The following is a 57,671-nucleotide window of genomic DNA, read 5'->3' as shown; positions in this document are numbered from 1 at the left end:
ATGTGCAACCTTGAGTATCTCAATAGATTTACCACTGTTCATTGCCCCGTATTTGAAAAACAATTGTGCCACTTCCATCTATCCTTTCGTAAAAAACATTGATTATATCTTAAAAATGCGACCATATTAGAGTATCATATTCGGATCAGATGTATCCAGTGAAAACATTGCGATTGATTGGATGTGGTATGATAAGAGGTAATAAGAGATGGGAAAGGAAGTAATAAGTGTGACTGAAAGATTAGACGAATATAAGGAACGGTTAGCTCTTTTGCAGCAGAATGGAGATTTATCCAGTGACACTGAAAGCTTGCTGGAAGAAATGATGGCGGATTTGGTGGAATTGAATCGGAGTAATAAAGCACTGCGTCGAGCAATACTGAAAACTGGACAGGCTTCCACGATGTCAACTCGGTTAAGGGATGCACTGTACGAATAGAAAAAGAGGGTATGCGAATGGCTTTGATTTTCTCTTTTCTCAAAAAATATAAGGTAGCTGCAATAGCTGCCCTTGTAATGATGCTCATTGAATTGACGGTAGAATTATCACAGCCTTTGATCATTTCCAAAATCATTGACTTGGGGATCCGAGAAAAAGATACCTCTGTAGTATGGCTGTGGGGCAGTGTATTGATCGGCAGCGCGGTAGTTGCGTTTACAGCCGGGGTACTCAGTTCTTTTTTTGCTGCCCATGCAAGTCAGAGCTTTGCGTTCGATCTTAGGGACAAATTGTACGAAAAGGTACAGTCTTTTACGTATGAAGTATTTAATCGTTTTGCTACTTCGTCACTGATTACCCGTCTGACTGGCGATGTATCACAGCTGCAGGATACTATTTTTATGAGCTTGCGCTTTATGACACGGGTGCCACTTGTTGTGGTAGGCAGTGTGATTATGGCGTTAGTTGTTCATGTGAAGCTGGGATTACTGCTGACGGTGGCGTTACCTTTGTTGATTTTTTTCCTCTATTGGATTATGAGAAAAGCTTCCTTGTTATTTCGTACGGTCCAGCAGCGTTTAGACGGAGTTAATGGCGTGATTCAGGAGAACCTTACGGGTATTCGCTTGATCCGCGTATTTGTGCGTATGGGGTATGAGATTGAACGTTTCACGGTATTTAGCGGGAATTTGATGAGATCAACAGTGTCTGCCTTGCGTTTGACTGAGACGACGATGCCTTTTGTTATGCTTATTGTGAATGCGGCGATTTTGGCGATTTTATGGTTTGGACGGATAGCCATTTCCAGCGGGGATGCTACTTTGGGTCAGACTGTTGCTGTTATTAATTACTCCTTGCGAACAATTGGAGCGTTATCAGCTATCTCTGGTCTTGTTGTAACGTTTTCCCGCGCTCGTGCCTCCTCTCAGCGTGTTTCAGAAGTTATGGAAGCGGGAGCTGGAGTTCGTGAAGGCGGGACTTTGCAAGGTGAGCCGATTCAGGGCCACGTTAAATTTGAAGGCGTTTGCTTTAAGTATCCTAATAGTGATATCTCTGTCCTGGAGGACATTCATTTTGAAGTAGCTGCTGGTGAGCGAGTAGCGATTATGGGGGCGACCGGATCAGGAAAATCCTCACTCGTGAGTTTGATTCCGCGCTTGTATGAAGAGACAGACGGCACCATTTGGATTGACGGTGAAAAAAGTGCTGATATCGATATTTCCAGACTGCGGAAATCGATAGGTTATGTGCCTCAGGAATTGCAGCTTTTCAGCGGATCAATTCGCGATAATATTGCATGGGGCAATGAACACGCCACACTGGAACAAATCCAACAAGCAGCGGGAGCTGCACAAATTTACGAGACGGTAAAAGGGTTGCCAGATGGTTATGACACGATGCTTGGTCAACGAGGGGTTAATCTCTCCGGCGGACAAAAGCAGCGGTTAACGATTGCCCGTGCACTTGTTAGAAAACCGGCTATGTTGATCCTTGATGACAGCACCAGTGCCCTTGATGCGGTTACGGAAGGGCTTTTGCTGGAGGCGCTAAAGGATATCTCCTGTACAACCTTTTTGATTACTCAGAAAATCAGTTCAACGGCATCAGCCGATTTGATCCTGTTGCTGGATGAGGGACGATTAATTGGCAAAGGCTCGCATAAGGAGCTTATGGCAAGCTCCGAGCTGTACCGCAAGATTTATGAATCACAGGTAGAGGAGGCGAAGCAGCATGTTCAAAGCATTAATTGAACCTTTTCGTCATCCTAAACCGAATTTTGAACTTGGCGTGGGACGAAGTCTAGGGACAGCATCTGGCGGCAAACCCAAAGCAAAGGCGAAGGATTGGTCAGGGACGATGATCCGGATCTGGAGTTATCTAGCTGAGCGTAAAGCCAAGCTTATTCTTGTACTGATCATGGTTGTCTTCAGCTCAGCGCTAGCGCTGCTGGGGCCATACATGATTGGCAGAGCGGTGGATAATTATCTGGAAGGTACCGGCGGGCGATCATGGGTTGTTTTTCTGACAAGCCTTGCTTGTGTGTACATTTTTTATTCTCTGACTTCTTGGCTGCAAAACATATGGATGATCGAAATTGCTCAAGAAACTGTATTACGGATGCGTACGGAGCTATTCTCCCATTTACACCGTCTGCCTATTTCCTTTTTTAATCGGAGACAGCAGGGGGAAATTATGAGCCGTCTTACCAATGATATCGAGAACGTCAGCTCTACGTTGAATAGCTCGGCTATTCAGATATTTTCAAGTGTCTTAACCTTGCTAGGAACCGTAGGGGTTATGCTGTGGCTTAGTCCCTTGTTGACGCTGCTCACATTCCTCGTAGTGCCTTTGATGTTGTTAGGCATGCGCTGGATTACACGCCGTACAGGCCCACTATTTAAAGAACGTCAGCGCAATGTAGGGGAGCTTAACGGTTATATTGAGGAGACCTTATCCGGACAACGGATTATCAAGGCTTTTTCACAAGAGGAACGCGTCATCTCTGGTTTTCATGAACGCAACAAGCGAATTATGCTGTCAGGCTACTGGGCGCAGTCCATTTCTGGTTTCATCCCCAAGCTTATGAATGGTCTTAATAATCTCAGCTTCGCCATAGTTGCAGGAATTGGTGGTCTGCTTGCGATCCGTGGGTCGATTACAGTGGGTGTGATCATCGTATTCGTGGAATATACCCGCCAGTTTACTCGTCCGCTTAATGATTTAGCGAATCAGTGGAATACCTTGCTCTCAGCGGTGGCAGGGGCCGAGCGGGTGTTTGAAGTGCTGGACGAAGAGACCGAGGCTAAAGATGAAGGTGCAGCCAAATCACTTGAAACTGTACAGGGTGCGGTGAAGTTTGAAAATGTAGCTTTTTCTTATGATGGAGGTTCTAACACGCTGCAGGATATCAGCTTTGAAGCGAAGCCTGGCGAGATGATCGCTTTAGTTGGACCTACCGGTGCAGGCAAAACAACGCTAATTGGGCTGTTATCCCGTTTCTATGATCCTAATCAGGGGAAAATCACGCTGGATGGCTTAGATATCACTTCGATTCGGCGGAAAAGCTTGAGAAGTCATATGGCCTTTGTATTGCAGGATTCCTTTTTGTTCAAAGGGAGTATCCGCGATAACATCCGATACGGGAGGCTGGATGCGTCCGATGAAGAGGTTGAAGAGGCGGCTAAGCTGGCCAATGCCCATTCTTTTATTATGCGAATGCCCGAAGGTTATGAACGGATGCTCTCGGCGGATGGCAGCGGTATAAGCCAAGGGCAGAAGCAACTGCTCTCCATTGCGAGAGCGATTCTTGCTAACCCCTCTATGCTTGTGCTTGATGAAGCAACCAGCAGTATTGATACAGTGACCGAGATCAAGATTCAGGAAGGGCTGCAGGCGCTGATGAAAGGGCGAACGAGCTTCGTCATTGCTCATAGACTTGGCACGATACGTGCAGCTGATCGAATTCTTGTGCTTCAGGGCGGCAGATTATTGCAGCAAGGCTCTCATGAAGAGCTGCTGAAGCAAGGCGGACTGTACAGCGAGTTGGTACAGGGGCGGCGGAAAGAGGCGCTTGATAAGGCGGGAATTTAAGAAAAAGGCGGGAATTTTCAGGGAGCGCAGATTGCGTCCATGAAGTTCTCGCCTTTATGTTATTTATGATAGATAACGAGCACCAGATCGGGTGAGCTGGGAGGCTTTGAATGTGGGGAAATCTATTGTACAAATTACAATCAGCAGGGTAATAAGGCTTGATTGTGTGCGATTCGAGATTCATATGATCAGGTGAATAAATGATGAGATGAAAAAGCTGATCCTAAGTTCAGCATAGCCTCTTAAGAGATCGTTTCCTGCGTTCCGGCTTGTTTCGCCTTTTGCTTCTCCTTGAACCTTGGACCTACGTAATTCTTCTTACGGTCCCTAGCCAGAATCCAGCCACCAAGGAAAGTCATGCCAGCTGCGAAGAGCAGCAATCCACCACCGAAATGCAGCCAAGCAAAGTGGGGCACAACAGAATCATCACCATGCATGGATATGTAATCAAAAATATCATCCTTCATCATGAGGAAGCCCTTCATTGCTATTAAGCCCGGAAACACAAGAATAAGGATGGCAATGAAGCGTGAAATTAACAGTTTCATAAGTGTCTCCTACCCCTCTTAGCCCTTTAGATTCACCCATATGATAACGCTTTAGCAAGAAAAAGTCCATTTGCATATGACGTTTATAAGTTTTGTAATAGAGCAAAAAGAGAGTACAATATACTAAGTAAAATGAACTTACGTGTAATGACTGGAGGATACATATCATGACAATTTCATGTGACGTGGCCATACTTGGCGGAGGTACTGGAGGGTATGTGGCGGCTATTCGCGCTGCACAGCTTGGAAAGTCCGTTGTCGTCATCGAAATGGACAAACTGGGAGGAACCTGTCTGCATCGGGGCTGCATTCCTAGTAAATCGCTGCTCCGTAGTGCAGAGGTATATGCTGAAATCAATGAGAGCGAGAGCTATGGCATTGAGACAAGCGGTGTACAGCTGGTATTCCCAAAGGTACAGAAACGCAAAGAAGCTGTAGTTGAGCAACTTCATCAAGGCGTACAATATTTGATGCGCAAAAATAAAATACAAGTTGTCAAAGGTAAAGGGCGCGTAACGGGTCCTTCTATTTTTTCTCCGCGCAGCGGTGCTGTAGCTGTGGAACTGGAAGATGGGGAGATGGAAACAGTAGTTTCCAGCCATCTTATTATCGCTACGGGCTCACGCCCCCGAGTATTGCCTGGTCTCGAACCAGACGGGAAAGTGATTCTTAGCAGTGATGAAGCTCTCACACTCGAAGAGCTCCCATCCTCTATCATTATTGTGGGCGGCGGTGTAATTGGGGTCGAATGGGCTTCAATGCTGGCTGATTTTGGAGTGCAGGTAACTGTGGTTGAAGCTGCAGGTCAGTTATTGCCTCAAGAGGATGAAGAGATAGCTAAGGAACTGCAACGGTTGTTGAAAAAGCGTGGGGTTAAGGTACTGACTGAAACTACAGTGGATGCTGCAACCTGCCAGGTAACGGAGGATGGAATTTCGATCGAAGCCCGTAAGGGAGAGCAAAGTCAAAGCCTAATGGCAGAAAAATTGCTTGTATCCGTAGGCAGAGTGGCCAACATCGAGAATATTGGTCTGGAAAACACAGACATTCGCTTTGACAAAGGGATTATTGCTGTAAACGCTAATATGCAGACGGCAGAGCCGCATATTTATGCCATTGGCGACTGCATCGGTGGGCTTCAATTGGCTCATGCAGCCAGTCATGAAGGGATAATGGCGGTTAACCATCTATCTGGTGAGAAGCTACATCCTTATCATACACATTTAGTACCACGTTGTGTCTATACTCGGCCTGAGGTAGCAAGTGTGGGCTACACCGAGAAGGAAGCTAAAGAGCTTGGACATGATGTAGTGATTGGCAAGTTCCCATTCTCGGCCATTGGTAAGGCAATTGTATATGGCCAGAAGGACGGATTTGTCAAAGTTGTAGCGGATCGTAGCAGTGGAGATATTCTTGGTGTGCAGATGATTGGTCCTCATGTGACGGATCTAATTGGAGAAGCGGCCTTGGCACAGCTACTGGATGCAACACCTTGGGAGATTGGTGAAGCTATACATGCTCACCCTACCCTTTCGGAGATTATCGGAGAAGCAATGTTAGCTGTGGATGGAAGATCTATTGGATTTTAGTTTTTCTTAGCTTTTCTTTTTGGGTAGAAAGGGATTATAATATACTCAAGTCAAGTCTTAGTACCAGGTTTTAAGATCAGGGCACAATTGGTCTTAATTCCTGTAAGACTTCAGGCTTTATGAATAAGGAGGTATCTCTTTATGGAACCCCAAGGTACTGTAGAAACGATTAACAGACATAAGCAGCTTGGACTTAGTGACGGCCAGGTCATCGATATGTACAGATATATGTCGCTCGCTCGTAAATACGATGAGCGCAGTCTGCTGCTTCAGCGCGCTGGCAAGATCAACTTTCATGTCTCCGGTATAGGCCAGGAGGCGGGTCAGGTGGCGGCGGCGTTCGCGCTGGACCGGCAAAATGATTATTTTTTACCTTATTACCGCGATTATGCTTTCGTGCTCTCAGTGGGTATGACTACACGCGAACTTATGTTGTCCGTATTCGCTAAGGCAGAAGATCCAAACAGTGGTGGGCGGCAAATGCCGGGTCACTTTGGCAGCAAACGTCTGCGTATTGTGACAGGGTCAAGCCCTGTAACCACTCAGGTCCCTCATGCGGTTGGCTTTGCTCTGGCGGCCAAAATGCAGAAGAAGAAATTCGTCTCCTTTGTAACCTTCGGTGAAGGTTCCAGCAATCAGGGGGATTTTCATGAAGCTTGTAACTTTGCCGGAGTGAATAAGCTGCCGGTTATTATCATGTGCCAGAACAATCAGTACGCAATCTCTGTTCCTGTTCATAAACAGTTAGGCGGCAAGGTTAGCGACCGTGCACTGGGTTATGGATTTCCTGGTGTGCGTGTAGACGGAAACGATCCGCTTGAGGTTTATCGTGTCGTTAAGGAAGCGCGGGAAAGAGCCCTCGCGGGTGAAGGTCCTACGCTGATTGAAGCGATGATGTACCGTTTGTCTCCACACTCCACCTCAGATAATGATCTGGCTTACCGGACCAAAGAAGAGGTTGATGAGAACTGGAAGAAGGACGGCGTAGCAGGATTCCGTAATTACTTGATCGGTCTGGGATTGTGGAGTGACGAGCAAGAACAAGATCTTGCTGCTGAATGCAATCTTGAGCTTAAAGCGGCTATCGAGTATGCCGATAATGCTCCGTTCCCGAAACCGGAAGACACACTGCTGCATGTATACAGTGATTCCGACCTCAAAGGAGGGGCATAAACCATGGCTATAATGGAATATATCGATGCCATCAGGCTCGCGATGAAGGAAGAAATGGAGCGCGATGATTCCGTGTTCGTGCTTGGTGAGGACGTTGGTCTCAAAGGCGGCGTATTTACCACAACTAAAGGTCTACAGGAACAGTTTGGCGAAGAGCGGGTTATGGATACACCCCTCGCTGAATCAGCGATTGCTGGTGTAGCCATCGGAGCAGCTATGTACGGAATGAAACCAATTGCTGAAATGCAATACTCCGACTTTATGCTTCCGGCGACGAATCAAATTATCAGTGAAGCGGCTAAAATCCGCTATCGTTCAAATAACGATTGGAGTTGCCCGGTTGTCATTCGTGCCCCTATTGGTGGCGGGGTGTTCGGCGGTTTGTATCATTCACAGTGTCCAGAATCGATTTTCTTTGGTACACCTGGATTGAAGATTGTAGCGCCTTACTCCGCTTATGATGCTAAAGGATTGCTGAAGGCAGCCGTACGTGATCCTGATCCGGTGCTTTTCTTTGAGAACAAAAAGTGTTACAAGCTGATCAAGGAAGAAGTGCCGGAAGGGGATTACACCGTTCCAATTGGCGAAGCTAATCTGCTGCGTGAGGGAACGGATATTACGGTGATTGGCTACAGTCTCCCGCTGCATTTTGCTATGCAGGCTGCGGAAGAATTGGAACGCGAGGAAGGAATTACAGCACATATTCTTGATCTGCGTACCTTGCAACCGCTGGATCGTGATGCGATTATTGCTGCTGCCCGTCAGACCGGTAAGGTATTGATTGTGCATGAAGATAATAAAACAGGCGGAATTGGCGGCGAAGTGGCGGCCATTATCGCTGAGCATTGTCTGTTCGAGCTGGATGCACCAATCTTCCGTCTTTGTGGTCCCGATGTTCCGGCGATGCCAATCAGCCCGCCAATGGAGAAGTTTTTCATGCTAAGTAAAGAAAAAGTGAAGGCGGAAATGCTCCGGCTGGCACAATATTAATTTGTTGAGTAGATGCGAAGCTTCCTAAAACTCAGGTGATGCTGACGAAGCTTCGTAAAACTTTAAGAATATGCTTACGAAGCAAGTTTTACTATGTAGTCTTTCTAAGAGTCAATGCTTCGTAAAACTTTTAAGGAGTGAAAAGATGTCTGACAACCAAAAGTTGACTGACGTGATCATGCCGCAGCTGGCGGAATCGCTAGTATCGGCGACGATCGGCAAATGGCTGAAGAAACCGGGCGATCCGGTAGAGCAATACGAACCAATATGTGAGCTTATTACAGATAAAGTAAATGCGGAATTACCTTCAACGATAGATGGAGTTATGGGTGAACTATTGGCGGAAGAAGGCCAGGTTGTCAATGTCGGCGAAGTCATTTGTCGTATAGCCGTGCCTGTGACTGCATCTGCTGCTGCAAACGTGACTAACACTAACACAGTTGCAGCTAATTCCTCTAATAATGCTGCAGGACAAAGTGCGACTTCAACTGCTGGCGATATGATGCGTGCACGCTATTCTCCTGCGGTACAGACTTTGGCTGCTGAACATAACATCGATCTGACTTTAGTTGCTGGTACTGGTATGGGTGGTCGGATTACCCGTAAGGATGTGCTGACTTTCCTCGAAAGCGGCGGAGCTAGATCTGCAGCTTCGATTTCTGCTAGCCAGCCTGCCCCAATGGCGTCACAACCGCCTGCTCCACAGTTCGTTCAAGCCCAAGAGAAGAAGGCAGAAGAGCCACTTCGCCATTCGGGTCTACACTTGAGCGAATCTCCTCGTATTCCAACAATTGAAGTTGAGGGTGGCAGAGGCAGCAGTTCTGAATACCTGATTGATGTAACGCCAATCCGGAATACAATTGCTACAAGAATGCGTCAAAGTGTCTCTGAGATTCCGCATGCTTGGACAATGATTGAGGTAGACGTGACTAATCTGGTCGCACTGCGCAATAAACATAAGGATGAGTTCAAGCGTAAAGAAGGTATCAATCTAACCTATCTGGCTTTCATGATGAAGGCTGTTGTGAGTGCGATTAAGGATTACCCGATTATGAACTCTGTCTGGGCTGTAGACAAAATTATTGTCAAACGTGATATCAATATCTCGTTAGCGGTAGGTACAGAAGATTCGGTTATCACTCCTGTGATTAAGAAGGCTGATCAGAAAAATGTCGCTGGGTTGGCTCGTGAGATTGATGAATTGGCACAAAAAACACGCGAAGGCAAACTGAGCCTGGAAGATTTGCAGGGAGGGACTTTCACTGTAAATAATACAGGCTCGTTTGGCTCCATTCTTTCTTATCCAATCATTAACTATCCACAGGCAGCGATTTTAACATTTGAATCGATTGTAAAAAGACCTGTGGTCATTAACGATATGATAGGTGTGCGATCAATGGCTAATATTTGTCTGTCGCTCGATCATCGGATTCTGGACGGAGTCATTTGTGGTCGTTTCTTGCAACGCGTCAAGGATAACATTGAAGGATATACCCCGGATACGAAACTTTACTAAAATAATAACGAGCCAAACTGTGCAGGCATGAGACTGAAAAAGGGGACCTGACGGTATGAATAATTCGGATATTCGTAAGCTGCAGATTTCATATGACCCTATTATGGAGTATGGGACGGCCTGGGAGCTGCAAAAAGAAAGTGTGCATGCCATTGATTCTGGCGAGCAGCCGGAGAGACTTATTCTTTTGCAGCATCCGCCTACCTATACTATTGGTTCACAAAATCATCCTGAACATCTTCTCTTGGATCAAAAGCAGCTCGAAGAAAAAGGAATCGCGCTGTTTGAAATCGATCGCGGAGGAGATATTACATATCACGGACCCGGTCAGCTTGTAGGTTATCCGATCCTTAAGCTCGGAGAAGATGGCAAAGTGGATTTACATGGGTACTTGCGCAGTCTGGAGGCTGTTATTATTGATTATTTGGCATCCTACGGTATTGTCGGAGATCGTAAACCGGAGTACACCGGAGTATGGGTTGGCGATGAGAAGATCTGTGCTATTGGTGTGAAGTTTAATAAGAGTAAATTTAGAAGAGGTTTTATTACCAGTCATGGTTTTGCTTTTAACATTTCTGAGGGGATTGCGGCGCGCGGGTTTCAAGGGATTATTCCATGCGGGATCACCGATTTTGGGATAACTTCTCTAGAGGAATGTGCAGGTCGTCGATTTGAGCTTCAAGAGGTGGCTAGAGAGCTGGTTCCATATTTCTTGAAACATTTTCCATATAAAGAGTTGATGGATACTTTCTGTGATATGGCAAAGGCTGATTAAGAACAAACGTGCAGGCCAAATAGCGGCAAGGTGTTCCTAGCCGCTATTATTAATGCTTCCTGAGCAATGTTTAACCTGCAAGGAACGGCTCGATAACCATAAATAGCGTAGAGGCAATCATGGCAAACAACATGACGTAGATGAAGATCTTGAACCATTTATTACGTTGCATGGGTAACTCCTTTAGATTTAGTTTAAGTTATTAACATGAAGATGGTAATGCCGTACAACCATTGTACCGTATTCACGAAAGAGAGGGAAGTCCAGTGATTTCACAAGACCGATTGATTCAGGAGTTTATGGAACTTGTCCAAGTTGATAGCGAAACAAGAAATGAACGGCAGATTGCCGATGTCCTTAAGAGTAAGTTTAACGAACTGGGTTTAGAAGTGCTCGAAGACGATTCCCAGGAAAGAACCGGACATGGAGCAGGTAATCTATTCATTACCTGGCCAGCTGAGAATGGAGGAGCTGCTCCAAAGCTTCTGTTCACTTGCCATATGGATACGGTTGTTCCCGGACAAAATATCAAGCCTACACTTGGTTCAGATGGATGGATTACAAGTGATGGCACTACGATTCTTGGAGCTGATGATAAAGCAGGACTTGCTGCATTGTTCGAAGCCATTCGAGTGATCCAAGAGCAAAAGCTTCCGCATGGTCAGATTCAATTCGTGATTACAGCGGGTGAAGAATCTGGATTGCTGGGCGCACGTTCGATGGATCCAAGCAACTTGGATGCAGACTTCGGCTTTGCGCTTGATTCCAATGGTGAAGTTGGAGCGATTGCGGTGGCAGCACCGACACAGGCTAAAATCACGATGCAAATCTTTGGAAAATCGGCTCATGCTGGCGTGAACCCAGAGGACGGCATCAGCGCAATTCAAGTCGCTAGCAAAGCGATTGCAGCCATGAAGCTGGGTCGTATTGATAACGAAACCACAGCGAATATTGGAAAGTTCGCTGGCGGCGGCCCAACGAATGTAGTGTGCGATCACGTCCAGCTGGATGCAGAAGCACGCAGTATTGTGCAGGAGAAGGTTGGCGATCAAATCGCTTCGATGCGCGAAGCGCTCGAGACAACTGTGCGGGAATACGGCGCAGAATGCGAATTCCGCAGTGAAATCATCTACCCTGCTTTTAGCTTTAATGAACATGATCCGGTAGTGCAGCTTGCACAGCGGGCCATTACTTCTATGGGGCTTACTCCACGTCTGTTCCACTCTGGCGGAGGTAGTGACGCTAACGTGTTCAACGGTCTAGATGTTCCGACTGTTAACCTTGCAGTGGGTTATGAACATATCCATACTACCAAGGAACGGATTAAAGCCGAAGATATCGTTAAAGTGGCTGAACTCGTTGTGAATATTGTAAAAGAGAGCGTAAAGGGCTAACCACCTTATAAAACAGCAGAGCAGCGATTCTACCGTAACGGAGGATTGCTGCTCTGTATTTTTTTTTATGGGGAGTTTAGTGCAGCTATATTTAGGGTAATCCCAAAAAAGTCATGCGACCTCTAATGCCGCTTTTGGCGAGTCTCGAAGTAGAAATTTCCGGAATGCCCGGATGCCACCCCTCTCTTGAGGCTAAAGGACCCAGATGACGTTATAAGCAAAATTATTGCCATTTGAGCAGAGTATCGGACACCCGTGCAGCTATTCCTTAAGAAGAGGAGCATATAGTGTGTTTTTCGTGCCGATAGCTGCAATGGGGTCTGATAGAATCGTAAAAGTGGGGAAAAGGTGTGTTTAAGTGCAACTGTGTCCGATAGCGCCAAGTCCGCCCCCTCTTTTGAGGCGAAAGGACCCAGATGACGCTATAAGCAAAATTATCGCCATTTGAGCAGAGTTTCGGACACGAGCGCAGCTATTCCTTAGGAAGAGGAGCATATAGTGTGTTTTTTGTGCCGATAGCGTCACTGGGGTCCGATAGCATCGTAAAAGTGGGGAAAAGGTGGGTTTAAGTGCAACTGTGTCCGATAGCGCGAGTCACACACAGCAAAGAGTCACATTCGATAACACAGAGACACATTACACAGCGCAGAGTCAGCAACGAGTCACATTCGATAGTACTGAGACACATCACACAGCACAGAGACACAACCGATAGCGCCAAGTCCGCCCCCTCTCTTGAGGCTAAAGGACCCAGATGACGCTATAAGCAAAATTATCGCCATTTGAGAAGAGTTTCGGACACCAGCGCATCTATTCCATAAGAAGAGGAGCATATAGTGTGTTTTTTGTACCGATAGCGTCACTGGGGTCCGATAGCATAGCAAAAGTGGGGAAAAGGTGGGTTTAAGGGCAGCTGTGTCCGATAGCGCGAGTCACTTCCGATGTCAGAGAGCGATAGCGCTAAGTCCGCCCCCTCTATTGAGGCGAAAGGACCCAGATGACGCTAAAAACAAAATTATCGCCATTTAAGCAGAGTTTCGGACACGAGCGCAGCTATTCCTTAATAAGAGGTACGTACAGTGTGTTTTTCGTGCCGATAGCGTCACTGGGGTCCGATAGCATAGCAAAAGTGGGGAAAAGGTGTGTTTAAGGTCAACTGAGTCCGATAGCGTACAAAGGTAGGCGCAATAGTAACCTAATCAAACAACTTGTGCTAGATATCAGCATCGTGAGCGATCAACAAGTTGTGTCTGACGCCAGCATCGTGAGCGATCAACAAGTTGTGTCTGACGCCAGCATCGTGAGCGATCAACAAGTTGTGTCACATGCCAGCATCGTAAGCCTATTAGTCGCTTAATCAATCAACCTGTGCCCAATACCTGCAGCGTAAGCACGATAGCCCCCCTAATCGGGGCGACGCAAAAAGACTGGGGTGCCCCAGCAGCCATTTCATGGCTTTTGAGACACCCCTATAGTTGTGTGAACATGTATGGCTAAGTCCCAAAGGAGAGGATGAATTCATCCTGCCTTGGACGGAAGGATTGCGGATTGATCGTGCAGGGAAAGAATGTATGCCAAGGGCATATCGCGCCCATACTGCTGGATCCATCCAGCCAAGATGGCCTTTATTTCCTCCGGCTTACCTACCATCATAACTGCGGATGAGCTTGTACGGCTGAAGATTTCATTCATCTGAAATTCCTTCTTTCCCTTTAAGTTTGCTATAATACACCGTATGCACAATAGAGAAAAAGGAGACCAGAAACTTTATGGGAGAACAACATTTGCACAGCAAACCCGAGCTTGATGAAGTGACATTGTCTACACAGCCTGTTTTTGATGGGAAGATTATATCTTTGCAGGTGGACACAGTGAGACTGCCTGATGGAAATACTGCGACACGTGAAGTTGTGAAGCATCCCGGCGCTGTAGCGGTGCTTGCTTTAAATAACAATAAAATGCTTGTTGTAGAGCAATACCGTCAGCCCATGCAACGCACTGAGGTGGAAATTCCTGCTGGGAAGCTGGATAAAGGTGAAGATCCATTAGTTGCGGCTGGTCGTGAACTTCAGGAAGAGACTGGATTTCACAGTGGAGATCTGAAATTGCTTAAATCTTTCTATACTTCTCCCGGCTTCGCCGATGAGATTATTCATTTGTATGTGACTACTAACGCTCAACCAGGGGACATGTCACTGGACGAGGATGAATTTCTAGAGGTTTCGGAGCTTACCCTGGAGGAAGCGTATCAATATATGGCTGACGGGCGCATCGCGGATGCAAAAACGATGATGGCAGTGTACGCTTGGCATCTATACACGCTGACAGGCCAATGGAATTAACAACTGAACTGAAGAGTTTCTATTGCGATTTGCATGTTCATATTGGGCGAACGTCGGAAGGTCAGGCTGTCAAAATTAGCGGCAGCCGCGAGCTTACCTTTGCGGGCATTGCCAAAGAAGCTGCAGAGCGCAAGGGACTAGAAATGATCGGTATTATAGATAGTCATTCACCTGGCGTCCTGCGGGATATTCAGCGGTCTTTGGAATCTGGAGAGATGACATTAGCTGAAGGTGGAGGCATTGCTTACCGAGGGACTACGATCATTCTGGGAACAGAGATTGAAATCCGCGAGCCTGGGCGAAAAGAGTGCCATGTGCTCGCTTACATGCCGGACGTGGAACGCATGACTGACTTTAGTGCGTGGATGAGCCGCTATATGCGGAACGTGAATCTAAGTTCCCAACGCCTGTATGCTCCGGCTAGGGAGCTTCAGGATGAGATTTACGGGCGGGGAGGCATTCTTATCCCTGCACATATTTTCACGCCTCACAAGGGCTTGTACGGCTGTGCTGCCGAGCGTATGGCGGACATCTTTGATCTGGAACGCATAGCTGCGGTTGAACTTGGGCTGAGTGCAGATTCCGAAATGGCTGGATATCTCTCTGAACTGGATGATTTCACGTTTCTAACCAACTCAGATGCGCATTCACTAGGTAAGTTAGGGCGTGAGTATAATGTGATGGAGCTGGCACAGCCTTCGTTCGCTGAACTACGGCTTGCACTGGAACGTAAAGATGGGCGGAAGGTAAGTGCTAATTTCGGACTTAATCCGCGGCTTGGCAAATACCACCGGAGCTATTGCGGGGGCTGTGGCAGTATTATTGATGAGGCTTATGTCAACTCGGATCGTTGCCAGTATTGCGGCAGTCTTAAGCTGGTTAGAGGTGTATTTGACCGGATCCTAGATATTGCAGACCGCAAGACACCGTTAGTACCTGCTGACCGTCCACCCTATCATTATCAGGTTCCGCTTGAATTTATCCCGGGGTTAGGGAAGGCGAAGATGAACGCGTTACTGCAAGCGTTTGGAACTGAGATGAACATTTTACATGGTTGTGGTGAAGCGGAAATTGCCAGCGTTGTAGGTGCGGATCTGGCGTCGATGATCGTCCAGGCCCGCTCTGGAATTTTGGAGCTATCAGCAGGCGGTGGCGGGACGTACGGTAAAGTGGTTCAGCCCAGAAAGTAGAGGCATTACCTGAAGGACAAGTCATATCGCGGGACGTTTTCTCATATGGTGTAACATGTAACCGGAAAGGGGAACGTCCCATATGCGTAATTTACGGCTGATGATGAAGGAACAGACGCCTCTGTATATTTTTGTCGGCGTATTATTTCTGGTAGGTGTTGTATTTGGAGCTCTTATCGTTAGTGCGCTTACGATGGATCAGCAGCAGGAGCTGGGGGATTATCTGGGGAATTTCTTTGTTACGGTTGATCAGCAAGGTCTGCCAGCCGCACCTGATTCGTACTGGAGTATAGCGGCCTTGAATCTGAAATGGATCGGACTGATCTGGATTCTTGGGTTGTCGGTCATTGGGCTGCCGGGAATTTTGATTCTTGATTTTTTAAAAGGGGTACTGATTGGTTTTACGGTTGGCTGTCTGGTCAGTCAATATTCTTGGCATGGGATGTTGTTCGCGTTAGTCTCTGTGGCTCCACATAATCTGGTGCTGATCCCTGTGCTGCTGGTTAGCAGTGCAGCTGCGATAGCTTTTTCCTTGCAGATGATCCGCAGCCGGGTGATGGGACAGCGCCGGACGCCAGTGACTCGTCCTTTTACCATGTACACTATATTGTCATTTGTGATGGCGCTTTTGATCCTGGGTATTTCATGTTTTGAGACCTGGGTTACACCAACCATGATGCGTTGGGTCACGCCTTCACTTGTACAAGCGGTGACGACCTTGACTGTGCAGTAAAAGCGTTTGACTTCTGAAAGCGACACCCCCTATAATGGAAGAAGTGGTTTGAAGACCGGTGCGGTAATTATCCAAGGGGGAGGGAGACAGGTGGAAGCACGGATAGACAAGATTAAGCAACAGTTACAATCCCAAGGATACAAGCTTACACCCCAACGGGAAGCGACCTTAAGAGTGCTGCTGGAGAATGAGGAAGATCATCTTAGTGCGGAAGACGTATTTATGCTCGTGAAGGAGAAAGCTCCCGAGATCGGTCTTGCGACTGTGTATCGTACCCTCGAACTTCTCAGTGAGCTTCATGTCGTAGAAAAGATCAATTTCGGCGACGGTGTAGCCCGGTATGATTTGCGAACAGATACTGCGAAGCATCATCATCATCACTTAATTTGTGTGCAATGCGGCAGTATGGATGAGATTCGCGAGGATTGGCTCGGTCCGCTGGAAGAGCGACTGGAGAAAGAGTTTAATTTCACAGTGCTTGATCATAGACTTGATTTCCATGGGATTTGCTACCGCTGTACTGATAAGAACAATACAGACGGAAATCCATCCTAAAGTTATCTTATATTAAGAATTAACTTCACAAGTCCTCCCCGGTTCCTATACCGGAGGGGGCTTTTTAAATGATTAGTCTATTAGAGCCATACATATCAGCCTTTTTTGGAGCATAAAATGAAGGACGAGCAGAATTCATTTATATGTAATAGGAGGCGTCCTTATGATTGTTTCTGTGCCCAAAACAGTGCGTAAGCTGTATTTTATGATCATGTTTGTGGCTCTAAGCTATTTACTCTACTATGCTATGAGCTGGCTAGGGGAATGGCTCAGTCCGATAGATAACTATGGAATTCCTGAAGGCACCGCTGTTCGGGCATTTGATCACGCCGAGGTTGGTGATGATGGTCTGGATGCGCGGCAGCGCTTGCGTTTCTATTACTGGTTCGGAGAATGAAAGCTCCGCAGGAAGCAGGAACAAGCGAGAAGAATGTCGAAGAAAGCTAGGGTGGATTTATGCAGAGTAAGCGTTGTGTACACATCTGCTAAAGCCTCATGCTGAATGTGCTGCAGGAAGACACTAAGAGTAGCTGCGCCAGGACAGGAGCGTGAAATAATGAAGTCACACTTGCAGCCTTTTTTACATTATTTGTCCGGAGATAAAGGCTTGTCCCCGAATACACTGGAATCTTACGGTAGGGATGTATCGCAGTTTCTAGAGTTTGCTGAAGAGCGGGGGGTTGAGCAGCCTGAAGAAATCCGAAGATCTCATGTGATGTTATATCTTGGCTCCTTACGCGGAGCGGGAAGAGCCACTGCAACGCTCAACAGAAACGCGGTGTCCCTGCGGGCCTTTTTTCATTATTTGCTGAAGGAACGTTTAATTGAGCAGGATCCAACACTGGACATGGAAACCATGAAGCCCGATAAGAAGCCACCTATGGTGCTTGCGGTTTCGGAGGTTGAGCGGCTGCTAGCTGCTCCAGATGTGAGTACAGCACAAGGGATGCGCGATAAGGCTATGCTGGAATTGCTCTACGCAACGGGGATAAAGGTTTCTGAATTAATTTCTCTTAACGTAGACGATGTGCATACAGACATGAAGTTTGCGCGTTGTACAGGGACTTCGGGCAAGGAACGAGTGGTTCCCATTGGAACCATTGCTGCAGAGAGTGTAGCAGCTTACACTTCTCTTATGCGGGACAAGCTGCTTCGTGATCATCAGGAGGAGCCGGCTATATTCCTGAATAGCCTAGGTGGGCGTTTAACCCGCCAGGGGTTCTGGAAAATCATAAAAAAATACGCTCGGGAAGCAAACATTGAGCAGGATATTACACCGCATACGCTTAGGCATTCCTTTGCCGCCCATTTACTGGAAGGTGGAGCGGATTTGCGTTCCGTACAACAAATGCTGGGTCATGCTGATATTTCGACGACTCAGATTTATAACGGTATCGCGCGAAAGAATATGAAGGAAGTATATGAGAGCCATCATCCCAGAGCTCGCTGATCATGCTTCAAAGATGCTTTTTGTGAGTAAGATAGTTATGATGGAATCATACTTATAGGATAGACTGGGGAATGGGTAATTTTCCACAGGTTATCCTTTGGCAGAAACGGATACCTGACAGGCGATACATTGTATCGCTAGCTACGGAAGCGTCTGACTTCCGGGAGAAGGTACAGCCGTTTCTTCTTGTTGGTGCAAACGAATGAACGAACGATCTATATTAAAAAAGGAGTGAAGACAATATGTCCTCATTTAAACGAATTGGTTTTATTGTTTTGGATAGTGTAGGTATCGGAGAAGCTCCAGATGCTGCGAATTTTGGTGATGCAGGGTCACATACGCTTGGCCATATTTTGAACCGTGTTCCCGGATTAAAACTGCCTAACCTTCAGCAGTTAGGATTAGCTAATATTGCTCCGCTGCCGCCGCTTGAACCTGTAGCTTCACCAACTGGATATTATGGCAAGATGCAGGAAGTATCTGTAGGTAAGGATACGATGACCGGGCACTGGGAGCTGATGGGGCTGAAAATTGAGGTTCCATTTAATACGTATCCGGATGGATTTCCGGCAGAATTGATTGAGAAATTCGAAGCAGCAACTGGCCGGAAAGTGATCGGTAATAAACCGGCTTCCGGTACGGAAATTTTAGTTGAATATGGCGAAGAGCAGATAAAGACCGGAGCTTGGATTGTGTACACCTCTGCGGACAGTGTATTCCAGCTTGCGGCACATGAAGATATCATTCCACTGGAAGAGCTATACAGCGCGTGTAAAATCGCCCGTGAGCTAACTATGGCTCCTGAATTCTCCGTAGGGCGCGTTATTGCTCGTCCATATGTTGGCGAACCAGGAAAGTTCGTACGGACCTCGAATCGCCATGATTATGCCGTGAAACCACCGGAACCAACGGTAATGAATTCGCTGGCTGATATCGGAAAAGATGTTATCGCGGTAGGAAAGATCAACGATATTTTCACAGGTGAAGGGGTTACAGCTTCTTACCCTACGAAGAGCAATGAACATGGTATCGAAGTTACCATTGAGCAGCTTCGCCAACCGTTCAACGGGTTGCTGTTCACGAATCTGGTGGATTTTGACTCTTTATATGGACACCGCCGCGATCCGGAAGGATACGGTCATGCACTAGAAGTATTCGATCAGGCGCTGCCTGAAATTCTATCCACGCTTGGTGAAGATGACCTGTTGATTATTTCAGCAGATCATGGGAATGATCCAATCCATAGTGGAACAGATCATACTCGTGAATATGTGCCGCTGCTTATTTACAGCCCACGCCTTAAGCATCCAGATAGCTTGGGTATTCGTGAGACCTTCTCAGATGTTGCTGCAACCATTGCTGATAATTTCGGTGCGAAGGCGCCGCAGTATGGGACAAGCTTTTTAGCGAAACTGCAATGAAAGAATGTGGGTTGCGCCACAACATTCATTAAGGAGGATCATCCATAGCATGTTAACTCAAAAAGAAATTCAAGAAGCAGCCATTTATATAAAAGACAAATGTCCGGTGGCTCCGGAAATTGGATTGATCCTTGGTTCAGGACTCGGTGTGCTGGCAGACCTGATCACCGATGGAATCAGCATTCCATATGATGAGATTCCTCACTTCCCTGTGTCCACTGTAGAAGGGCATGAGGGAGAACTGCTGATCGGTATGATTGAAGGACGCCGTGTCGTGATGATGAAGGGCCGCTTTCATATGTATGAGGGTTATGGACCGGAGGTTACGGCATTCCCTGTTCGGGTTATGAAAGAACTTGGTATAGCCAGCCTATTAGTAACTAATGCTGCTGGTGGAGTGAACACAGATTTCACGCCGGGCGATCTTATGCTCCTTACGGATCATCTGAATATGACGGGACGGAACCCGTTAATAGGACCTAATGATCCTGCACTGGGCGTGCGCTTCCCGGATATGTCAACCGCTTATAGCCGCCGCCTGATCAAGGTAGCGAAGGAAACGGCAGCGCAGCAGAATTTCGAATTCAAAGAAGGTGTATATGCAGGTCTGCTGGGACCTTGCTACGAAACACCTGCTGAAATCGTAATGCTTCGTCATCTAGGGGCTGACGCTGTGGGCATGTCTACTGTGTCGGAAACTATTGTTGCCCGGCATGCAGGTATCGAGGTATTGGGTATCTCCTGTATTACTAACATGGCTGCGGGAATCCTGGATCAACCGCTCAACCATGAAGAGGTTATGGAAACTGCAGATCGTGTGCGTGAGCGTTTCCTGAAGCTGGTGTTGGGCTTTATTCCGAAAATGTAATTTCGGATACTGCATTTTGAATTTTTGGGAGGTCCAATCTATGACACAAGTGAATGAGCTTGAGCCATTGACGTTTGAACAGATAATGAAGGTAACTAATTTGACTAGACCAAAATTTATCGGACTTGCTCGCGCAATTGTCCGTGAAGTGCAGGTGTAATATGAGAGCTGTAGATATTATTCAGAAAAAAAGAGATGGTGGAGAGCTGAGTCGTGAGGAAATTTCCTTTTTAATTCAGGGCTACAGTAAAGGTGAAGTGCCTGATTATCAGCTCTCTGCATGGGCAATGGCTGTTTATTTCCAAGGCATGAACGCGCGGGAAACCGGCGATCTAACGATGGAAATGGCGATGTCCGGCGATCAAGTAGATCTTAGCCCAATTGCAGGCATTAAGGTTGATAAACACTCCACAGGCGGAGTGGGCGATAAAACAACTGTAGTACTGGCACCCTTGGTAGCTTCTGCTGGAGTACCGGTAGCGAAGATGTCCGGCCGCGGACTTGGGCACACTGGAGGCACGCTCGATAAGCTGGAGTCCATCAGTGGTTTCTCTATCGAGATGGCTCGTGAGCGTTTCTTTGACCAAGTAGGGGAGATCGGGGCTGCCGTGATCGGCCAGTCGGGTAACATTACACCCGCAGACAAAAAGCTGTACGCCCTTCGGGATGTAACTGCAACAGTTGAATCCATCCCCCTTATTGCAAGCTCTGTGATGAGCAAAAAGATTGCAGCAGGTGCGGATGCGATCGTGTTGGATGTCAAAACAGGCAGCGGTGCTTTTATGAAGACGCTGGATGATTCTATAGCACTCGCTCAGGCGATGGTTGACATTGGAACGCATCTGGGTCGCAATACCGTTGCGATTATCAGTGATATGGACCAGCCGCTTGGTTACGGGATCGGAAATGCGTTGGAAATTAAGGAAGGAATCGAGACCTTGAAGGGTCACGGTCCGAAGGATCTGCAGGAGGTCTGTCTTATTCTGGGCAGCCAGATGCTTGTTCTTGGCGGCAAAGCCAAGGATGAAGCGGAGGCACGTTCGATTCTTATGACGCATATTGAAGATGGCAGTGCGCTAGAGAAGTTCAAACAAATCGTGAAGGCACAAGGTGGAGATGTATCGCAAATTGATTCTCCGGAGAAGCTCCCTACGGCTAAGCGATTCATTGAAGTGAAAGCAAAAACCAAAGGGTTCATAGAAGGGATTCAGGCCGAGGAAATTGGCGTTGCGGCTATGCTGCTTGGAGCTGGACGTGAAACTAAGGAATCCGTAATCGATCTGGCTGTGGGAATTCAACTTTCTAAAAAGGTTGGAGATGCTGTAGAGATCGGCGAGACGCTTGCAGTCTTGCATATCAATGATGCCAGTGAGAAGAAAGTAGAGGAAGCTGAAGGTAAGGTGTTAGAAGCCTACCGTATCACTTCTGAACCTGTTCCTGCCCAACCTTTGGTATTTGCACTTGTTACTAAAGATGGGGTAACACGGTACTAGCCTAGGCAATATAAATATTGTCATGGCTATGGCCTTAAACAAACAACAAAGCAGCGATCCTCCCATAACGGGAAGGTCGCTTCTTTGCGTTTTGCTCAATGGTGCAATATTTATAACTGATTATTAATCTTATTGAATATCAGCGAAGCCCCGCTGCTTGTATTACATAATACGACCACAGTCTCGCCACTAGCTGGATAGATAGCCGACCGGAAGGAAACACCGGGATCATAGCCCATAATGTGAAATTTGAACACTTTTTCTTCGCGGAGGGTAATCCATACACCATAACCATAATAGCCTTCGCCATCCACATGTACATGGGGAGTAAGCAATAATGAAGTGAGTACTGGACTCAATAATGTATGGTTGATTAACCCGCTCCAGAATAGCTGCATGTCGGGGGCAGTGACGAAAGCTCCACCGTCAGCGCCTCCTTTTACCGGGATTGAGTAGATGTTGGTTCTCCAGTTTCCGTTCTCTTCCTCTATGTATCCTAGTGCACAGTTGGCAGGTAAGGCATCTAACGTAAAGTAACCGGATTGCTCCATTCCGCAAGGCTTAAAGATGTGCTGCTCTACATACTCGGAAAAAGTCATTCCACTCAATTCCTCCACCAGAAGGCCTAGCACGATATAGCCGGCATTGTTGTAGTGAAAACGTTCGCCAGGAGTCCACATCATGGGAAGGGTTCGGAACATCGGCACAAAATTCTCAAGCTGTCGCAAGGTGTACATAGGCCGTGCCTTCCACAGATCCTCGAAATCATCCATAATTGTTTCATCAAAATAATCCGGAATACCAGAGCTATGCGTTAGCAGCTGATGTATGGTGATGTCGGGACTAAAGAGAGGAAAATCTACTTTTTTAAGATAATCTATTAGTCTACTTTCAAAAGAAATCAATCCCTGATCAACCAGCTGGCAGACAGCGATCGCGGTAAATATTTTACACCCGGAAGCAATGCCGAACCGAGTATGAATATTGTTTTCGCGCTTATCCGACTTATTGGCATAACCGTAACAACTGCTGATGACTTTTTTATCAGGTTGTTGTACCAGCACTACACCAGAGAAATTGTTCTGTTTAGCTTCTGCTTCAATACAATCTGCAAGGTGGTTCATCTGTATATTCACTCCTCTATAAGCAGTTAAGTTCTTAAATACCATTCGTTAAAATATTACATTTTCCTTTAAAGGGGGGTTAAATGAGTACGGAAAAATTGGAAATACTTAAAATTTGAATTAACTTTTGATCTCCCCTATAATAAAAATGCTCTGCAACTGCTGCTGGGCTTTTTTTTATTGACAACATCATTACTTCTTGCGATAAATTATTATAGTTATTTACTTGGAAATGGAATAATTTCCACCCTTTCTGACGAAACTGGAACACAGTACCTGTGATATGAAGGTTAACGTTCAGGAGGGGAACCATTGTGAGAAAAATGCGTTTTGCTGTGCTTGTGCTCTGTATCGTTGTGTCGGTTCTAGGACCGATGTCAGGTGCTTATGCTGAGGAAAAAAGCAAGGATTCTGGCAGTAATGCTGCCGCTGTAGATCTTGCGCCTGGTGCGCGTTCAGCGATTTTGATGGATGCAGGCACCGGCACTATTATTTATGAAAAGAACAGCCATGATAAGCTGCCTCCCGCAAGTATTACGAAGATTATGACGATGCTGCTTACGGTGGAAGCACTGGATGAAGGAAGACTGCAACTGACGGATAAGGTGCGCACGAGTGAATATGCCGCATCGATGGGCGGATCGCAAATTTTCCTGGAGCCTGGTGAAGAAATGTCGGTGGATGAGATGCTCAAAGGCATCGCTATGGCCTCCGGTAATGATGCATCTGTGGCAATGGCAGAGAAAATAGCGGGTTCGGAGAGCGCTTTTGTCGATCTGATGAATAAAAGAGCGGAAGAACTGGGTCTGAAAGATACCCACTTTGCCAATTGCAACGGTCTTCCAGCTGCTAATCACTATTCCTCAGCCTACGATATTGCGGTAATTAGCCGGGAGCTTTTAAAGCATGATAGAATTATCAAATATACCGGTTCCTATCAGGATTATCTGCGTAAGGATTCCACCAAACCATTCTGGTTGGTAAACACGAACAAGCTTGTACGTTTCTATACAGGCGCTGATGGACTGAAAACAGGATATACCGCTGAAGCAAAATTCTGCTTATCTGCTACGGCTGCAAGAGACGGTCTGCGTGCTGTTGCTGTTGTGCTGGGTGAGCCGAACACGAAGACACGTAACAGTGAAGTGTCGGGCATGTTTGACTATCTCTTTTCGCAATATAAGATCCACACTATTCACAAAGAAGGGGACGCTATCGGTACCCTTAATATTGAGAAGGGTGTGAAGTCCGAGCTGCCGATTACGGCGAAAGAGACGTATAGTGTTCTTTTGAAAAAAGGTGTGACGCAAGAAGGCATTCGTCACGAACTAGTACTTCCAGAAAGCGTGAAGGCACCAGTGGCTGAAGGCCAGTCCATAGGCAAGCTGGTTGTCTACCAAGGAACCCAAGTGATTAAAGAGTATGAACTTAAAGCAGGGGAAGCTGTGGCAAAAGCAGGCTGGTGGAAGCTCTTTAAACGTACAACAGGCTCGATGTTCGGCATGGATTAAAAAGAGCTTTTTTGTAGATTGCGCCCATGTGCTTTGTAGATTCATAGGGGTTTTCTTCTAGTTTTGTCGTGAGGCAGGATTCCTGATTTGCCACGTAGAAACCTTGTCCTTGAAGAGAATGGGTACTGTCTCTTAAGGCCAAGTTTTCAAAGCAACGAAGAGGAGAGTGGCAAGCATGAATTCTAATGTGGAAATGGAGCATCACAGGGGTGTGCTGATTGTCCGTTTATCTGGGGAACTCGATCATCATGCCGCCGATTTTGTAAGAATGGATATGGATGAAGCGATTATGCGGGGTCAGGTATCGCATTTGATCCTTAGTCTTAAGCATCTGCAGTTTATGGACAGTTCGGGTCTCGGCGTAATTCTGGGAAGGTATAAACTGATCCATAGTAAAGGCGGCAAAATGGTGGTGTGTGATGCAACGGCACCTGTGAAGCGACTTCTGGAAATGTCAGGCCTGTTCAAGATCATGCCCCTATATGACGACGAGAGCACTGCACTCTCGGATTTGGAGGTTGCGTTATGACAAATGGTAAGGCTGGTAACTTCATGAACGTGCAGTTCGCTGCACTCTCGGAGAACGAATCATTCGCGCGTGTAGTTGTAGCGGCGTTCGTTTCTAGGCTTGATCCTACAATGGACGAGCTGAATGATCTGAAGACAGTCGTGTCGGAGGCGGTCACCAATTGTATTATTCATGGGTATGATAGTGATCCGGAAGGTATTGTGACTATTTCAGCTTCGCTGGACAACGAAACGGTACATTTAACCATTGAGGATCAGGGACGGGGCATTGAGGATTTGGAGCTGGCACAACAGCCGCTATATACCTCAAAGCCAGAGCTGGAGCGGTCGGGCATGGGCTTTACCATTATGGAGAATTTCATGGATGAATTTGAAGTCACTAGTGAACCGGGACACGGCACTTCGATCTCAATGAAGAAAACCATCGTTTCGAAAAAAGCTTTATACAATTAGGGGTTGGAGCCATGGATGCAGAGTCAAAAAAAGCTCCGCCGACCTATTTGGACGATGCGGAGGTCAAACGTCTTATCGCGCTCAGTCAGGCCGGAGATAATCTTGCCCGAGACACACTAGTTAGCTGCAATATCCGGTTGGTCTGGTCGGTAGTGCAGCGGTTTATGAACCGCGGGTATGAACCTGACGATTTGTTCCAGATCGGTTGCATCGGGCTCTTGAAGTCCGTTGATAAGTTCGACCTCAGCTATGAGGTCAAATTCTCCACTTATGCCGTGCCGATGATCATTGGCGAGATTCAGCGTTTCCTTCGCGACGATGGAACCTTGAAAGTTAGCCGTTCTCTTAAGGAGATGGCTAATAAGGTCCGCAAGATGAAGGATGAAATGTCTAAGACGCTGGACCGTCTGCCTACCATCGGTGAAGTTGCTGAGGCACTGGGGGTTACCCCTGAAGAAGTGGTATTTGCTCAGGAAGCTAACAAGCCACCGACCTCGATTCATGAGACTGTGTTCGAGAATGATGGCGACCCGATCACACTGATTGATCAAATCGCTGACGAATCACAGGAACGCTGGTTTGATAAGCTGGCACTGAATGAGGCTATCGGAGGTCTCAGCGAGCGTGAACGGCTGATTGTTTATCTTCGGTATTACCGTGACCAAACGCAGTCAGAGGTTGCCAGTCGCCTTGGGATTTCTCAAGTCCAGGTATCCCGGCTGGAGAAGAAAATATTGCAGAATATTCGCGAGCAGATTGCTCAGTAGATAATGGCTAAAATGTAAAGACGCTTGCGAAATAGCGAATAGGAAGAAAAAGCCGCCCCGAAAAGGGGGGGCTTTTTATGTGGAGGGAATCTCAATATGCATTCACTTGGCGACAAGGATATGACCTCATGGTCTATTGACATGGAAGCGAATTTGCTGACAATGTCGAATGTTTTGGAGAAATGGGTGGACTGTTCAGATCATGCTTTAACGCATAACCCCAATTTTTTACGTGAATATGTGTACGGTGAGGATCTTGAACGGTTTGATGCTTATATAGATAAATTATACTCTGGTCACCTATGTAATCTTGAGTATCGTATGCAGTTACCTGCAAAAGCGCTGAAGTGGGTTCAAAGTATAGGCACGCCCGTTTTTAATCAAGAGCATAAGGTTTGTCGAATAGATGGCGTCATCATAGATATCACGGAACAAAAAAATGCTCAAGCCCAGTTAGAGAGTAGCTTTTCTCTGTATCAGCAGATGTTTGCTACGATCGATGTGGCGATTTGGTCTTACGATTACGTATCACGGAAAATGTTATTCATATCGGATGCCATTTTCAATATCACGGGATATTCACCAGAACAGGCGAAGGAAGATGACTTTTGGCTAAGAATTGCTCCTAAAGAAGAGCGGCCTTTAATTCAAGAGATTATAACTACAGTGGGGCAAGGAATAAGCAATCTCAGTGAATATCGGATCATCCATGCCAGCGGTGAACTCCGATGGGTCCAAGTCAGGATCATTCCCAGTATGGATGAGACAGGGGCAGTGGTACGGCTCAATGGGATCTTAATCGATCATACGGAAAAAAAGCAGATGCAAGAGGTTCTATTAAAAAGCGAGCAGCGCTACAAATCCCTGTTTGACCATAATCCAGATATCGTGTGTGAATTGGATCTGCAGGGCAGCATTGTGGCTATCAATCCAGCGGCAGAGCAAATTACTGGCGAAGCTTTTAATAGATTCGGAGAGAACTTATCCATTGTGAATTTATTTGGCGCAGAGAATTCGCATATGATGTCTGATTATTTTGATAAAACGGTTGGCGGAGTTCTGCAGCATTATACGGTTACTTCTGTCCGCGAGAATGGATTAGTTAACCATTGGTCGATGAAAAACATCCCTGTACATGAAAACAATCAAATTGTGGGTACCTTTGTTATCGCAAGAGATACCACTGCATCTGTGGAGGTAGAAAAGCGGCTGGCTCAGCGGGAAGCGGAGTACAGGCTTATTACAGAGAATATGGAGGATATGATTGGGGTTCTGGATCAGCAAGGGAACTTCATTATTGCTTCGTCCTCTTGTGAGAAAATTATTGGTCTTCCTGTAGGTTCAATAAAGAACACAACTATTTTGGAGTATATTCATCCTGATGAACAAGAAGTGTTGCGGGAACAGATCTTGGATATTTTTCGGACAAAAGTATGTAAGATGTTTTACAATCGGTTTATTCACATTAAAGGTCACATTATAGACCTGGAATGCTTGGGTACACCTGTTCTTGGTGAGGATGGAGAAGTAGTTAGTATTGTGATCGTAGCGAGAGACATTACAAAAAGGGTCCAGATGGAGAGTGAACTTAGAGAAAGTGAGGAACTCAATCGGCTGCTTATTGATATGTCACCTGAAGCGGTAGTACTCCATAGTGAATATAAATTCCTTTATGTGAATTTTTCCTGTTTAGGATTGTTTGGAGTTTGCAGTGAGGATCAATTGATTGGCACCTCTATTTTTAATTGGGCCCACCCGGACTATATAACGCTGGCTAGAGATCGGATGCGTGAAATCTATTATGGACCCAATCGGATATTAGCTCCTGTTGAACAAAAGGTCGTGCGGTCAGATGGATCTATTATCGATGTAGAAGTAACAGCTAGCTCAATTCTATATAAGGGTAAGGTTGCATGTATCTCTATCTTTAGGGATATCAGTGATCGGAAAAAAATTGAGGTGGAAAGACAGCTTACAGAGCAGATCATTCGGAACAGCGAGGAAAGGTATTTCAACTTACAGATGAGTCTTGATCAATTCTCGCAAGATTTGTTTGGTGCGATGAAGATCAGTCACATGGAACAACGATTACTGAAAGAAGTTAGAGAGGTCTTGCGGGTTACCAATATTTGTATGGTTGAAGTTGATGATAACCATGATAAAATATGCGAGATTATTGAGACCGAGCGGGGCTATTCACTTAAGATCGGAGAGTTCCGAAGAAAAAGCTATATTCTATCCATTAATGAGAAGTCTATTTTATTAGAAATAAGTTCTGTTCGAGTGTGGCTGAAGACGATTACCCGTTATGTTAGTGTGTTATTTGATAATTTTTTGCTCATAGAAGATCTAACTAAGGACCTTGAGTTAGCGGCTTCCGAGCAAGCTCCGACATGGTTGCTGCGCTTTATGTTTAATTTATCCGAGAATGAACGCAAACGGCTTGCTCAAGATCTACATGATTCAGCACTTCAAGAACAGATCATCTGGTATCGTAAGCTTGATAATTTTTTAAGTGATAAATCCGTTACGGGGGAACTAAAGGAGCAGCTAGAACAGATCACAGAAGGTTTACTCGATGTTATCTATGAACTGCGGATGATCTGCAATGAGCTTAGGCCACCAGCATTAATCAATGAGGGGCTTGCTTCCTCACTTGAGACGTTGTTTGAATTTGCTCAGCTGCGGAACGACTATCAGATTTATTTTGAGTCAACAGCTTTTAAGCATAAGTTAAAAGACGAGATTCTCATTGGTCTGTACCGTATTGTGCAGGAACTTTTGGCTAATGCAGCTAAACATTCTTGTGCCACAGAAGTACGTATCTCCTTAGCTAGTGAAGGGCAACAGGTGCTTTTGGATTATGAAGATAACGGAATTGGAATGAGCCTTTTAGGAGAGGATTCTCTTAAGAGCATGGGGATTTATGGGATGAAAGAAAGGGTTCGCAGTATGGATGGGACCATACGATTTCTTTCGCCAGAGAATAAGGGATTAGCTGTCTTTATATCCATACCTGCAGATTAATCATGGGGCATAATAAGGGGATAGGGGTGTATTAGGCATGATTCGAATTTTGTTAGTGGACGACCATCCCTCTGTCATGGAAGGGACTAAGATGATACTGGAACAAGAGGGAGATATGGAGGTTACCCTAGCCAATTCAGCCCATGAGGCGCTTAACATGGTGGGTAGCCATACGTTTGACGTGATGCTGTTTGATCTTCATATCGCTGATGGGAATGGGATTGATTTGGCGAAGGAAGTCTTGAAAATAAACGCAGACGCGATTATCTTAATCTACACCGGATACGAAATTACAAACAAATTCAACTTGATGATCGAATCGGGTTTGTTTGGATTTATTTCAAAAACGACCAATAGAGAGCAGTTGGTTGCAGCAGTGCGTTGTGCTTTAAGGGGAGATGTCATTTTGCCTCATACCCTAGTTAAACAGTTAAGAAAAGTATCACCTAAAGGAATGGAGATTAATATTGACCAAGCAAACCCGAAGATAAGCAAAAAAGAGCATGAAATGCTGACAGAGATTGCAAAAGGAAAAAGCAACAAGGAAATAGCAGAGATTGTACTTATGAGTCAACGATCGCTGGAATACAGTTTAACGAGTCTGTTCCAAAAACTAAATGTGAAATCAAGAATTGAAGCGGCAATAAAAGCTAAGCGACTGGGCATATTGAAGGAGTCCGATTTCAACAATTCACTATGAAAATTCGTAACAAACAAATAGATCAAAATCCCGTTCACGGTGCTGTGAGGCGGGATTTTTTGGTCTGCGCTTTTTTTGCGGGATGACGCAATATTTTTGCGTGGTCGCGCTATTTTTTTTCGGTTACCTTAATCTGCTTACCGTATATGATGAAATAGTTCCTAAGAATTACTAAAAAATGACTAACGCCAATGAGGGGCTGAGGAAAATGAAGTGGTTTTATAATTTAAGAACAGCAGTGAAGTTAATCTCCGCATTTCTGTTAGTATCCGCAATATTGTGCTTTGTAGGATTCTATGGAATTACGAATTTGAGTAAGATGGACCGCTCTATCGTGGACATGTACGAAAATCGCTTAACACCTATAGCTTATCTGGGAGAAGCGAATGAACTATTTTTAACAAATAGAATCAATATCCGTGATATAAACACGATGGCTAAAACAGCGGCAGAAAAGAAAGAATACGAAGATAAAATACATAAAAACGTTCAAAGTATTGAAGAGATCATGGGTAAATATAGCAAGACTGCGTTGAGAGCTGAAGAATTAGCGATAATGAAAGATTATCCTGAGATCTGGCAACGTTATATCACAAGTCTTGATGATACTATTGAAATTGATAAAACAAATATTAGTAATGAGAAATATACAAATTATTTGCGCGAAAGTGATTTGCAAACAGCCACAACAGAGCTGACTAACTTTCTGCAAAAATTAATAGACATCAATATGAAGCAGGCTCAAGGTTCGATTGTTAATGCCAATGACCTTTATCAGTCCTCTCGTTTGATTACGTTTAGCGTTACTATTGTTGCGCTGCTCATCAGTATTGGTCTGGGTCTTCTAATATCGCAGATCATAGCACGGCCTCTAAATCAAGTAATGCGCCTGCTAGGTAAAGTGGCTAATGGTGATTTAAGCGAAACGTCGAATCTGGAATCTAAGGACGAGATTGGAATGCTAGCTTATTCTGTTAATGAAATGGTTCTGAACCTAAGACGCACTGTTAGCGGCATTTCGTCTTCTGCGGAAAGTGTCTCAGCTGCTGCACAGCAAATCTCAGCTAGTACAGAGGAAGTAGCCAGTGGAAGTATGAGTCAAGCTAGTGCAGCACAAACGATGAATGAGTTGTTCCGAGAATTATCTGCGGCGATTAATTCAGTAGCCCAGAGTGCTGAACAGGCTTCTGAGCTTTCAGATCAAACGATGCGTATCGCTCAAGATGGAGGGATCGTGGTTAAGAACTCCGTACAAGGAATGGCAGTACTGGATACACAAATGTCTAGACTTGCGGAAGACTCCGATAAGATTGGTGAGATTATCGCGGTGATTGAAGATATTGCCCAACAAACAAATCTGCTTGCCCTAAACGCAGCGATAGAAGCGGCCCGCGCAGGTGAACAAGGTCGAGGTTTTGCCGTTGTTGCGAATGAAGTAAGAAAGTTAGCTGAGCGGAGCAGTGGGGCTACGAAACAAATCACGGGCATTATCAAAGAAATGCAGAAGAATACGCAGCACAGTGTAAATGCTGTAGTAGAAGGAGTAGCTTTTTCACAAAAAAATGGAGAAGCCTTTGAACATATCCTTACGATGGTGAACGATACCGCTCATAAAGTAACAGAAATTGCAGCTGCCAGTGAAGAACAGGCCGCACAATCGTCTGAGGTGATGTTCTCAATTGAGAGCATATCCGCCGCAACTGAAGAAATGGCGGCAAGCAGCAGTGAAACGGCAACGACCGCCAATGCTTTGGCTCAGCTAGCAGAAGAGTTAAATAGTCTGGTATCTATTTTTAAAGTTAAATAAACAGTGTCAGGGGTATTATCATTGATAGGAGAGGAGAAGTAGTGCAAAAAATAAAGGTGCTCGTTGTAGCTGCTTCAGTAACCATGCGTAAACAGATCTCGAACCTAATTTCGGAGGATTCAAGCCTCGAGGTCATTGGAGTAGCTCGAAATGCATCCGAAGCGATCAGCATGGTTCAAAAACTCAGGCCCGATGTCGTGGCTATAGATATAGAAATGCCGGAATTGAACGGTTTGGTAGCACTCACAAGCATAATGTCTCAGCGGCCAACACCTATACTTATCTTGAGCTCCGCTACAAAGGATGGAATAACAGCAACCATTACTGCTCTACAAAATGGTGCAGTGGATTTCATATCCAAGCCGGCTCAATCTTATGGACCTGGTCTATACAGCATAAAAGATGAGTTATTATTCAAAATTAAGAAAGCCGCTGAAATTCCTTTAAGAACTCTTATTCTTAACAATATAAACATCTCCAAAGTGAAAGCTCGACAAGAGAAACAAAACAACGTTAAGAGTGGGTGTACAGAAGTTATTGAGCAGATCGTGGGAATTGGATGCGGAGTAGGGGGGCCGAAGGCATTAGAAATCTTAATTTCCTCGCTCCCGGCGAGCTTCCCGTATCCCCTTCTGGTTGTTCAACATATGCCGCCCAAGTACACAAAAGCATTGGCGGAACGACTGAATCGGTTCTCAAGTGTACGGGTGGTGGAAGCCAAGGACAAGCAATCTGTGCTCGGGGGAACCGTCTATATCGCTCCAGGTAATTCTCATATGACCATTATTCAGGAGGGGCAGGATCTCAGAATAAAACTTATGAAAAAGCCTGCAGTGAATGGACACTGTCCTTCGGTCGATATCTTGTTTGATTCTATATCTGCATTAACTGGTCTACAGCAGCATTTAATCCTAATGACCGGAATGGGAAATGACGGCGCTAAAGGGATGCTGGCTGCTAAACACGCTGGCGCCCAATCAACGCTAGTAGAATCGCAAGAAACTTCTATTGAAAGTGAAATGCCTGAAGCAGCCGCGAAGCTGGGTTGTGTGGATTACGAGCTGCCCTCGCATTTGTTAGCCTCGAAGATTATGGAGGTTACGGGGGAGCTAAGATACCGGAGGGACGCATTTCCATTGGTTTGAACGGTCTTATTTTACTTCTAAAAAAGCGTTTGGCAGAATAAAATCCGCCAATGCTTTTTTGTATTTCAGGTTGACACTTTCAAGTGATAACAATTATCATTTACGGAGCTAGAGTAGAGATCATGTAACTCATCGTATACAACGAGCGAAGAAGGAGAGGTTTGCGATGACTTTAAATATATTGAATATGGAAATTCATGATCTTTTTGATCAATTTACTGAACGGATAGAGGGGCATGTTGAGCATAACCAATGGGAACAGCGGCTTACTATTCCTTCACATATTGGCAAGGGAAGCGTCACCCGTACACGGATTCGTCCAGGTATGGAGATTATGTATACGGACATAACTTACGAACAAGATATGAAGCTCCACATTCAAGAAGCTTGTCCGTTGTTTGAACTAAGCTATAATCTAAGCGGAGAAATCTATTGCGAATGGAACGGCAAGGAAAGTTACACGGATAAACAAATGGGCAATGTCCTTTTTCTAGAGGATGTTCAGGTGTATGAAGAGAAAAAAGCAGGTGTCCCCAATCAATTGCTGGAAATACGGTTTGCTCCTAGTGAACTGCTGAATTACGCCGGAGATTTATCGGAGACACAGCAAATGGAAACCTGGCTTAGACATCATCGTGGAAATATTGATCGTTATCCAGATACTGCGGCAATCCGAAAATGTGTCTCCGAAATGATCCACTGTACCTATCATGGAACATTGAGACGTTTATATATGGAGAGCAAAGCTCTTGAATTTATTGCTTTGTTTGGTGAGTCTGATGGTTACGGTTCAATTAGCGATAGTATGACGCTGCGGCATGATGATATTACTAATCTGAAGCGGGTACATGAATTGGTGCAAATCCATTTCGAACAACCGTTATCTATACGTGAGTTGGCTAAGCGGGTAGGTATCAACGAATTCAAGCTGAAAAAAGGCTTCCGCGAATTATTTGGCATGACGATCTTCGAGCTTGTACGTATAAAAAGGATGGAGAAAGCGCTCTGGTATATGGAGGTTGAAGGTTTGAATATAGGGAAAACAGCTGTTTCGGTCGGATATAGCAATGTCAGCAATTTCACGACGACCTTCCGTAAGCATTATGGCTGCAATCCAAGCGAATACTTAAAACGTATCGAACAACAGAGTTTGGAACGAAACAGGCTGTAGGAAGATTTGTAAATGCAGAAAGCTTAAAGCTTCAAGTGTTAGAACATAGGGTTCGGAATCGAACGTTATCTTCTGCATGCTTGAGGTTTTTTTGTGTTTGCTCCCTTATCAAGGAGTGAACCTCCCTTAACAGGTAGAGAAAAAGACCACTCTGAATGATAATAATTTCATAGATTGCAGATAAAAAGGTGGTCATACAATGGAACAACAACAAGTAGATTCGCGACGGTGGTATGCGCTGGGGGTTATTTTACTGCCAACATTACTTATTTCATTAAATACTTATATGATTCAAGTTGCGCTTCCATCTATTCAATATAGCTTGAACGCAAGCTTTTCGGAAGCACAGCTTATCGTTACCGGATTTTCGCTAGGATTAGCTGTGGCGTTGATTATTAGCGGAAAGCTTGGGGATATATACGGCAGAAAACGGATGTTGATGATCGGGGTGAGCGGGTTTACGGTCATGGCAGTGTTAGGCGGATTGACCTCAGATCCGGCACTTCTGATTGTTATTCGGATTGTGCAGGGATTGGCTGCGGCGCTTATTCAACCTCAGGTTCTATCTACGCTGCAGGTCAGCTTTCTGCCAAAGGAAAAAGGGTTTGTTTTCGGCATTTACGGCGCAATGATTGGCATTGGATTTGCATTTGGATTCATCCTCGGAGGTACTATTGTGAATTGGAATCCGTTCGATCTCGGTTGGCGGACAGTATTTTTTTTCAATGTGCCATTTGGACTTCTCGTCCTGCTGTTAATGCCGATTGTACCTGAAACACGGGCTGAGCAGGCGCACAGTATTGATTGGACTGGAAGCTTCCTTCTGCTGATCGGTTTGTTCCTGTTGATCTATCCGTTGTCAGAGGGACAAAAACAAGGGTGGCCGTTGTGGATTTTTGGCTGTCTAATGTTAGCTCTTTTCGTGTTGTTTACTTTTATCTGGGTTGAAAATCGAAAGGGAAAGCAGGGGACGTTACCGTTAGTCGATCTGTCTATTTTCAGAGATCGAACATTTAGCGCTGGTCTGGCAACCGTTCTTGTCCTTTATCTAAGTATGTTCTCTTTCTTTTTTATTTTGAGCTATTATATGCAATTTGGTTTGCACTATAGTGTTCAAGATACGAGTATGGTTTTCTTGCCTATAGGGATAGGCTTTTTTATGACTTCCCTAATCTCTTCTCGAATGGTCAAAAGATGGGGGATGAGTGTACTTAAGATAGGAGCGCTGATGATGGGGAGCTGTAGTCTGCTGCTTATGTTAGAGCTAAATGTGGACGTTACGCAGCTGCTAGACCCTCGTAATATCCTACTATTATTGATATATGGTTTCGGTCTTGGAATGGCTACTACGCCCCTAGTTAACGTCACGCTTAGTTCAGTACCCACAAAGATCACGGGCACGGGTTCAGGCTTGATCACTACCTTTATGTATTTTGCGAATTCGTTAGGAGTGGCGTTAATCGGTATTTTATTCTCCGCTTCGCTAAAGCATTCTCTTTTGGAAGCAGATCTAGCGGATTATGTAAGGGCGTTTTCCTTCTCATTAGCAGCAATCGGAGGACTTGCTTTTACTGGTTTTCTTTGCCTTTGTTTTTTGCGGGAGCGGAAATTGTAGAGGAGGTATCCTGCTTTTTTTGCGCTGTGAGCAATCTAACAAACGAACGCCCTTCTTAGCTTTATAGTAATACCGAGTGATTGAATTCCATTTAATGTAACTCACTCCAAACCTATCAATGAGAAGGTGCCAGGATGTCCATACTGCAAGTAGAGAATCTCTCGAAAGAATATAAAGGCAAAGGCAAAACGAATCGGTTTCGAGCGCTGAACGGGATTAGTCTTAGTGTGGATAGCGGCGAGTTTGTGGCGATTATGGGACCCTCGGGGAGCGGGAAAACAACACTTTTAAATATACTAAGCGGAATCGACACGGAGTATAGTGGGGTTGTAAGAATTGCAGATACTAGTATAAGTGAGATGTCCAAGAACGAGCTTGCGATTTTTCGCCGGCAGCGTATGGGATTCGTTTTTCAGGATTACAATCTGCTGGATAGTCTGACCCTACGGGAAAATATCATGGTGCCCATGGTGCTGGATGATCAAGAGGTAGAAGATATCAATGCCAAGACAGATGAGACGTTATCGCTATTCGATCTGGATGAGGTGAAGGACAAATATCCTTATATGGTTTCAGGGGGGCAACAGCAGCGGGCGGCGATCAGCAGGGCGATTATAAATCATCCAGATGTGATTTTTGCGGACGAGCCGACGGGGAATTTGGATTCCAAATCCTCGAGTACGGTGATGAAGACCTTCGCCAAGCTCAACACTCTAAAAGGAGCAACGATAGTGATGGTCACACATGATCCTTTTGCGGCCAGCTATTGTAATCGGGTGCTTTTTATCAAAGATGGGAAGGCTCTACTAGAGATTGCTAGAGAGAATAAAGAGCGCAGAGCATTTTTGGATCTGATTCTGGAGAACCTGGCCTTTATTGGAGGGGGAGAAGATGACCTTTAGGAGAATGGCATTTCAGATATTTAAGGCGAATCTTAGAAGATATTTGTTATTTTTCCTATGCAGCAGCTTTACGGTCATGATCTTTTTTACATTTTATTCGCTGTACAGTAATCCTGATTTTAATGACCCTTATCAAGTGAATGGGATGGTGTCAGGTAATTTATATGCTCCTTTTTTGGTGATAAGGGTGTTTGCTGTTCTGTTTATTGTATATGCTCAAATGGCCTTTTTAAAATTCAGAAAAAGCGACTTTGGGCTATTAATGGTACTTGGAATGACAAGCCACAATATCCGCAAAATCATTTTGTTCGAGAATAGCATGATCGCTTTAGCCTCGATTCTCACTGGTTTAGGTACAGGGACAGTTTTCTCCGGTATTTTTTTCTTGATTGTTTCGCTGTTTGTAAATATTAGGGACAGTGCTTTTATACTGACGCCCGATAGTTATCTGTATACCATTAAATTCTTCGCGGTGATTTACATAGTTGTGATTGCAGTCAATTTGCTACTAACTTTGCGATACAGTATTTTACGTCTTTTAAAAGAGTCCAGAACCGCAGAACGCAACCTGATTCATGGGAAAATCACCGGGGTCATCGGAGTTTTGCTCTTGGGAATCTCCGTTTATAATATGCTCACTCATTACAACCCTTCCGATGCTCGCATGATGTTAATAAATCTGGGAATTAGTATGTTAGGCGTTTATTTGCTGTTGTCAGGACTTGGGGACTGGTTGAAACTTTTTATATCGCGATCAAGCAGAGCATATCACAAGCACCTGCTGTTTAGTTCCAATTTGATCTATACCCTTGGTCGCTCCAAAATAGTGCTTTCTCTTATCACCTTCCTCGTCTTCATCACGATTTCTCTAAGCGGGATTATTTTTTATTTGACCTGGAATGCTGAGGATATTCCGGTTGCAAACAATCCATATGATATTGCCTATTCAGAAGTATTCGGAAAAAATAGCATCTCACCAAAAATACTAAGCGAGATCACGGATCATGGCGCCACGCCGCTGCTTTCACACCAAAAGCTGGAGTATATCGACTTGTTTAATTTCAAAATATTTCTGGACCAGAATATAAACGCATTAATCGGCACTGATTATCATGTGGAGAAAGATCACTTTCTAAATCTGGCCATAGTTGCACAAGGAGAAGAGTGGAAGAATCAAAGACCGGAAATGCCCACCTTTGATCTGATGCTTGCTTCCGGGAAGCATACGCTGTATTCACAAGGTATCCTATTTGACATGGTATTTAACCCTGTGCCGAATCTAATGAATGGTCTTCATATCATTGTAAACGAAGAGGATTATATGGCGCTGAAAGCGGAAAATAAAAAAGCGATCGGTAATCTTCAGCTCCTGAATTTTAAGGATTGGAAAAAAACTGCGGATATAGATGCTAAGTTAAATGCCGCTTTAGCCAAATATAACAAAGACAATACAGAGTCCTGGTATGGCAATGAACGGCAAGAGGCCCTCGTATTCTCTACGAAGTCTAGAATAAGTGACTATCTACAGTTACAGGAGTCTGGCCGATTTGGAATCTTCGTAATTTCATTTGTTGGTTTAATATTTTTCGGCGCCTCCGGGATAGTGCTGCATTTCAGTATTCAGACCGATTTAGAGCGTGAGCGGATCAAATTCAGGAAGCTGAACAAGATTGGAATTACTTCTAAAGACGTGGCCCGCATTATAGGCGGCCCTTTAAAAGTGCTGTTTTTTCTCCCGTATGCATTAGGTATTGCATTGTCTTCTTTTTATGTTGTTAGTTCTTCCAGGGTTGAAATGTCTGCAGCTCTGGAGCCGATGTGGTTTTGTTTGTTAGTAGGCGGAGCGTATCTTTTATTTCAAGTCCTCTTTTATCGTATATACACCAAAATATACACTCGCAATATGCTGGCACATATTCAGCTACTCGATATTCCCTTAATAGACCAAAAAGAGATTTCAATTTAATCCCAAATATGATAATATTGGTGCACAAAACGTGGGGGGATTCCATTTGAAAAAGATTTTTTCCAGAATTGCAGTCGCATTAATGATCTTGACCCTTGTTGCGATAGTCACTTGCTTTTATATTGGTGAATTCACCTATGCGTATGGATTAATTTTGGTGCTGTTTTTCGTATTTGCGGGGATGGGGCAGCTCTATAAGCTTAAAAATGATGAGTATATGTACAAAAAACTAAATAACACCGATGAGTATAATGAATATACTAGATGATATAAATTTAACAGAAACTTCTTATGTATAGCCAAACACCCCACTTTAGACAGTGCCTAAAGAGGGGTGTTTTTGTATGTGCCTATGTTTATTTCTTACCGTTGCGTTCAAGAATCATATCTACGAACAGATCAATCTGTGCGGTAATCGCAATCGGATCATAGCGGTAGTAGGTATCAAAATCATTGTAAAATAGATGATCGTTCTTCGCAGCATCAAGTCCGTTCCAAACTGGAGATTCCTTCAGTTCTTTCAGCTTATCCCCTTTTTTGTCAGGATCATAAGTGGTGAGGAACATGTAGTCAGCAGCATATTCGGGCAATAGCTCCATGGACAGCTGCAACGTTTGGTTGTCGTTGCTGTTCTTAGTAGGCATTTTTAGCTTAAGTGCGTTATAAAGGGCTTGTCCACCCCGGCCAGCATTATTTCCGAAGGTCCATAGCTCCCCTTTATCAGTCAGCTCATAGATTCCAAAAGTATCATTTTCATTTACGACACCTTTAAGCTTCTCGCGGCCTTCAGCAGCCTTTTTCTCAAAGTCAGCAATAAATTGTTCAGCTTTGTCAGGCACACCTACAATGTCACCGAACAGTTTAACAGTTTCATAGATATTTGTAGCGGTTCCGTATGGAATATGAATGGTTGGAGCAATTTTGGATAAAGCATCGTAGTTATCATCGTACATAACGACGATCAGGTCAGGTGTAAGTTCCAGAGCTTTCTCGGCGTTAACCGGAGCACCGACATCTTGTGTGTTTGTGAGCAGGTCTTTCAAGAAGGGATTATCAAAGGTACTAGGTTCGACACCTACAACATTTGCTCCTACGGAGAGCAACTCCCCACCATAATAATCTGTAATAATCCGCTGTGGTTTTACAGGTATCTGTACAGTACCTTTAGTGGTTTCATAGCTACGCATTTCAGCAGCTGAAGCCTCAGGAGCAGCCGTTGGCTCAGTGCTTGGTGCTGTAGTTGCTTCTGTTGTTGCTGTTGATTTATTAGATGAAGCATTGTTCGTTCCCCCGCAAGCTGTCACAAATACAGACAATAACATTATGAGTGCCAGGATGGGGAAGAGGGTCTTTCTTTTTAGCATGATAAACCTCCCTATATATATGTACCAATAAATAATAATGAGAATCATTATCATTATTATTTTCAATTTGAACTTTATCAAATCCTAGATTTCCTGTCAATGCAATAAAATAAATGCCTCCTATTAAATCTATCTATTGCCAAACCTAGGAAGGCTCATTTACAATAGCATAGTGATAATGAGAATCAATTTCATAGAAATAGGGTGGCATTCATGAATCAACAGATATCTTCCAAGATTAGACCTAATAAAGGGTCAGCCATACAAGAGTTCCGTTCACGTCCTTGGGCTGCCACGTTAATCTTGGTTGGCGGTCTGGTACTATTAGCACTAGGTATCGCTGTTTCAGTCTCCTTCGGAGCGGCTGATATTAAGCTTTCTGTGGTGTGGGCAGCCGTATTTCACTTTAATCCGGAGATCATGGATCATCAGATTATTAGAGAATTACGATTACCCCGTGTACTTGGCGGGGCCATGATAGGGGCAAGCTTTGCAGTTGCGGGTGCCATTATGCAGGGGATGACCCGAAATCCACTCGCAGATTCAGGTTTGATGGGCATTAACTCAGGCGCAGGATTTGCGCTGGCGCTTTGTTTTGCATTTTTCCCGAATTTATCGTTTATGTATTTGATCCTATATTCCTTCGTTGGTGCCGGAGTAGGGGCTGGGGTTGTGTATGGGGTCGGATCATTGGCCAAGGGAGGGCTGACTCCTGCTCGTCTGGTGCTGGCGGGTGCTGCTTTTAGTGCACTGCTGTCAGCACTGAGTGAAGGGGTAGCTTTATATTTTCATATTGGGCAAGATTTGGCTTTCTGGTATGCGGGAGGCGTGGCTGGGACGAAATGGATTCAGCTTAAAGTCATGTTCCCTTGGATAGGAGCGGCGTTAATTGGGGCTATGGTATTATCCCGGTCGATCACAATGCTCAGCCTAGGTGACGATGTTGCTAAAGGGCTTGGCCAGCGCACAGGGCTTGTTAAGCTGGCAGGGACTTTAATTGTATTGATTCTGGCTGGATCATCAGTTGCCGTAGTAGGAGCCGTTGGGTTCATTGGACTAATTATTCCCCATTTGACCCGTTTTTTTGTAGGTGTGGATTACAGATGGATCATTCCATGTTCAGCTATTCTAGGCAGTCTGCTTGCAGTATTTGCAGATTTAACAGCGCGGATGATTAATCCCCCTAATGAAACGCCGCTGGGAGCCATTATTGCACTGATCGGTGTACCTTTCTTCCTTTATCTTGCACGTAAAGAAAGGAGGGAACTGTAATGATAGAGAAAACTTCATTCGATTCCTTCCAAGCCGCCAAAAATAAACGTGGCTTAGTTATAATGATTATTTTAGCTGTACTGATTGTTATTGCTTTTATTATTAGTATGAATACAGGATACATACGTTTGACACCTATGGAGCTGCTTAATACGTTATTCGGTAAAGGGACGGATAAGCAAGAGTTAATATTGTTTCAATTTCGGTTACCGCGTATTGTGATCTCCGTTCTGATAGGCGCAGGTTTGGCTGTATCCGGAGCTGTGATGCAGGGCGTCTTTCGTAATGCTTTGGCCGACCCCGGCATCTTAGGGATTAACGCTGGCGCAGGAATTATGGTTATGCTGTTAATTTCTTTTTACCCAACGGCAACCGCGGCTCCGGTGTATCTGCTGCCTATGGTAGCGTTTGTTGGTGCGGCAATTACTGCTGCCTTGATTTATGTCTTAGCTTATAAACGGCATGAAGGAATAAAACCCATGCGCCTGTTGCTGACTGGTGTAGCGGTTGCAGCTGGAATGAGTGCAGCGATGATCGTGCTGACTCTTCGGCTGGATCCGGAGAAGTATCAGTTTGTGGCTACTTGGCTTGCCGGGAGTATTTGGGGCACAAGCTGGAAGTTTGTACTTTCTTTACTACCATGGATCGTAATTCTCGTGCCGTATGTCATCTATAAAGCAAGGGTAATGAACGTCCTTAATTTGGGTGAACAGACAGCCGTAGGACTTGGGGCTGCTGTAACCAAAGAACAATTCCGGCTTCTTGCGGCTGCGGTTGGTCTAGCTGCGGCAAGTGTTGCTGTGAGTGGTGGGATTGGCTTTGTCGGACTTGTCGGCCCCCATTTGGCGAGACGGCTAGTTGGACCCAAACATCAGCTCATGCTGCCAACCTCAGCGCTGCTCGGCTCACTGCTAGTCATTATAGCGGATACCATTGGACGCTGGATCTTACAGCCATCTGAGATCCCCACTGGAATCGTTGTTGCTGTAATTGGAGCGCCATACTTTTTGTATTTGCTAGCCCGTACTAAATCTTGATGAAAGAAGATGGTCACTCACCGGAAGGAGCGAATTTTTACAATGTTGCGTCGTTTTTTTGCTTACTATAGACCCTATAAGGGATTGTTTATTCTTGACTTCTCCTGTGCTATTGCTGCTGCACTGCTGGAACTAGTCTTCCCGCTGGCCGTTAACCGGGTAGTGGATGATATGCTGCCAAGTGGGAATTGGAAATGGATTCTCTATTCTTGCCTCGGTTTGCTGGGGATCTATATCGTCAGCGCCTTTATGCATTTTGTCGTCACTTATTGGGGGCATAAGCTGGGGATTAATATCGAGTCGGATATGAGAAAAAAGCTGTTTGATCGTGTACAGAAGCTCTCTTTCAACTTCTTCGATAATAATAAAACAGGCCATTTGGTCTCACGGATGACAAATGATCTGATGGACATCGGTGAGATTGCCCACCACGGTCCTGAAGATTTATTCATAGCAGTGATGACGCTGCTGGGTGTATTCGGTATCATGCTTAGCATTAATTGGCAATTAGCTATTCTGACCTTTGTAATTGTCCCGCTGATGATTTATTTATCCATGTACTTCAGTCGCAAAATGTCAAAAGCGTTCCACATCATGTTCGCGGACATTGCTGACTATAACGCACGCGTAGAGAACAATGTAAGCGGGATCCGTGTTGTGCAAGCTTTTGCTAATGAGAATCATGAAATTTCCCGCTTTGCAGTTAATAACGAACGCTTCCGTATTACGAAGCTAATGACCTACCGAATTATGGCTTGGAATTCATCCTTTAGCTTTGTGCTCATGAAGCTGGTCTCGTTATTCGTTCTTGTGTGCGGAACCTATTTTGTAATCCAGAAGCAGATGACCTACGGTGAATTTATTGCCTTTGTGATGTTGTCTAATGTCTTCTTAGGACCTTTGCAACAGATTAATTCGGTCATTGAGACCTATCCTAAAGGGATCGCTGGTTTCAAACGTTATCTTGAACTGCTGGAGACGGAGCCGGATGTTGATGACGCAAAAGACGCTAAGCCAGTGTCTCATCTGTCAGGGAATATAACCTTCCAGGATGTAGCTTTTGCTTATAGTGATAAAGAAAAGGTGTTAACCAATGTGAACTTATCGATTTCAGCAGGAGAGACCGTTGCGCTTGTGGGTCCATCCGGTGCTGGTAAGACAACACTTTGCAGCTTGCTGCCACGCTTTTACGATGTAAGCGAAGGCAACATCTCTATTGATGGAATAGATATTCGCTCCATGACGTTGGAATCACTTCGTTCCCATATCGGGATTGTACAACAAGATGTATTCCTGTTTGACGGAACTATCCGTGAGAACATTGCTTACGGCAGATTGGGAGCTTCCGATGAAGAAATCTGGGAGGCTGCAGGGCGCGCTCAGCTGGAAGAACTGATTAAATCTCAGCCCGCCGGGCTGGATACAATGATCGGAGAGAGAGGCGTCAAGCTTTCTGGCGGTCAGAAGCAGAGGTTGTCCATCGCCCGGATGTTCTTGAAGAATCCGACGATTCTCATTCTGGACGAAGCTACATCTGCACTGGATACTGAAACGGAGTCCGCTATACAAGAGGCGCTCGCAGAGTTGTCTGAGGGACGCACAACACTTGTTATTGCTCATCGCCTTGCAACGATCAGAAATGCGGACCGGATTGTTGTCGTTGCGGAAGGTGGCATCGCAGAACAAGGTAAGCATGAGGAACTGCTGCAGACTGCCGGAATTTACAGCCGATTGCATGAAGCGCAGTTTGGAGCTTAAGTAGCTGAAGGGATCACTAGAATATAATTTTGGAGGGACACAATGAATAAACAACTGGAATTATACGATGTAACCATTATTGGTGGCGGACCTGCTGGGATGTATACAGCTTTTTATAGCGGAATGAGAGACTTGAAGACAAAGTTAATTGAAGCGAAGGATGAGCTCGGAGGAAGAATGCTTATTTATCCCGAAAAAATGATCTGGGATGTAGGAGGCGTAACCCCAACTCTTTGTCATCAACTAATCGGTCAGCTCAAGGAGCAGGCTCAAACCTTCGATCCGACTATTGTGCTGGGTCAGCAAATTATGAATCAAGAGAGACAAGAGGATGGAACGTACATCCTGACCTCTTCTACTGGGGAACAACATTGGACCCGCACAGTCATTTTGGCCATTGGTTACGGAATTCTGCAGATGGCAAAGCTTGAAATTGAAGGTGCAGATCGTTATGAGGTGACAAATCTTCATTATACCGTTCAAGAGCTGGAGCCGTTCCGCGGTAAAAGAGTGCTAATCTCCGGTGGAGGCAACTCCGCAGTAGATTGGGCGAATGAATTGGAGCCTATCGCTGCAAGTGTGACGATTGCACATCGTCGTGAACAGTTTGGCGGGCATGAGAAAAACATTGTGCGGATGAAGGAATCCTCAGTCAATGTCCGTGCGCCATATGCAGTAAGCCAATTACACAGCAGTAATGGTGAAACGATAGATCAGGTTACGATCAGTCATATAGAGACAGGTGAAACAGAGCAGTTTGAAGTGGATGCTGTCATTGTGAATCATGGTCTGAAAAGCGATTTTGGTCCGTTAAAAGAATGGGGTCTTGATATGGGCGAGTGGTGTGCGAATGTAACCGATAAGCTGGAGACCAATCTTCCGGGTATATTTGCAGCAGGTGACTTTGTGGATTATGCAAGCAAGGTTCGTTTGATCGCAGGTACTTTCACTGATGCGGCTCTGGCGCTTAATAGCGCTAAGCTGTACATAGACCCAACCGCGGCCAAAGTCGCTTACGTATCTTCTCACAATGAACGGTTCAAAGAGAAGAATAAAGCGCTTGGAGTCGTTGACGACCACTAAGGATAGAGGCTTCTCAAACCATAAAATCTGAAGTTTTATATAAGGCGTATAGGGGATCTTATCCATTTCGAGCGGAGAGAAACCTTATACGCTTGCTTTATATTTTATGGGTTATTAAGTCTAGCAGTCTGGAAGGGAGCAGGAATGAAGCTATCAAATAATAACCCGGTTCATAGAATTTATCTGTTAAAAGAGGTAGGGAAACGCCAATGCGGTGGCGGTCACATCAGTAAACCCCAAATTGCCCAGTCCCCACTCTTCCTGACACCAATAGAAGCTATCATTCAAATAACCATAGAAGGAGAGACAGTATCTCTTAAAAATGGTGAAATTCTTTTTCTAAGCGCAGGTGCGACATATCAAATTAATGCTCCATTAGAGACTGTTATCTCTGTTCTAGCAATTTCCTATGAGGTATATGGGCTAAGCAATAGCACGGAGCAAGAATTGGTCTATGGACTTTGCCGTGAAATTTTTCCGGTCAATGGGATTTTACCTATACGTACGACGAATAAAATAACTCGCTTATTCAGCGAATTGGAAGACGTTGCTGCCAATAATTTAGAAGCACAGGCAGATAGAATTCAATCCTTGCTGTATCAGCTACATCAACTGGTCGTAGAGGCTGACGCTGAAGCAGACATTACGGATAGTTCATATTTCAGAATGCTCTCTTATATCCACCAGAATTTCCAAAGGGAGATTACTCGGGAGATGATGTCTCGAATAATGGGCTTCAATCCTCGTTATTTCTCAGTATGGTTCCGCAAGCAGACGGGTTGGAGCTTCACCGAATATGTAGCTCATTTAAGAGTAAATAAAGCGAAAAAACACTTGATGTCCAGCAAAGCAACCATACAGGAAATTTCGCAAAAAGTAGGCTATACAGATGGACTATATCTGAGCCGCAAATTCAAGCAAGTCACCGGGATGACCCCAACAGAGTTCCGTTTGCGTCCCAAACCGAAGCGGATAGTAGCGTTGCAATTTTTAGGGGATTTACTTGCGCTGGGTGTGAAGCCTGTCGCAGTTGAAGAAGATGTGATGAATTACTCCTTGCTTTTGCTGCCGGAACTGGCGGGTGTACGATCATTTGAGCTGCAGGGATGTCCGGAGGAAGCGGAATGGCCTGGGCTGGAAGCCGATTTAGTTATTGCACCAACCTATCTGAGCCCCCGTCAGCTTAAATGCATGGAGAAGTTGGGGCCACTCGTTACGGTAGAGTGTGATAAAATGGACCGCCTGGAACAGATTCGTTTGTTCGGCAGACTGCTGGGTGAAGAGGAGCGGGCAGAGGCATGGATAAGGCACTATCATTTGAAAATAGATTTGTCCAAGCAGCGCTTGTCCTCACTAATTGAATCTGGTGAAACGGTAGCGGTGTATGAGATTAGGCAAGATAACAGTATTTATATCTGGAATCATACAGCCCGCGGGGTGTACAATCTGTATCCAATGCTGGGGTTAACTCCACCGGACAAGGTAAGGTCAGATGTTCTGGAGCGGAATGATCATTTATGCATCTCACTGTCGGAATTGCCAATATATGCGGCTGACCATATGTTTGTGGTCGTATCAGGACAAGAGGACTGGATGTCGAAGACGCGTAAACGGATTAGTAAAAGTGCGGTTTGGCGCAATCTTCCAGCATTCAGGAATGGACGCATATATTACCTGAAGCTTGAGGAATTTTGGGGCAGCGAAGGGCTTGCGCTCGAACGCCAATTGGAGATACAGACAGATTTGTTAACCGGCCATAATTTAAGCTGACAATCGTCCATAACAAAATTGATGTATTAGCGTGTATATATGTTTTCCCGCGGAGACGGTATATTAAATACAGATCTAAATGATATTGATTATCAATATCATGATAATATAAAGTCTCAAGGGGGATTTACATTGTACAAAATAATATCGTTAGGAGAAACAAGCATGATAGCCGTTATGCTTACGCTGGTGCTGCTGTTGAGCGCATGTGGACAAGCAGCTAATCAAGGGAATGCTCCAGCTAGCACGTCGGCTGAAGTGGCTAAAAGCACTAATAATGATTCTGTAGTTGCCAGCTCTGAGCCGGCTGCTGATGCAGAATACTGGACATACGAAAGCGATAAAGGCCCGGTGCAGATCCCGCGCAATCCACAAAGAGTTGTGATCCCGGTACAAGACTTTATTGGTGATCTTCTGACGCTTGGCGTGACGCCCATTGCCGTTGCCGGGAATGACATCCTGAACCATCCATATTTCAAAGAGGCGCTGACAGGTGTAGAAGTTGTAGGCGATGACATGACGGTGTCCCTGGAGAAAATAACGAGTCTCGAACCGGACTTGATTATCACTTATCAGGAAGATACCTATGAGCAAATCTCCAAGATTGCTCCAACGGTCTTTATTCCTTGGGGCAAATACGACTATAAGGAACGATTGATCGAGATCGGGAAAATCTTGAACAAGGAGCAGCAGGCTGTAAAGTGGGTGGAGGATTTCAATCAGAAGCTGGAAGCGAAGAAAGCGGAATTGTCTGATCTGATCGCAGCTGACAAAAAGGTGGCGATCTTTGAAATTGCCGGTAAAGAGCTGTATTTATATGGTTCGTCATATGGGCGTGGTGGAGAGATTATATATAACGGATTGGGGCTGCATGCACCTGATCTTGTCCAAGAGGCAGCCTTTAAAGAAGGCTGGGCTTCCCTCTCACTCGAAGCGTTGCCCGAGTACTTAGGAGAAGCTGATTATATCTTCCAAGGCTTCAGCCGTGGTGTGGAGCAGGATAAGCTGGACATTCTGGACAGTGTCTTCTGGCAAAGCCTACCTGCTGTTAAGGCGGGTCATGTATTCACCTACGATCTTAGAACGTATTATCTCTCCGATGCTTATGCGCTGGACAAGCAACTGGATGAGATAGTTACGTTGCTGAAGTCTCTTCAATAAGTTAATTTCAAAAGAGTATAAGGGGATGTTCGCGGAGCTATAGTAGCTCAAGGACATCCCTTTTGCGTGTTCATATTCCAAGTTAAGCGAGGTTATAGATTCCATTTGTTGCATAAAAAAGCGGTGTAGAACAAATAGTATGAGCAGGAGGTGTTAATGATGGATCCCTTTAACTCTACTATTTTGGACGATAATCTTAAAGAGCTTCAAGAAAGGCTTGGCCATAGCCCTGATATTGTTATTCGTAGAATTAAATCCATAACCACACAGGTTGAGGTAGCTGCCGTATATATTGAGGGATTAATAGAAAAATTGAGGGTCAACGAGTTTGTGGAGCATGCGATGTCGTTTGATAAACTAGGTGAAGAACACCCGGTGGTAACATCCGCTGAAGATATCTTTTTGTATATGAAAGAAGTGGCGAGAGGAATCGGAGAAGAACAGACGCTTGAAGATTGGGATGTGCTTTTTGAGGCTTTATTCTCTGGAGATACCATTCTTTGGGTCAACGGGATAAGGGAAGCTATCAGAGGGAATACAAGCGGCGGTGAGGTTAGAACGGTATCGGACGCTACAACTCAAGTAGCCATTCGTGGCTCAAAGGAAGGTTTCACAGAATCTATTGGGACGAATATCTCTCTGGTGCGCAGGAAAATAAAAAGCCCTAATCTCTGGGTAGAGTCGATGAAGATAGGTGACGTCACGCAAACGAATGTATCTATTATGTATATTCATGGAATCGTCAATGATAATACCTTACAGGAGCTCAGAACTAAGCTGCAAAGCATTGATATAGACGGGATTCTGGAATCTGGATACATTGAGCAATTTTTAGAAGACACTCCCTTTTCCCCATTCCCAACATTATATAATACGGAACGTCCTGACAGTGTTGCAGGAAATCTTTTAGAAGGACGAGTTGCTATTTTTGTGGACGGGACCCCGTTTGTGCTGATTGCACCTACAACCTTTTTTATGTTTTTACATGCCGTAGAAGATTATTACCAGCGTTATGATATTACGACTTTGATCCGATTATTGAGATTTATTTGCCTTGTTATTTCGTTATTTGGCCCAGCACTCTTTATTGCGATTCTAAATTTTCATCAAGAAATGATCCCAACAGCCCTACTTATTAATTTTGCTTCGCAAAGGGAGGGGGTTCCATTTCCGGCTTTTATTGAGGCTATGCTGATGGAATTTACTTTTGAGATTATACGTGAAGCAGGAATTCGTATGCCATCCCCTATAGGTCAAACTGTATCGATCATTGGGGGCTTAGTGTTAGGACAGGCAGCCGTACAAGCCGGTATTGTCTCTCCTGCAATGGTTATTGTAGTTTCACTTACAGGAATATCCAGCTTTGCTACTCCTGCTTTTAATATGGCTCTTTCCATACGCATCTTGCGTTTCATCATTATGTTTATCGCAGCCTTTATGGGGCTTTATGGAATAACGATCTTTACTTTTATTTTGGTTGCTCATATGTGCAGCTTGAAATCGTTGGGTTTTCCATATATGTCTCCGTTTGGTCCTTTTATCGCTGAGAATCAGAAGGACGCGATCTTGCGTGTGCCCTTGAAATATATGAAAACTCGGCCGCGTCTTATTAGCCAAAAAAATAATACTCGACTTAAGGTGAATGATGGAAAGCCGGGGAGTGGCAAATGAAGGTCGGATGGATGATGCGTTCATTTATTTGTATATGCTGCTTAATGTTGCTGACAAGCTGCTGGAACAGTCGGGAGTTAAACAATTTAGGCATTGTGACCGGTATAGGTGTGGATAAAGTGCCGAATAAAGAGGAATATCATGTTACTTTTCAGATTGTGAATCCATCCTCAACAGCCACAAGTGCAGGAGCTAGCACCGGACAACCCACGGTCACTATTTATTCTTCTACGGACCGTACGATCTTTGGCGCTTTTCGCAAGACTTCAAAAAAGGCGGCAAGACAGATGTTTTTTGCACACACGCAGCTATTAGTTTTAGGCGAATCTACAGTGAAGAGCGGTATTGATGGGATTTTTGACATCTTTGAAAGGTCCCATGAGCTGCGGCTCAACACGAATGTTATTGTAGCCAGAGATACGGAAGCATCCTCTATTCTGAAACTATTGCTTCCCGTAGAAAGCCTGCCTGCAATTGGGATTATTAAAAAGAGTAAAAATACCGCTAGAATATATGGAGAAAGCCGGGATATCAATGTTTTTGAGCTAATTAATGGTATCAGTGGGGAAGGGTCAGTGGTGATATCCGGAGCCAGAATTCTTGGAGACGCTGAAGAAGGAACTAAAAAATCCGGGATGGAGCAAACTCAAGTAAAAGCACTTGTCACAATGAGCGGGCTAAGCGTATTGAAAAAAGGGGTTCTTCAGGGATGGCTGGATGGACCTCTTGCCCGGGGGGCACTGTGGGTACAGAACGAGATTAATGAAACCAGTATTAATGTAGATTCAGATGAGGCTAAAGATTCGATAGCTGTGAACATTAATTATTCAAAAACAAAAATTAAGATTGAACTCCGCAATAAAGTACCCGTCATTCATGTGAATGTTGTGGAAGAGGGGACACTTAATGAGACTCAGAGTTATATTGAGCTAAGTGATAGAGAGGTAATCGTTCAATTGGAACAACAAGTGGCTCTTAAAACTAAACAGGAAATAACCCAAGCCTTACAGGCTGCTCAAACTATGAAATGCGATATTTTCAATTTTGGGAATGAACTGAAGCGCACAAATCCAAAAGCATGGGAGACTGTTAAGGACGATTGGGAGTCAGTGTTCGCGGAAGCGGAAGTCGACGTTTCTGTGGAGGCATATATTCGCAGTGTAGGAATGAGATTAGAGCCGCAATTGTTAAAGGAAAAATGACAGGGTTTAGTTGAGAAAGGTGGGAGAAGGCCACTTTATGAAAAAAGAAACCATCAGCGCGAGTCAATTATTTGCTTTGATTTTTTTGTTTGAATTGGGAACGGCCCTTGTGGTACCGATTGGACTTGAAAGTGGCCATGCTGTCTGGATTGCTATTCTGTTAGCTTTGCCCGGTGGACTTCTTTTGTATTTGATTTATGTTTATTTATACCGGCAATATCCGGGCATGATTATTAGCGGGTATACAAGAAAGATACTGGGCAATGTTATAGGCTGGCCGTTAAGCTTAACATACATTCCAATCCTTCTCTTCAATGGCTCCCGAAATCTGCATGAATCAGGTGAGTTGTTAATAGCTGCTTCTTACGACAGAACACCCGTGTTCATCATTTATGCAATGATGGTTGTTGCGGTAATTTACATCTTAAATAAGGGGATTGAGGTGTTTGCGCGGGCGGCTGAGATTTATATGCTGATTATAATATTGTTGGGCTTGACCAGTTGCTTTTTGGTTATTGCCGCCGGACTTGTAAAACTAGATAACTTGTTTCCGTTACAGGCCTCGGATTGGAAGAATGCATTAAAATCAGCCTATCTGAATATATGGCTATTTCCGTTCGGGGAGATGGTATGTTTCACTACGATTTTACCTCATATCAAAAAAACCAAGGTAGCAAAAAGAACCGGAATCATCGCAATGACTTTATGCGGATTATTACTCAGTTTTACCCATGCCATCGAAATATCCGTTCTAGGAACAGAAATCTACAGTAGAGCCAATTTTCCGATGTTCACTACGATAACGTTAGTAAACCTGGCCAATTTCATTCAACGTTTGGACGCGCTTGTGCTCTTAACCTTAATCATTGGAGTATTTTTTAAAATGTCAGTATATTGCTATGCTGCAATGGTAGTCACTGCAGATCTATTCAAGGTGCAAGACAGCAGGAAGCTCGCTGTTCCCGTTGGTATTGTTGTTTTGTTCGGGGCTTTTATTAGTTCAGCGAATTATCCGATACATATGGACGAAGGAAGGATATTTCTGAAATATATTTTGCCGTATTTCTGTGCCGCTGTACCTATTCTCTTGTTTATCGTTCATTACATCCGCAGAAAATTAGGAAGCATAGGTTAGTTTATTTTATTTGATGGATTTATTGCTTCTATTTCGGATAGAGGATGTAATTGTATTAACAAAAGGTAAGGAGATAAAAACGAGCATAGTTATTGATTCCTGTATGCTTGTAGCTGCAAAGGAGTCATAGATCGTCCGCATTGAAGCGGTGAGGGTTTCTCCTGATAAAAGGTCGATGATTACTGCCATCAGCAACCCCATAAAAGCAAGCATGAAATATAGTGATAGTAATTTCATAATGATCAACTCCATTTGCTAGATTAACCTTAGGCTAAATGTATTATTACCTCTTGAGTGTTTTTGTAGTCAAAAGACATAACAAATCCCCTACTGCTCCAACGTTGTTGGAAGCAGTAGGGGATTCTAATTTAAGCGCATTTTATTGTGTAAGCCAAGCAGCCAGCTCTTCGGTCTGGGATAACACGGCAATTGGATCATAGTACCAGGAACGTTCTTCTTTCCATACATAGAGATGGCCATTTTTTACAGCAGGTAGGCTACTCCAGATTGGATCAGCTTTGTATTCAGCTTCTGTACGGTTATTGGAAGTTAAGATAATATAGTCTCCTGCGTATTTAGCGAGTGCCTCTGTAGAGATTTCCGCCCATTGCTTCTCCATAATTTCTGCGGCCACAGCTGTAGGGGGCTTGCGACCCAGCGCCTGATAGACAGGCTGTCCGCCTCGGCCAAAGTTATCGCCATAGGCCCAAATGGATTTGCCGCCGTCTTCCATGATGGAAAACGTTGCATCTGCAGGGAGTACTTTGTCTACTTTGGCTTTAGCTTCAGCTATCCGTTTGTCGTAATCTGCAAGCCAGCTTTTGGCTTCCTCTTCTTTACCAAGGAGTTCTCCGAAATAGGTTAATTCGGCATGAGCATCTTTCAGATCACCATATGGCACAACGATGGTTGGAGCAATTTTGCTTAGTGCTTCATAGCTTTCAGCTTGTCCAGAAATAATCAAATCAGGATTAAGTGCGATGATTTTTTCAGGTGACATTTTGCCGTAAGTTCCAGTGTCTGCAACTCCAGTAAGTGCCTCCTTAAAATACATATTCTCCAGTGTTAATCCGGGAGCACCAACAGGGATGGTATCTAGCGCAATCAGACTGCCCAGATATTCCTCAGCGACAATCCTTTTAGGTTGAACAGGGATTTCAATATCACCATTTATAGTAGTGACCTTTTTAAGAGCAGCCGTTTCCGTTGTTTCTGTTGGTTGACTAGTTTCGGTAGGTGCTGTAGTAGCCGATGATGTGTTGCTGGTGTTACTGCCTGTATTCCCCACAGAATTATTGGAATTCCCGCAAGCTGATATGACTAGAATTAATGCCAGCATGAGGGGAAAAAGAAGCCAATGGGATTGTTTGGTGCTATTTTTTCCTGGATTATGCAATTTGTTGTTCCTCCTATGTATATTGATTATCATTCTCAATAAGAACTTTACAAGCTTCACCGGGTATTTACTATGGACGGATATGATCTCAGCTTATGCAAATTTATGATGTCATTACCCGTAGCAATTCTTGAAGCTGTGCCTGTGAGGACAGTGGGTCAAATCCGTAGAACATATCACCTTGGTTCAGAATATATACCCGTCCGTTACGTACTGCATCTAATTGCTTCCAAGCTTTAGAATGTAGTAGGCGAGTAAAACGTTGTCTTCCCTCAGATGATGAAGGGATGCTGGTGATAATAATATGGTCAGCAGGAAACGATACGATATCCTCAATGGATGCCTCTAAATATCCGGAATCGGTGATCCCTTTTTCAATAATTACGGAGGGGGGCTTGAAGCCAAGATCACCGTATAAAATTTGGCAACCTCTGCCGAAGCTGCTACTGAAACAGTAGGCGGATCGGGAGCTAACCTCCCACACGATAGCTGTACCTCTCTCCATTCCTATTGCATGGTTTAATAACCCGTTGGCAGTAAGACAAAGACTGTCATAATGACTTAGCCACTGTTCAGCACGCTGTCGTCGATTCACAACCTCGGCAATCAGAGCAAATTGCTCTCGCCAACTCATTTGCATAAAGGGCAGCTCAATAACCGGAGCAACAGGAGTCAGAATCTTATTGTCGGGTAGACTGTAGCCGATAATGACATCTGGCTTTACCGCAGCTACTGAGTCATAGAGTAATGAAAATTTGCCCTCGCTCATTTGAAGCTGTTTGGAAGCGGGAACTTGTTCCAAGCTATGTTGCCATTCGGAATAAACCCCGAGTTGAGGCATGATTTCCAGTACTCGCAGGCTAGCGGTGTGATTATAGTTCAGGGCAACGACCCGTTTATTCTTATTCTGGTAGGCTGTAGGTGAAACGCCAACAAGCTGCTTGAATTTTCGGCTCAAATAAGTTCCCTCTTCGTAACCAACCTCATGTGCCAGTGTTGTCAGATTGGGGGAACTGGTCAGGATTCGTTGCTGGGCTTTACGGATTCTTAGGAGTGTAATATAAGCACTGAAGGATAGACCTATTGATTTGCGAAAGGCTCGCGAAAAGTGCTCAGGGCTCACTTCAGCTAAAGCAGCCATTTGATCCCGTGTGATATCTTCATTGTAATGAGCTTCTATATATTCAGTGACTTGTTCCACCCAACTGATTGATCGTTCTTTTCGGGATGACAGTTCACTATGAAGCTCCACGAGGAACTGGGTGAATAGCTGCTGGACTCTAAACGGCTTTTGCTTATCAGCGTCTATCCAGGCACTGTAAAGCTCTCCTGCCAAGGCTGTCAAACGTGTGGAGGCATGGTGGACTGGGTAGTTGTCATTAATAAAAATGTCCTCATCTTTACTCTGGGGTATACAGGAATACTCAATCCATATCCCCTTTAACTGTAATTCGGGTTCCATCTTCAATAAAGAAGAACTACTAAGGGCAATTAAGCTTCCGGCCATGACCTTGTGTAGCTTACCGTCTATTTCAAGAAAACCTTTCCCATCCCAGATCATCATAAGGCTGGAATTAGTAGAAGGGATGTTTGGGGTTGTGTAGTTGGTTCTTCCCGATAAGCTGATGACCCGAAGGGGCATATAAAAAGGATGGGATGAATAAGGCATCCCGTCGGATTGGATCTGCATGTAGTAATTCCCTTCTTTTCATTGATAATCATTCTCATTTATAGTATAACAGTCTTTCTTACTATTGACTATAATGATGCTTATGATAGTGTTTAAAATAATCCACGAACGGAATAGGGTTAGCTGATAGGAAGGGGTTGAAGTCATCCATGACGACCTGGAATTTACAAGGAACTGTAAGTCACTTATTAATATGTAACGGTAGCAGCTGCAAGAAACACAAAGGTGAAGAGGTAGCTGAAGCGATAGAAGATGAGATTGAGAAGCAGGGCGCACAAAGTCTTATACATACGACTGTGACCCGTTGTAATGGAAGATGTTCAGATGCTTGTGTGGTGATCGCTTATCCCGAAGGTGTGTGGTACAAAGAGATTACACCTAAGCTGGCGAAATCATTAGTGCGGAAACATTTGCAGGGGGAGAAGCTTGAAGGTCACGTGTTATACACCTATGATGGACAATTGATTGCTTCAAATGAAAAGGACGCTAAAGGGAAAAAGAAAAAATAGCAAGGCTTGGGAGTACCTTTTAGCTGCAGTTCTAACCCTGTACAGAGGAATATCTCGTGCAGGGTTATTTATTTATAAACAGGGGAGGATTATGATTGAATCGGATCATGACCAGACTCGTAATAGGACTGCGTGCTTAATTAAGGACATCAAATTTGACTTGCAGGGCTAACGTTGACTATGCTATTAAAAAGTGAATGAAATAACACAGTATATATGATGGTTTATAGGGGAGAGGGTACGATGGAGAGGCTGCAGGTGTGGCCAGAGAAGTTCAAAAAATTTTTTCTGAATAATAAATTTGTAGTAGTGCTGCTCATTATGCTGCTGGTTGGAATTAATATTCTGGTATTCTCCAAAATACCGTTTATTTTTAAGCCGATATCAGTATTGCTGCACACCGTGGCCGCACCATTATTACTGGCAGGTATAGCTTATTATTTGCTGAATCCGTTGGTAGATCGGATGGAGAAAAGATCCCGAATAAAACGTGTATATGCAATAATCATCCTATATTTGTTGATTGCTGGTATCATCACGCTGGTTTTGTTTATGGTCATTCCAATTATACGGACTCAGCTATCAGGATTGATCGACAATTTTCCAAGGTATAGTGAATTAATTCAAGAACGGTTTATGGATCTGACCGGAACGGAGTTCTTTGGGCAAGTTCAAGACAGTATCGGAACGAACCTTAGTGAGATAACATCTAAGATAACAGCGTGGGGCAGTTCTTTTCTGAATAATGCCTTGACGGGTGTTGGCAGCTTTGTAGGAGCCCTTACAGAGATTGTCTTGGCGGTTGTAACGACGCCATTTATTTTGTTCTACTTGCTTCGCGATGGGAAAAAATTGCCGGATTATATTCTGAAGTTTGTACCTACTTCTCTGCAGCCGCAGACTCGTATGGTCATGTCGGAGATGAACAGTCAGGTATCCTCTTACATACGCGGGCAAATTATTGTCAGCTGCTGTATTGGTCTGCTGCTCTATATTGGCTATTTAATCATTGGTTTGGAGTACTCTCTCGTTCTGGCTATTGCTGCTGCTTGTACAGCAGTTGTTCCTTATCTGGGCCCGGCAATCGCGATTACACCTGCCCTAATTGTGGCGATGGTCACTTCTCCATTTATGCTGCTGAAGATGATTATCGTGTGGACGGCTGTTCAGCTGATTGAAGGAAAATTCATCTCACCACAGATCATGGGCAAGACGTTGAAGATTCATCCGATAACCATTATTTTTGTAATTATATTCGCAGGTAAAATGTTTGGGATTCTGGGGATTATCCTTGCAGTTCCGGGTTATGCGGTACTTAAGGTGGTATTTACACATCTTTTTGAATGGTTCCGGTTTCGATCCGGCTTATATAAACAGATTGAAGAGAATAAGGAATAATGTGGAAGGGTGAAATGTAATGGGAGGACCAATAGCAGTAACCTCTTACGGTAAGCTTCAAGGAATACAGGAGGGGGACGTGAACATTTGGCGCGGGATCCCTTTTGCAGCCCCACCTGTTGGAGAACTTCGGTTTCGTGCACCACAGCCACCAGAAGCCTGGGATGGGATTAGAGATGCTTCTGAATTTGGTCCAGTTAGTCATCAGCCAGCGGATACGAGAGGTACTCGGTTCGGTGGCAAGACGCCGCTTCATTCCGAGGATTGTCTGTATTTAAATATTTGGGCGCCAGCAGTTCATGATGAGCCCCTGCCTGTTATGTTCTGGATTCACGGGGGGACGTTTGTGACCGGGGCTGGAAGTCAGCCGCAGTTTGACGGCACAAGCTTCGCTGAGCGAGGCAAAGTAATTTTAGTGACCATTAACTATCGGCTGGGTCCA

Annotated in this window: 52 protein-coding genes (2 of these 52 cut by a window edge); 43 read left to right on the top strand and 9 right to left on the bottom strand. The window is 44.7% G+C overall.

Translation table 11 applies throughout. From position 1 onward, the window contains the following. Positions 1-72 carry the 5' end (the start) of a thymidine kinase gene (locus tag MHI25_RS21915; protein WP_036676019.1) on the bottom strand. It extends 498 nt beyond the left edge of the window, so 72 of the gene's 570 nt are visible here — the first part of the coding sequence; the start codon lies at positions 70-72; its stop codon lies beyond the left edge, outside the window. Positions 73-208: 136 nt separating this feature from the next. Between MHI25_RS21915 and MHI25_RS21910 the strand changes: the two genes are divergently transcribed. From MHI25_RS21910 to MHI25_RS21900, 3 genes are read left to right on the top strand one after another with little or no spacing between them, the layout of a single operon-like run. Next, positions 209-439, top strand: coding sequence for a hypothetical protein (locus MHI25_RS21910; protein WP_036676022.1), 231 nt, complete (start codon positions 209-211; stop codon positions 437-439). Positions 440-456: 17 nt separating this feature from the next. Next, positions 457-2,190 carry an ABC transporter ATP-binding protein gene (locus tag MHI25_RS21905; protein WP_340394282.1) on the top strand — a complete coding sequence of 578 codons (1,734 nt, stop codon included), beginning with the start codon at positions 457-459 and terminating at the stop codon, positions 2,188-2,190. After that, positions 2,171-4,030, top strand: coding sequence for an ABC transporter ATP-binding protein (locus MHI25_RS21900; RefSeq protein ID WP_340394281.1), 1,860 nt, complete (start codon positions 2,171-2,173; stop codon positions 4,028-4,030). Before MHI25_RS21905 ends, MHI25_RS21900 begins: the two co-directional genes overlap by 20 nt. Before the next feature lie 242 nt (positions 4,031-4,272). Here the strand turns inward: MHI25_RS21900 and MHI25_RS21895 are convergent, their stop codons facing one another. Next, the gene (locus MHI25_RS21895) at positions 4,273-4,578 is read right to left on the bottom strand and encodes a DUF2627 domain-containing protein (RefSeq protein WP_076129486.1); all 306 of its coding nucleotides are present in this window, start codon (positions 4,576-4,578) and stop codon (positions 4,273-4,275) included. Between the two features lie 167 nt (positions 4,579-4,745). On the opposite strand from MHI25_RS21895, the gene lpdA reads away from it, so the two are divergent. The 5 genes from lpdA to lipB all read left to right on the top strand — a co-directional run bounded on the left by lpdA (position 4,746) and on the right by lipB (position 10,621). Then, positions 4,746-6,167: a dihydrolipoyl dehydrogenase gene (lpdA, locus tag MHI25_RS21890; protein ID WP_340394279.1), complete on the top strand. Its 1,422-nt coding sequence runs from the start codon at positions 4,746-4,748 to the stop codon at positions 6,165-6,167. Between the two features lie 141 nt (positions 6,168-6,308). Beyond that, positions 6,309-7,340: a thiamine pyrophosphate-dependent dehydrogenase E1 component subunit alpha gene (locus tag MHI25_RS21885; RefSeq protein ID WP_076184133.1), complete on the top strand. Its 1,032-nt coding sequence runs from the start codon at positions 6,309-6,311 to the stop codon at positions 7,338-7,340. Between the two features lie 3 nt (positions 7,341-7,343). After that, positions 7,344-8,330 carry an alpha-ketoacid dehydrogenase subunit beta gene (locus MHI25_RS21880; RefSeq protein WP_036676034.1) on the top strand — a complete coding sequence of 329 codons (987 nt, stop codon included), beginning with the start codon at positions 7,344-7,346 and terminating at the stop codon, positions 8,328-8,330. 145 nt (positions 8,331-8,475) lie between these two features. Beyond that, positions 8,476-9,846, top strand: coding sequence for a dihydrolipoamide acetyltransferase family protein (locus tag MHI25_RS21875; protein WP_076184130.1), 1,371 nt, complete (start codon positions 8,476-8,478; stop codon positions 9,844-9,846). Between the two features lie 55 nt (positions 9,847-9,901). After that, on the top strand, positions 9,902-10,621 hold the full coding sequence (gene lipB / locus MHI25_RS21870; protein ID WP_076129489.1) for a lipoyl(octanoyl) transferase LipB: 720 nt from the start codon (positions 9,902-9,904) through the stop codon (positions 10,619-10,621). 70 nt (positions 10,622-10,691) lie between these two features. Here lipB and prli42 read toward each other — a convergent pair whose 3' ends face one another. Beyond that, positions 10,692-10,793, bottom strand: a complete 102-nt coding sequence (prli42, locus tag MHI25_RS21865) for a stressosome-associated protein Prli42 (protein WP_094872112.1) — start codon at positions 10,791-10,793, stop codon at positions 10,692-10,694. A 94-nt stretch (positions 10,794-10,887) separates the two neighbouring features. On the opposite strand from prli42, the gene MHI25_RS21860 reads away from it, so the two are divergent. Next, entirely contained in the window at positions 10,888-12,015 is a 1,128-nt protein-coding gene (locus MHI25_RS21860; RefSeq protein WP_076129490.1) for a tripeptidase T, read from the top strand. 1,518 nt (positions 12,016-13,533) lie between these two features. On the opposite strand, the gene MHI25_RS21855 is transcribed toward MHI25_RS21860, so the two are convergent. Next, positions 13,534-13,707, bottom strand: a complete 174-nt coding sequence (locus MHI25_RS21855; protein ID WP_162636775.1) for a hypothetical protein — start codon at positions 13,705-13,707, stop codon at positions 13,534-13,536. Positions 13,708-13,784: 77 nt separating this feature from the next. Here MHI25_RS21855 and MHI25_RS21850 point away from each other — a divergent pair, with 77 nt between their 5' ends. From MHI25_RS21850 to MHI25_RS21810, 9 genes are all read left to right on the top strand, one after another. Next, positions 13,785-14,357 carry an NUDIX hydrolase gene (locus tag MHI25_RS21850; protein ID WP_036676048.1) on the top strand — a complete coding sequence of 191 codons (573 nt, stop codon included), beginning with the start codon at positions 13,785-13,787 and terminating at the stop codon, positions 14,355-14,357. Further along, positions 14,348-15,547 (top strand): endonuclease Q family protein, encoded by a 1,200-nt coding sequence (locus tag MHI25_RS21845; RefSeq protein ID WP_076129492.1) that lies wholly within the window; start codon positions 14,348-14,350, stop codon positions 15,545-15,547. The genes MHI25_RS21850 and MHI25_RS21845 overlap by 10 nt, the downstream gene beginning before the upstream one ends. 82 nt (positions 15,548-15,629) lie before the next feature. Continuing rightward, positions 15,630-16,280 (top strand): stage II sporulation protein M, encoded by a 651-nt coding sequence (spoIIM, locus tag MHI25_RS21840; RefSeq protein ID WP_036676050.1) that lies wholly within the window; start codon positions 15,630-15,632, stop codon positions 16,278-16,280. Positions 16,281-16,370: 90 nt separating this feature from the next. Continuing rightward, positions 16,371-16,835, top strand: a complete 465-nt coding sequence (locus MHI25_RS21835; protein ID WP_036676051.1) for a Fur family transcriptional regulator — start codon at positions 16,371-16,373, stop codon at positions 16,833-16,835. A 163-nt stretch (positions 16,836-16,998) separates the two neighbouring features. Continuing rightward, complete coding sequence (locus tag MHI25_RS21830) at positions 16,999-17,232, top strand: DUF4227 family protein (RefSeq protein WP_340394272.1); 234 nt, start codon at positions 16,999-17,001, stop codon at positions 17,230-17,232. Between the two features lie 159 nt (positions 17,233-17,391). Next, a complete protein-coding gene (xerD, locus tag MHI25_RS21825) occupies positions 17,392-18,285 on the top strand; it encodes a site-specific tyrosine recombinase XerD (protein ID WP_076192308.1) in 894 nt (297 codons plus the stop codon). 242 nt (positions 18,286-18,527) lie between these two features. Further along, positions 18,528-19,706, top strand: coding sequence for a phosphopentomutase (gene deoB, locus MHI25_RS21820; RefSeq protein ID WP_340394271.1), 1,179 nt, complete (start codon positions 18,528-18,530; stop codon positions 19,704-19,706). 49 nt (positions 19,707-19,755) lie between these two features. Then, positions 19,756-20,574 (top strand): purine-nucleoside phosphorylase, encoded by an 819-nt coding sequence (locus MHI25_RS21815; protein ID WP_036676055.1) that lies wholly within the window; start codon positions 19,756-19,758, stop codon positions 20,572-20,574. A gap of 161 nt (positions 20,575-20,735) precedes the next feature. Continuing rightward, positions 20,736-22,067 carry a pyrimidine-nucleoside phosphorylase gene (locus MHI25_RS21810; protein WP_036676056.1) on the top strand — a complete coding sequence of 444 codons (1,332 nt, stop codon included), beginning with the start codon at positions 20,736-20,738 and terminating at the stop codon, positions 22,065-22,067. Positions 22,068-22,177: 110 nt separating this feature from the next. On the opposite strand, the gene MHI25_RS21805 is transcribed toward MHI25_RS21810, so the two are convergent. Then, positions 22,178-23,191: a serine hydrolase gene (locus MHI25_RS21805; RefSeq protein ID WP_340394270.1), complete on the bottom strand. Its 1,014-nt coding sequence runs from the start codon at positions 23,189-23,191 to the stop codon at positions 22,178-22,180. A 374-nt stretch (positions 23,192-23,565) separates the two neighbouring features. On the opposite strand from MHI25_RS21805, the gene MHI25_RS21800 reads away from it, so the two are divergent. The 13 genes from MHI25_RS21800 (at position 23,566) to MHI25_RS21740 (ending at position 39,051) form a co-directional block, all read left to right on the top strand. Continuing rightward, the gene (locus MHI25_RS21800) at positions 23,566-24,702 is read left to right on the top strand and encodes a D-alanyl-D-alanine carboxypeptidase family protein (protein WP_340395699.1); all 1,137 of its coding nucleotides are present in this window, start codon (positions 23,566-23,568) and stop codon (positions 24,700-24,702) included. Between the two features lie 175 nt (positions 24,703-24,877). Beyond that, positions 24,878-25,231: an anti-sigma F factor antagonist gene (spoIIAA, locus tag MHI25_RS21795; RefSeq protein ID WP_036676057.1), complete on the top strand. Its 354-nt coding sequence runs from the start codon at positions 24,878-24,880 to the stop codon at positions 25,229-25,231. Next, positions 25,228-25,683 (top strand): anti-sigma F factor, encoded by a 456-nt coding sequence (spoIIAB, locus tag MHI25_RS21790; protein ID WP_036676058.1) that lies wholly within the window; start codon positions 25,228-25,230, stop codon positions 25,681-25,683. The genes spoIIAA and spoIIAB overlap by 4 nt, the downstream gene beginning before the upstream one ends. Positions 25,684-25,694: 11 nt before the next feature. Continuing rightward, positions 25,695-26,450, top strand: coding sequence for an RNA polymerase sporulation sigma factor SigF (gene sigF, locus MHI25_RS21785; protein WP_036676059.1), 756 nt, complete (start codon positions 25,695-25,697; stop codon positions 26,448-26,450). A gap of 96 nt (positions 26,451-26,546) precedes the next feature. Then, positions 26,547-29,477 (top strand): PAS domain S-box protein, encoded by a 2,931-nt coding sequence (locus MHI25_RS21780; protein WP_340394267.1) that lies wholly within the window; start codon positions 26,547-26,549, stop codon positions 29,475-29,477. A 37-nt stretch (positions 29,478-29,514) separates the two neighbouring features. Next, a complete protein-coding gene (locus MHI25_RS21775; RefSeq protein WP_076219667.1) occupies positions 29,515-30,177 on the top strand; it encodes a response regulator transcription factor in 663 nt (220 codons plus the stop codon). 208 nt (positions 30,178-30,385) lie between these two features. Next, the gene (locus MHI25_RS21770) at positions 30,386-31,984 is read left to right on the top strand and encodes a methyl-accepting chemotaxis protein (protein ID WP_340394263.1); all 1,599 of its coding nucleotides are present in this window, start codon (positions 30,386-30,388) and stop codon (positions 31,982-31,984) included. 41 nt (positions 31,985-32,025) lie between these two features. Next, a complete protein-coding gene (cheB, locus tag MHI25_RS21765) occupies positions 32,026-33,129 on the top strand; it encodes a chemotaxis-specific protein-glutamate methyltransferase CheB (RefSeq protein ID WP_340394262.1) in 1,104 nt (367 codons plus the stop codon). A gap of 166 nt (positions 33,130-33,295) precedes the next feature. Beyond that, a complete protein-coding gene (locus MHI25_RS21760) occupies positions 33,296-34,300 on the top strand; it encodes a helix-turn-helix domain-containing protein (protein ID WP_076129500.1) in 1,005 nt (334 codons plus the stop codon). A gap of 199 nt (positions 34,301-34,499) precedes the next feature. Beyond that, positions 34,500-35,915 (top strand): MFS transporter, encoded by a 1,416-nt coding sequence (locus tag MHI25_RS21755; RefSeq protein ID WP_340394260.1) that lies wholly within the window; start codon positions 34,500-34,502, stop codon positions 35,913-35,915. A 134-nt stretch (positions 35,916-36,049) separates the two neighbouring features. Next, positions 36,050-36,817: an ABC transporter ATP-binding protein gene (locus MHI25_RS21750; RefSeq protein WP_076184103.1), complete on the top strand. Its 768-nt coding sequence runs from the start codon at positions 36,050-36,052 to the stop codon at positions 36,815-36,817. Continuing rightward, positions 36,807-38,783: an ABC transporter permease gene (locus tag MHI25_RS21745; protein WP_340394258.1), complete on the top strand. Its 1,977-nt coding sequence runs from the start codon at positions 36,807-36,809 to the stop codon at positions 38,781-38,783. The genes MHI25_RS21750 and MHI25_RS21745 overlap by 11 nt, the downstream gene beginning before the upstream one ends. 46 nt (positions 38,784-38,829) lie before the next feature. After that, on the top strand, positions 38,830-39,051 hold the full coding sequence (locus MHI25_RS21740; protein WP_042190339.1) for a hypothetical protein: 222 nt from the start codon (positions 38,830-38,832) through the stop codon (positions 39,049-39,051). An 88-nt stretch (positions 39,052-39,139) separates the two neighbouring features. Here the strand turns inward: MHI25_RS21740 and MHI25_RS21735 are convergent, their stop codons facing one another. Then, the gene (locus tag MHI25_RS21735; protein WP_076184088.1) at positions 39,140-40,147 is read right to left on the bottom strand and encodes an ABC transporter substrate-binding protein; all 1,008 of its coding nucleotides are present in this window, start codon (positions 40,145-40,147) and stop codon (positions 39,140-39,142) included. A gap of 213 nt (positions 40,148-40,360) precedes the next feature. Between MHI25_RS21735 and MHI25_RS21730 the strand changes: the two genes are divergently transcribed. The 9 genes from MHI25_RS21730 to MHI25_RS21690 all read left to right on the top strand — a co-directional run bounded on the left by MHI25_RS21730 (position 40,361) and on the right by MHI25_RS21690 (position 52,236). Continuing rightward, positions 40,361-41,419 carry an iron ABC transporter permease gene (locus tag MHI25_RS21730; protein ID WP_076129506.1) on the top strand — a complete coding sequence of 353 codons (1,059 nt, stop codon included), beginning with the start codon at positions 40,361-40,363 and terminating at the stop codon, positions 41,417-41,419. Next, positions 41,419-42,456, top strand: a complete 1,038-nt coding sequence (locus MHI25_RS21725) for an iron ABC transporter permease (RefSeq protein WP_076129507.1) — start codon at positions 41,419-41,421, stop codon at positions 42,454-42,456. Before MHI25_RS21730 ends, MHI25_RS21725 begins: the two co-directional genes overlap by 1 nt. A gap of 42 nt (positions 42,457-42,498) precedes the next feature. Beyond that, positions 42,499-44,214 carry an ABC transporter ATP-binding protein gene (locus MHI25_RS21720; protein ID WP_076104415.1) on the top strand — a complete coding sequence of 572 codons (1,716 nt, stop codon included), beginning with the start codon at positions 42,499-42,501 and terminating at the stop codon, positions 44,212-44,214. Between the two features lie 42 nt (positions 44,215-44,256). Further along, positions 44,257-45,297, top strand: a complete 1,041-nt coding sequence (locus MHI25_RS21715; protein ID WP_076129508.1) for an NAD(P)/FAD-dependent oxidoreductase — start codon at positions 44,257-44,259, stop codon at positions 45,295-45,297. Between the two features lie 144 nt (positions 45,298-45,441). Further along, positions 45,442-47,067, top strand: coding sequence for a helix-turn-helix domain-containing protein (locus tag MHI25_RS21710; RefSeq protein ID WP_076192280.1), 1,626 nt, complete (start codon positions 45,442-45,444; stop codon positions 47,065-47,067). Positions 47,068-47,232: 165 nt separating this feature from the next. Further along, a complete protein-coding gene (locus MHI25_RS21705; protein ID WP_340394254.1) occupies positions 47,233-48,228 on the top strand; it encodes an iron-hydroxamate ABC transporter substrate-binding protein in 996 nt (331 codons plus the stop codon). Between the two features lie 159 nt (positions 48,229-48,387). Beyond that, positions 48,388-49,899, top strand: a complete 1,512-nt coding sequence (locus MHI25_RS21700) for a spore germination protein (protein ID WP_340394252.1) — start codon at positions 48,388-48,390, stop codon at positions 49,897-49,899. Further along, complete coding sequence (locus tag MHI25_RS21695) at positions 49,896-51,101, top strand: Ger(x)C family spore germination protein (protein WP_076184080.1); 1,206 nt, start codon at positions 49,896-49,898, stop codon at positions 51,099-51,101. Before MHI25_RS21700 ends, MHI25_RS21695 begins: the two co-directional genes overlap by 4 nt. 37 nt (positions 51,102-51,138) lie before the next feature. Further along, complete coding sequence (locus tag MHI25_RS21690) at positions 51,139-52,236, top strand: GerAB/ArcD/ProY family transporter (protein WP_076127405.1); 1,098 nt, start codon at positions 51,139-51,141, stop codon at positions 52,234-52,236. A gap of 6 nt (positions 52,237-52,242) precedes the next feature. Here MHI25_RS21690 and MHI25_RS21685 read toward each other — a convergent pair whose 3' ends face one another. The 3 genes from MHI25_RS21685 to MHI25_RS21675 all read right to left on the bottom strand — a co-directional run bounded on the left by MHI25_RS21685 (position 52,243) and on the right by MHI25_RS21675 (position 55,322). Continuing rightward, positions 52,243-52,473, bottom strand: coding sequence for a hypothetical protein (locus tag MHI25_RS21685; protein ID WP_076127617.1), 231 nt, complete (start codon positions 52,471-52,473; stop codon positions 52,243-52,245). A gap of 142 nt (positions 52,474-52,615) precedes the next feature. Beyond that, positions 52,616-53,575 (bottom strand): ABC transporter substrate-binding protein, encoded by a 960-nt coding sequence (locus MHI25_RS21680; RefSeq protein ID WP_254848703.1) that lies wholly within the window; start codon positions 53,573-53,575, stop codon positions 52,616-52,618. Between the two features lie 160 nt (positions 53,576-53,735). After that, a complete protein-coding gene (locus tag MHI25_RS21675) occupies positions 53,736-55,322 on the bottom strand; it encodes an AraC family transcriptional regulator (protein WP_340394250.1) in 1,587 nt (528 codons plus the stop codon). Between the two features lie 149 nt (positions 55,323-55,471). Here MHI25_RS21675 and MHI25_RS21670 point away from each other — a divergent pair, with 149 nt between their 5' ends. The 3 genes from MHI25_RS21670 to MHI25_RS21660 form a co-directional block, all read left to right on the top strand. Then, positions 55,472-55,831: a (2Fe-2S) ferredoxin domain-containing protein gene (locus MHI25_RS21670; protein ID WP_076127411.1), complete on the top strand. Its 360-nt coding sequence runs from the start codon at positions 55,472-55,474 to the stop codon at positions 55,829-55,831. A gap of 243 nt (positions 55,832-56,074) precedes the next feature. Further along, positions 56,075-57,229 carry an AI-2E family transporter gene (locus tag MHI25_RS21665; RefSeq protein ID WP_076127413.1) on the top strand — a complete coding sequence of 385 codons (1,155 nt, stop codon included), beginning with the start codon at positions 56,075-56,077 and terminating at the stop codon, positions 57,227-57,229. A gap of 19 nt (positions 57,230-57,248) precedes the next feature. After that, positions 57,249-57,671 carry the start of a carboxylesterase/lipase family protein gene (locus MHI25_RS21660; protein ID WP_076192267.1) on the top strand. Its footprint extends 1,050 nt past the window's final position, so only the first 423 of its 1,473 coding nucleotides appear in the window; the start codon lies at positions 57,249-57,251; its stop codon lies beyond the right edge, outside the window.

The organism is Paenibacillus sp. FSL E2-0177 (assembly GCF_037992975.1).
GTDB classification, from domain to species: Bacteria; Bacillota; Bacilli; order Paenibacillales; family Paenibacillaceae; genus Paenibacillus_AQ; species Paenibacillus_AQ odorifer.
Note: the sequence above shows the minus strand (reverse complement) of the source record. Positions and strands in the feature narration are given on the sequence as shown.

Bases quoted from the DNA above. Each gene is read 5' to 3' on its own strand.
- MHI25_RS21675 (WP_340394250.1), bottom strand. From the start codon at position 55,322: ATGCAGATCCAATCCGACGGGATGCCTTATTCATCCCATCCTTTTTAT.
- MHI25_RS21730 (WP_076129506.1), top strand. From the start codon at position 40,361: ATGAATCAACAGATATCTTCCAAGATTAGACCTAATAAAGGGTCAGCC.
- MHI25_RS21720 (WP_076104415.1), top strand. From the start codon at position 42,499: ATGTTGCGTCGTTTTTTTGCTTACTATAGACCCTATAAGGGATTGTTT.
- MHI25_RS21725 (WP_076129507.1), top strand. From the start codon at position 41,419: ATGATAGAGAAAACTTCATTCGATTCCTTCCAAGCCGCCAAAAATAAA.
- MHI25_RS21680 (WP_254848703.1), bottom strand. From the start codon at position 53,575: ATGCTGGCATTAATTCTAGTCATATCAGCTTGCGGGAATTCCAATAAT.
- MHI25_RS21880 (WP_036676034.1), top strand. From the start codon at position 7,344: ATGGCTATAATGGAATATATCGATGCCATCAGGCTCGCGATGAAGGAA.
- prli42 (WP_094872112.1), bottom strand. From the start codon at position 10,793: ATGCAACGTAATAAATGGTTCAAGATCTTCATCTACGTCATGTTGTTT.
- MHI25_RS21780 (WP_340394267.1), top strand. From the start codon at position 26,547: ATGCATTCACTTGGCGACAAGGATATGACCTCATGGTCTATTGACATG.
- deoB (WP_340394271.1), top strand. From the start codon at position 18,528: ATGTCCTCATTTAAACGAATTGGTTTTATTGTTTTGGATAGTGTAGGT.
- MHI25_RS21755 (WP_340394260.1), top strand. From the start codon at position 34,500: ATGGAACAACAACAAGTAGATTCGCGACGGTGGTATGCGCTGGGGGTT.
- MHI25_RS21900 (WP_340394281.1), top strand. From the start codon at position 2,171: ATGTTCAAAGCATTAATTGAACCTTTTCGTCATCCTAAACCGAATTTT.
- MHI25_RS21705 (WP_340394254.1), top strand. From the start codon at position 47,233: ATGATAGCCGTTATGCTTACGCTGGTGCTGCTGTTGAGCGCATGTGGA.
- lpdA (WP_340394279.1), top strand. From the start codon at position 4,746: ATGACAATTTCATGTGACGTGGCCATACTTGGCGGAGGTACTGGAGGG.
- lipB (WP_076129489.1), top strand. From the start codon at position 9,902: ATGAATAATTCGGATATTCGTAAGCTGCAGATTTCATATGACCCTATT.
- MHI25_RS21710 (WP_076192280.1), top strand. From the start codon at position 45,442: ATGAAGCTATCAAATAATAACCCGGTTCATAGAATTTATCTGTTAAAA.
- MHI25_RS21750 (WP_076184103.1), top strand. From the start codon at position 36,050: ATGTCCATACTGCAAGTAGAGAATCTCTCGAAAGAATATAAAGGCAAA.
- MHI25_RS21830 (WP_340394272.1), top strand. From the start codon at position 16,999: ATGATTGTTTCTGTGCCCAAAACAGTGCGTAAGCTGTATTTTATGATC.
- xerD (WP_076192308.1), top strand. From the start codon at position 17,392: ATGAAGTCACACTTGCAGCCTTTTTTACATTATTTGTCCGGAGATAAA.
- MHI25_RS21775 (WP_076219667.1), top strand. From the start codon at position 29,515: ATGATTCGAATTTTGTTAGTGGACGACCATCCCTCTGTCATGGAAGGG.
- spoIIM (WP_036676050.1), top strand. From the start codon at position 15,630: ATGCGTAATTTACGGCTGATGATGAAGGAACAGACGCCTCTGTATATT.
- sigF (WP_036676059.1), top strand. From the start codon at position 25,695: ATGGATGCAGAGTCAAAAAAAGCTCCGCCGACCTATTTGGACGATGCG.
- MHI25_RS21845 (WP_076129492.1), top strand. From the start codon at position 14,348: ATGGAATTAACAACTGAACTGAAGAGTTTCTATTGCGATTTGCATGTT.
- MHI25_RS21815 (WP_036676055.1), top strand. From the start codon at position 19,756: ATGTTAACTCAAAAAGAAATTCAAGAAGCAGCCATTTATATAAAAGAC.
- MHI25_RS21770 (WP_340394263.1), top strand. From the start codon at position 30,386: ATGAAGTGGTTTTATAATTTAAGAACAGCAGTGAAGTTAATCTCCGCA.
- MHI25_RS21855 (WP_162636775.1), bottom strand. From the start codon at position 13,707: ATGAATGAAATCTTCAGCCGTACAAGCTCATCCGCAGTTATGATGGTA.
- MHI25_RS21910 (WP_036676022.1), top strand. From the start codon at position 209: ATGGGAAAGGAAGTAATAAGTGTGACTGAAAGATTAGACGAATATAAG.
- MHI25_RS21685 (WP_076127617.1), bottom strand. From the start codon at position 52,473: ATGAAATTACTATCACTATATTTCATGCTTGCTTTTATGGGGTTGCTG.
- spoIIAB (WP_036676058.1), top strand. From the start codon at position 25,228: ATGACAAATGGTAAGGCTGGTAACTTCATGAACGTGCAGTTCGCTGCA.
- MHI25_RS21665 (WP_076127413.1), top strand. From the start codon at position 56,075: ATGGAGAGGCTGCAGGTGTGGCCAGAGAAGTTCAAAAAATTTTTTCTG.
- MHI25_RS21810 (WP_036676056.1), top strand. From the start codon at position 20,736: ATGAGAGCTGTAGATATTATTCAGAAAAAAAGAGATGGTGGAGAGCTG.
- MHI25_RS21695 (WP_076184080.1), top strand. From the start codon at position 49,896: ATGAAGGTCGGATGGATGATGCGTTCATTTATTTGTATATGCTGCTTA.
- MHI25_RS21905 (WP_340394282.1), top strand. From the start codon at position 457: ATGGCTTTGATTTTCTCTTTTCTCAAAAAATATAAGGTAGCTGCAATA.
- MHI25_RS21800 (WP_340395699.1), top strand. From the start codon at position 23,566: ATGTCAGGTGCTTATGCTGAGGAAAAAAGCAAGGATTCTGGCAGTAAT.
- MHI25_RS21760 (WP_076129500.1), top strand. From the start codon at position 33,296: ATGACTTTAAATATATTGAATATGGAAATTCATGATCTTTTTGATCAA.
- MHI25_RS21875 (WP_076184130.1), top strand. From the start codon at position 8,476: ATGTCTGACAACCAAAAGTTGACTGACGTGATCATGCCGCAGCTGGCG.
- MHI25_RS21700 (WP_340394252.1), top strand. From the start codon at position 48,388: ATGGATCCCTTTAACTCTACTATTTTGGACGATAATCTTAAAGAGCTT.
- MHI25_RS21735 (WP_076184088.1), bottom strand. From the start codon at position 40,147: ATGCTAAAAAGAAAGACCCTCTTCCCCATCCTGGCACTCATAATGTTA.
- MHI25_RS21895 (WP_076129486.1), bottom strand. From the start codon at position 4,578: ATGAAACTGTTAATTTCACGCTTCATTGCCATCCTTATTCTTGTGTTT.
- MHI25_RS21745 (WP_340394258.1), top strand. From the start codon at position 36,807: ATGACCTTTAGGAGAATGGCATTTCAGATATTTAAGGCGAATCTTAGA.
- MHI25_RS21690 (WP_076127405.1), top strand. From the start codon at position 51,139: ATGAAAAAAGAAACCATCAGCGCGAGTCAATTATTTGCTTTGATTTTT.
- MHI25_RS21715 (WP_076129508.1), top strand. From the start codon at position 44,257: ATGAATAAACAACTGGAATTATACGATGTAACCATTATTGGTGGCGGA.
- MHI25_RS21850 (WP_036676048.1), top strand. From the start codon at position 13,785: ATGGGAGAACAACATTTGCACAGCAAACCCGAGCTTGATGAAGTGACA.
- MHI25_RS21805 (WP_340394270.1), bottom strand. From the start codon at position 23,191: ATGAACCACCTTGCAGATTGTATTGAAGCAGAAGCTAAACAGAACAAT.
- MHI25_RS21670 (WP_076127411.1), top strand. From the start codon at position 55,472: ATGACGACCTGGAATTTACAAGGAACTGTAAGTCACTTATTAATATGT.
- spoIIAA (WP_036676057.1), top strand. From the start codon at position 24,878: ATGAATTCTAATGTGGAAATGGAGCATCACAGGGGTGTGCTGATTGTC.
- MHI25_RS21885 (WP_076184133.1), top strand. From the start codon at position 6,309: ATGGAACCCCAAGGTACTGTAGAAACGATTAACAGACATAAGCAGCTT.